Below are 56,228 nucleotides of genomic sequence, written 5' to 3'. Positions count from 1 at the left end.
TTCTGCTGCATCCGCATCTACGCGGGCTTCGTTGATGTTGTCTTCTACGTCGCGAACCGTCGCCATGATGTTTCCTTTGCTGAAATTAAGTCAAAACGCCGTGCTTACGGCTCACACTTGGTCCTCAAACGTAGCGGAGCGGTTTTTGTTCCGCCAGCGGGCATGTGCGTTTAAAAAACGCAGCGATTGCAGAATCTTTTGCGCGGGTTTGTTTTCCTGTCACAAGCATCATATAAGGCCCCACACAAGACGACATGATTTCCTATCCACGACAATGATGTGACCGAGAAATGCTGCAAACACCCTATTACCTGATCGACAAGGCAAAGCTCCTCAAGAACATGGAGAAGATTGCTTATGTGCGCGAAAAATCCGGCGCGAAGGCTTTGTTGGCGCTGAAGTGCTTCGCAACGTGGTCGGTGTTCGATTTCATGTCGCAATATATGGATGGCACCACGTCGTCGTCTCTTTATGAGGTGCGTCTGGGCCGTGAGAAATTTGGTGGCGAAACCCATGCCTATAGCGTGGCCTATGCCGATTACGAGATCGATGACGTCGTTGCCAATGCCGACAAGATCATCTTCAACTCCATCAGCCAGCTGGAGCGTTTTGCCGACAAAGCATCCGGCATCACACGCGGCCTGCGCCTGAACCCACAGGTATCCTCGTCCACCTTCGATATCGCCGATCCGGCTCGTCCGTTCAGCCGTCTGGGCGAGTGGGATGTGTCGAAGGTCGAAAAGGTTATGGACCGCATTTCCGGCTTCATGATCCACAACAATTGCGAAAACGGTGACTTCGACCTGTTTGACCAGATGCTGGGGCAGATCGAGGAAAAATTCGGCTCGCTGCTGGCACGTGTTGAATGGGTCAGTCTTGGCGGCGGCATTCACTTCACGGGCGAAAACTACCCCATCGACCGCTTCTGCGATCGTTTGAAGGAATTCTCGGAAAAGTTCGGCGTCCAGGTGTTTCTGGAGCCCGGCGAGGCTTCAATCACCAAGAGCACGACGCTGGAAGTCACGGTTCTCGATACGTTGTACAACGGCAAGAACCTCGCCATCGTCGATAGTTCGATTGAAGCCCATTTGCTGGATTTGCTGATCTACCGCGAAAACGCCAAGGTTTTGCCCAATGAAGGCGATCACTCTGTCATGGTGTGCGGCAAGTCCTGCCTTGCGGGTGATGTATTCGGCGAGTTTCGCTTCGAACATGAGCTGAAGGTTGGCGACCGCGTCTCATTCCAGGACACGGCCGGTTACACCATGGTCAAGAAAAACTGGTTCAACGGCGTGAAAATGCCGACGATTGCCATCAAGGAACTGGACGGCACCATCACGACCGTCCGTGAATTCGACTTTGCCGATTTCGAGCAAAGCCTGTCTTAATCACTCCAACACAATCCCTGCGGGGAAAAGGGGGCATCACCTGAAATGAAGAAGAACGTTCTCATCATCGGCGCCGGTGGCGTAGCACAGGTCGTGGCGCATAAGTGCGCCCAGAACAGCGATGTATTGGGAGACATTCATATTGCGTCACGCACACAGGAAAAGTGCCGCAAGATTGTCGAGTCCGTACGCGAAAAGAAGAGCCTCAAAACCGATGTAAAGATTGAGGCCCATGCGCTTGACGCTATGGATATCGAGGCCACGAAAGCCTTGATTGTGAAGACTGGTGTTCAGATCGTCATCAATGTCGGTTCGGCTTTCGTCAACATGTCCGTTCTTCGTGCCTGCATGGACACAGGTGTTGCCTATATGGATACGGCCATCCATGAGGATCCGACCAAGATTTGCGAAAATCCGCCATGGTACGGAAATTACGAATGGCAGCGCGCTGCCGAATGCAAGGAAAAGGGCATCACCGCCATTCTGGGCGTTGGCTTTGATCCGGGCGTGGTCAACGCCTATGCGCGTCTGGCCAAGGATGAGTATTTCGACAAGGTCACCTCCGTCGATATCGTCGATATCAATGCCGGTAGCCATGGTCGCTGGTTCTCGACCAACTTCGATCCTGAAATCAATTTCCGCGAATTCACGGGCGTAGTCTACTCCTGGCAGAACCAGCAGTGGCAGACCAACCAGATGTTCGAGGTCGGCCAGGAATTCGACCTGCCGGTTGTTGGCAAGCAGAAGGCCTATATGACTGGCCATGACGAAGTGCATTCGCTGTCCAAGAACATGGATGGTGCCGATGTGCGCTTCTGGATGGGCTTTGGCGATCACTATATCAACGTCTTCAACGTTCTGAAGAACCTCGGCCTTCTGTCTGAAAAGCCGGTCAAGACAGCCGAAGGTCTGGAAGTCGTTCCCCTCAAGGTGGTGAAGGCCGTGCTGCCGGATCCATCGTCGCTGGCGCCTGATTATGTGGGCAAGACCTGCATTGGCGATATCGTGAAGGGTATCAAGGACGGCAAGGAAACCGAAGTCTTCATCTACAATGTGGCAGACCACAAGGATGCCTATAATGAAGTCGGTAGCCAGGGCATTTCCTACACGGCTGGCGTTCCGCCCGTCGCTGCCGCGATGTTGATTGCATCGGGCGAATGGGATGTGAAGCAGATGGCCAATGTGGAAGAGCTGCCACCGCAGCCATTCCTCAACATTCTGAACAGGATCGGTCTTCCAAGCCGCATCAAGGATGAAAATGGCGACCGCGCCCTGACATTCTGATCCTTCGAGAATACAAAAAGCCCCGCTTTGCGAACTGATCCCGGACCTTTCAAATGGCCGGGATCATTCACAGCGGGGCTTTTTTTTGTCTTGAGATTGATTGTGAATGGCTTGGGAGGGCGCTACTTGGCTGCGGATTTGCGGGCTTTGGCTTTGGGTTTCTCGGCAATAGCTTCTGCGGCTGCCTCGGCGGCAAGCGCAAGTTTCACGTCTGCTTTCTTGCGGTGCGTTGGCTTTGTCGCCTTCGATTTCTGAAGAAGCGCATATTCCCCTTTGGCCTGCTGCCAGTGGTCGGAATCCCGGCCATGCGGCCGCCCCTCTTGCTCCCACAACGTATAGGCGCGCTTGCTGATCCAATCAATTTCTGAAACTGGCATCTATATCTCCCGTTAGAATGTCCTGTCAGCAGCCAGTATGTGGCTGCCTGCATGCGCCGGCCGCAACGCTGGACAGGGAAAGCGCGCCGGTATTTTACGTGACCATTACATGCCATGATTCGCAGATGCGTCAAGTGAATTTGGTGCACTGCAAAAAGCTGTAATTCCCGTTTTACGAGCATTTTCATTGATCGCATCGAGCCCTATCCTCGAGTACGGAACAAATATTCTTGCGTAAGGTTCCCACGGCATCCAAACTGCCGCCCATCACTTTGTTTTGAGGAGGCGACATGCCGCATCCAGCACCATTGGCGGATGACATCATTATCGCAACGCAGGGCTCGGCGGGTCTCATCCGCCTCGACAGGCCCGCTGCGATCAACAGCCTCAATCAAGCGATGGTCTCTGGCATGAAGGCAGGGCTGGACGCTTTCCTGCGCAATCCCGAGGTTATCTGCGTGATCCTGTCCGGCGAGGGAGAGCGTGGCCTGTGCGCTGGCGGCGATGTGCGCCAGATCCATGCGACGAGAACCGAGAGCGAGGCAGATCGCTCACGGTTCTGGCGTGAAGAGTTTCCGCTGAACCACACGATTTCCGGATATCCCAAGCCTTATGTGGCGCTGATGGATGGTATCGTCATGGGCGGTGGCGTGGGTATTGCGGCCCATGGACAATATCGCATCGTCACAGAGCGTACGCGCCTTGCCATGCCGGAAACGGCCATTGGCTATTTCCCCGATGTGGGGGCGACATGGCTGCTTCCCCAAGCGCCGGGTGAGGCGGGAACTTGGCTTGGCCTGACAGGCCGGGAGATCGGCGCGGCGGATGCCATCCATATGGGACTTGCGGACTATCATGTTGCAGCCGAACACCTTGACGACCTCGTGCAGGCACTGGGCGATGTCGTTGCTGCGGCAGATGTCGGTGCTGTAATCGAGCGTTTCGCCAGTGCGCCCAAGGTCGATGGGATCGTTGCCCGCCACCAGAGGGATATCGATGCCGCCTTCGGCTTTGACACGGTCGAGGAGATATTTGCAGCTCTGGCATCTGTCGATGATGATTTCGCGCGCGAGACGCTCACCACCCTCAAGTCACGGTCGCCAACCAGTCTCAAGCTCACCTTGCGCCTGTTGCGGCAGGGGCGGGAAAGCTCTGGTCTTGTCGAATGTCTTGAGCGCGAATTCGTGGCGGGCTGCGAAGTCTTGCGCAACCATGATTTCGATGAGGGCGTGCGCGCCGCCCTCATCGACAAGGACCGCAAACCGCTGTGGCGTCCTGCCGCGTTAGGCGAGATCCGCGAGGACGAGTTGGATCGATATTTCGTCGCAAGCCAGCCACCGCTCTTCACCGACCACCGTCTCTGACATAACAGCGCAATATCCGTTCGGATATTCATGTGCAGAAAGTAAAACTTTCTAGGATGACCTGACGATCGGGTGGCTGGTTCCTCGCGCCATCCAGGCTGCGTCCGTATCCTGTTCTCCAAATTGGTGCTCTGGGGAATTTCATGAAACGGATCATGCTTATCGGTGCTGCTGTTACAGCGCTTCTATCGACATCTGCGACAGCGCAAGAGCCGAAGACGCTTCTCAATGCGTCCTATGATGTTGCCCGCGAGGTTTTTGCAGCGGAAAATGAAGCCTTCGTGAAGGCGCATCCGGGCGTTACCATCGACCAGTCCCATGCGGGCACGTCCAAACAGGCCCGCGCCATCGTTGAAGGCCTTGAGGCCGATGTCGTGACCTTCAATCAGGTCACTGACATTGATTTTCTGGTCAAGCAGGGCTTCGTCTCTGCCGATTGGGCCAAGAGCTTCCCCAATGATGCGTCCCCATTCTATTCCTTCCCGTCCTTCCTCGTTCGCGCCGGAAACCCCAAAAACATCAAGGATTGGGATGATCTGGTCCGGGACGATGTGAAGCTGGTTTTCCCGAACCCGAAAACATCAGGCAATGCCCGCTACACCTATCTGGCAGCGACAGCTTACGCCAAGGAGAAGTTCAAGGGTGATAATGCCCAAGTGCAGGACTTCATGAAGAAGATCTTTGCCAATACGCCCGTCTTCGATACTGGCGGCCGCGCAGCGACCACCACATTTGTTGAGCGCGAAGTGGGCGATGTGTTGATCACGTTTGAGGCCGAGACCCGTGGTATTGCCAAGCAATACGGCAAGGACAAGGTTGAAAGCGTGGTTCCGTCCGTCAGCCTTCTCTCTGAATTCCCTGTCGCAGTGGTAGACAAGGTTGTCGACAAGCGCGGTTCGCGTGAACTGGCTAAGACCTATCTGGATTTCCTCTATACCGAGGAAGGTCAGCGCGTTGCGGCCCAGTTTGGCCACCGTGTCCACAATGAAAAAGTCGCTGGTGAATTCAAAGCCGAGTTCCCCGAAATTCGCCTCGTCAACGTCAATGATGTGTTCGGTGGCTGGGACAAGATTCAGAAAGAGCACTTCGCATCCGGCGGCGAGCTTGATGGACTTTTCGGCAACCGCTAAGCAGTTTCGGATTGAGATAGCATCGACCCGGCGGACCTCCGCCCGGGTCGATTTTCCATGATAGGGGATGGGTTTGAGACGCAATGTATTGCCGGGGCTTCGATTATCCCTTGGCGTCACCCTGCTTTACGTCGGCATCATCGTCGTGCTGCCGCTGGCCGCCCTTGTGTTCAAGGCTGCAAGCCTCGGCCCCGCTGAATATTGGGCCATCATCTCGTCTCCCCGCGCCGTTGCCAGCTACCGCGTCACGGTTCTCTGCGCACTTGCCGCCACGCTCTTCACCACGGTGTTCGGCCTCGCGCTGGCCTGGGTTTTGACGCGCTATCGTTTTCCCGGCTGGCGTCTGGTTGATGCGATCGTCGATCTTCCCTTTGCCCTTCCAACGGCGGTGGCGGGCATTGCGCTGACGGCGCTGTTTGCTGGTAATGGCTGGTTCGGCGCTGCCCTTGCCCATCTGGGCATCAAGGTTGCCTATACGCCGCTTGGCATCATCATCGCCATGGCTTTTACCAGCCTGCCCTTCATCGTGCGCACCGTGCAGCCGGTGCTGGAAGATCTGGATCCGGCGCTGGAAGAAGCGGCGCAATCGCTCGGCGGATCGGATTTCACGATTTTCCGAAAGGTCATTCTGCCCTTGCTGACGCCTGCCATTCTGGCGGGCCTGTCGCTCTCCTTTGCCCGTAGCTTAGGGGAGTTCGGGGCCATCATCTTCATTGCCGGAAACCAGCCATTCTCGACGGAAATTACAGCCCTTCTCGTCTTCATCCGGTTGGAGGAATATGACTATCAGGCCGCTGCCGCCATTGCTTCCGTGCTGCTGATCACCGCCTTCGTCATGCTTGCCGTCACCAATTATCTTCAGACGCGCGCCTTGCGTTACACGGTGAGGAGTTGAGGAGATGAGCGCCCATTCCAACCATCGCAAGCCGCCGCGTGTGGGTGATGCCCCCTGGGTACGCCGTGGGCTGATCGCCTTTGTGCTCATCACCGGAGCCTTCCTCTTCGTCGCGCCGTTGATCATCATCGGCGTCGAGGCCTTTTCCCAAGGCTGGAAAACCTATTCGGCGACCATCAGCCATCCCGATACGCGCCACGCCATCATGCTGACGGTCATCACCGCGCTGATTGCGGTGCCGATCAACACTGCCTTTGGCGTTGCCGCCGCGTGGTCCATCACCAAATTCGATTTCAGGGGGCGGCGTCTGCTGCTGGTTCTCATCGAAATCCCCTTTTCGGTCTCGCCCATTGTGGCGGGCGTGGCCTATCTCTTTGTCTATGGCCTGCAGGGTCTGCTTGGACCGCTGCTTGCCGCCTATGACATGAAGATCCTGTTTGCCCTGCCGGGCATCGTCATCGCCTCGATGTTCGTCACCGCGCCCTTCGTGGCGCGCGAGTTGATCCCGCTGATGCAGGCGCAGGGGCGTGATCTAGAGGAGGCAGCTACCTCGCTTGGCGCTTCCGGCTGGCGCACCTTCTGGTCGGTAACCTTGCCGAATATCAAATGGGCGCTGCTTTATGGCGTCGTGCTTTGCAACGCCCGTGTCATGGGTGAATTCGGTGCCGTATCCGTCGTCTCGGGCAATATTCGCGGCCAGACCAACACGCTGCCGCTGCATATCGAATTGCTCTACCACGATTATCAGGCCGCAGGTGCTTTCGCCTCGGCATCCATTCTCGCAGCCTTGGCTGTCGTCACCATCATCGCCAAGGTCGCGCTGGAAAAGCGCGGGGCAGGGCGTGGCGCCAAGAAATCCGCTGCCGTTACGGAGACACTGTCATGAAAATCCGCCTCGAAAATGTAGTGAAGACCTTCGATACATTTAAGGCCGTGCGGGACGTGTCGCTGGATATTGAAAGCGGCGAGCTTCTGGCGCTTTTGGGGCCATCCGGCTCCGGCAAGACCACGATCCTGCGCATGGTGGCCGGGCTGGAATATACCGATGGTGGCCAGATCTATTTCGGTGACGAGGATGCCACCAACATCCCGGTGCGGGACCGTGGCGTCGGCTTCGTGTTCCAGCATTACGCGCTTTTCCCGCATATGACGCTGCATGAGAATATCGCCTTCGGCATGAAAGTGTCGAAGGTGAAGCGCGACAAGGCGGCTATAGACATCAGGGTCGATGAATTGCTTGCGCTGGTGAAGCTCGATGGTTTGGGTGAACGGTTCCCGGCCCAGATTTCCGGTGGCCAGCGACAGCGCGTGGCGCTTGCCCGCGCCTTGTCCGTTGACCCCAAGGTGCTGCTTTTGGACGAACCCTTCGGCGCGCTGGACGCGAATGTGCGCCGCGATCTGCGCCGCTGGCTTCGTGAAATTCACACCGAACTCGGCATCACCACCATTTTCGTCACCCATGATCAGGAAGAAGCGCTCGATCTCGCAGACCGTGTCGTCATTCTCAATCAGGGTCAAATCGTCCAGCAAGGCACACCGAAGGATGTCTGCCGACAGCCGAACTCGTCCTTCGTCATGCGGTTTCTGGGAGATGCGAACCGCATTCAGGGCACCGCGCGTTCGGGCAAGGTTTTCGTCGGTTCAGCCGAGGTACCCTTCGCCTATGGACAGGCCGATGGCCCGGTGGAGATTTTTGCCCGGCCGAATGATCTGGAATGGGAAGATCTGCATGGTGGCATTCCAGCGCAAGTCACCCGCGTACTGGACCGCGCAGGCGACCGCCGCGTGATCGCGTCCACCATGGAAGGCGATCTCTTGGAATTCGATGTTCCGCCCGAGACGAATGTCGAAGCGGGCGACCACGGCCACATCGTTATCCGCCGCGCCAAGATTTTCCCGTCTGAAAAGGCTTGAGTGCCGCCGAGATACACGAACCAACCCCCATACTGACGTCATGTCAGGGCTTGTCCCGAGGATCTAACCACGTTTGATGTTGGGATTCGTTAGATGCTCGGGACAAGCCCGAGCATGACGGTTTTATAAGCAAAAAGCCCGGCGTTTCCACCGGGCTTTTCTTTTGATGATTAGTTCATCTGGCTGACGAAGCGCGTTTCGAGATACGCACCGACGGCTTCCGAGCCGCCTTCCGTGCCGTAGCCCGAATCCTTGATGCCGCCGAAGGGCACTTCTGGCAGGGCAAGGCCGTTGTGGTTGATGGTCAGCATGCCAGCTTCGACCTGACGGCCAAGTTCGTGTGCTGTCTTGACCGAGCCGGTGAAGGCGAAGGAGGCTAGGCCGAATGGCAGGCGGTTCGCTTCCGAGATCGCGTCATCGAAGGACTTGAAAGTGTTGACGATGGCAACGGGGCCAAAAGGCTCGTCATTCATGATCTTGGCAGATGTCGGCACGTTGGCCAGCACGGTTGGCTCGAAGAAGTTACCCTTGTTACCAATGCGCTTGCCGCCGGTCTTCAGTTCTGCGCCATGGGTGATGGCATCCTGAATGAGGGCTTCCATCGCTGGAATGCGGCGCTCATTGGCGAGAGGGCCCATGGTGACGCCGTCTTCCAGACCGTTGCCGACCTTGATGGCTTCAGCAGCTTTCACGAAGCCATCCATGAACTGGCTGGCAACGCCTTCCTGTACGAGGAAGCGTGTCGGCGCAACGCAGACCTGACCGGCATTGCGGAACTTCGACATGGCCATGATTTCGACGGCCTTTTCGATGTTTGCATCATCGAAAATCATGACAGGCGCGTGGCCGCCCAGTTCCATCGTGGCGCGCTTCATGTGCTTGCCAGCGAGTGCTGCAAGGTGCTTGCCGATGGGTGTGGAGCCAGTGAAGGAAATCTTGCGGATGACCGGATGCGGGATCAGGTATTCGGAAATTTCAGCTGGTACGCCGTAAACCAGGTTGATGACGCCTGCTGGAACGCCTGCATCCACAAAGGCGCGGATGAGTTCTGCCGGTGAGGCAGGTGTTTCTTCCGGTGCCTTGACGATGATGGAGCAGCCAGCGGCGAGTGCCGCGGAAAGCTTGCGCACGATCTGGTTGATCGGGAAGTTCCAAGGCGTGAAGGCGGCCACTGGGCCGACAGGCACCTTGATGGCAAGCTGCGAAACGCCGGTTGCGCGGGCAGGGATGACCTGACCGTAGGTGCGGCGGGCTTCTTCGGCAAACCAGTCGATCGTGTCGGCAGCGCCCATGACTTCCATGCCGGATTGCGCAATAGGCTTGCCCTGTTCGCGGGTCATCAGCCAGGCAATCGTGTCCTTGCGCTCACGCAGAAGGTCAGCTGCCTTGCGCATGATCTTGGAACGGTCATAGGCAGATGTTTCGCGCCAGACCTTGAAACCCTTTTCGGCAGCGTCGAGCGCCAGATCCAGATCGGCCTTTTCAGCATGGGCGATAGCGCCGATGATTTCGTCTGTTGCAGGATCGGAAACGGCAATGGTCTTGCCCGAGAGCGCATCGCGCCATTCGCCGTTGATGAGAAGCTTGATATCGGGATAGCTGTGCATTCGAAATACCTTCGTAACTTGACCGACCGGCAGGTGTGCCGGTGCCTTCGTTTAATATGCGGTCTCGGAATTTACCGGTGCTGCATGACATGTTTTCCATGGTGGAACAATCGAAGGCAGCGAAACCGGATATGGCAAATGGATTGCCAGAGACGATGATGACATCTCTATAATAATTCGTATAGCGGCGGTTTCAACCGTCAGCCGGATTAAAAAGTATTATTTATTTCGCATTGCAGCAAAAACCGGCGGCAGAGTGCCGCCGGTTGCTTGAGCGTGTGATCTTAGAAGAACGCCTGAATGCCGGTCTGTGCGCGACCCAGGATCAGCGCGTGCACGTCATGGGTGCCTTCATAGGTGTTCACCGTCTCCAGGTTCTGCGCGTGGCGCATGACGTGGTATTCGATCTGGATACCGTTGCCGCCGTGCATGTCGCGGGCCTGCCGGGCGATATCCAGCGCCTTTCCGCAATTGTTGCGCTTGACGATGGAAATCATCTCCGGTGCCATCTTGTGGTCATCGAACAGACGGCCGACGCGCAGGGAGGCCTGAAGGCCGAGGGTGATTTCCGTCTGCATGTCGGCCAGCTTCTTCTGGTAAAGCTGCATACCGGCCAGCGGCTTGCCGAACTGCTTGCGGTCCATGCCATATTGGTGGGCGCGGAACCAGCAGTCTTCGGCCGCACCCAGCACACCCCAGGAAATGCCGTAGCGCGCACGGTTGAGGCAACCAAACGGACCCTTGAGGCCGGAAACGCCAGGCAGCAGCGCGTCTTCGCCCACTTCCACGCCGTCCATAACGATTTCGCCTGTTATGGATGCGCGCAGCGACAGCTTGCCGCCGATCTTGGGGGCAGACAGGCCCTTCATGCCCTTTTCAAGCACGAAGCCACGGATCTCGTTGTCATGCGCTTCGGACTTCGCCCAGACGACGAAAACATCGGCAATGGGCGAGTTGGAAATCCACATCTTCGAGCCACGCAGGCGGTATCCACCGGCAATCTTTTCGGCGCGGGTCTTCATACCGTTCGGGTCAGAACCGGCATCCGGCTCCGTCAGGCCGAAGCAGCCGATCAGCTCGCCAGATACGAGACCCGGCAGATACTTGTCCTTCTGCTCTTCCGAGCCATAGGCAAAGATCGGGTAGATGACGAGCGAGGACTGCACGCTCATCATCGAGCGGTAGCCGCTGTCGATGCGCTCGACTTCGCGCGCCACAAGCCCATAGGCCACGTAGCTGGCTTCGGCAGCGCCGTATTTTTCAGGAAGCGTGACGCCCAGAAGGCCGGTCTGTCCCATCAGGCGGAAAAGCTCGGGTTCGGAGGTTTCGGAAAGATAGGCCTCGTTGATGCGCGGCAAAAGCTCCGACTTTGCAAAGGCGGCTGCCGTATCGCGGATCATCCGCTCGTCGTCGGTGAGTTGGTCTTCCAGCAGAAATGGGTCCTGCCAATTGAATGATGCGCGTTCGCTCACGATAAATCTCCACAATTGCTGGGGTAATTATTGGCATTTGCGGCCATTGCGGCAAGCCATGTTTACTCATTTTGCTATTACAGTTAGGAATGCGCCATGACCTCGCTCAGCCGCAAACTTCTGCCGTCCACCAGTGCGCTTGCCGCCTTTGATTCCGTCGCAAGGCTCGGCAGTTTTTCGCTGGCCGCAGACGAGCTTTCGCTGACGCAAGGGGCCATCAGCAGACAGGTTATGTCACTGGAGGAGCAGCTTGGTGTTCGGCTTTTCGAGCGTGGCGCGCGTGGCGTTTCCCTGACTGTGGAAGGTCAGACCTATGCCAAGGTCATTGGCATGGCGCTCAGCGATATTCGCTCCGCATCCCTGCAGATTATGACGAAAACGCATGGCAACACGCTCAACCTTGCCATGCTGCCGACATTTGGCACGCGCTGGCTTTTGCCGCGCATTCCAGATTTCGTGGCGGCGCACCCGGAAATCACACTGAATTTTGCCACCCGCATCGGCCAGTTCGATTTCGAAAAGGAAAGCCTCGATATGGCCATCCATATCGGCCAGCCGGATTGGCCCGCGGCTGAAAGCACGTTTCTGATGGATGAGATGGTGGCGCCGGTGTGCAGCCCGGCCTTTCTGGCGCAGCACCCCATTGCGAGTGCGCAGGATATCTCCACCCTGCCATTGCTGCATATGGCATCCCGGCCCGGCGCGTGGGACCACTGGTTTCAAAGTCTGGGGCTTGGCGCGCAAAATGCCCCGGCCATGCGGTTTGAGCAATTTTCCAGCGTGGCGCAGGCCTGCATTGCCGGGCTGGGCGTAGCCCTCATGCCGCTGTTTCTCATCGATCTCGAACTGAAGGCAGGACAGCTCGTTCCGGCTTTCGATCATCAGGTCAAAAGCCCCAGCTCCTATTACGCGGTCGCGCCGCTGTCGCGCATCAACAATGTGCCTGTCGTGCTGTTCAGGCAGTGGCTGCTTGCGCAGGTCGAGGCCTTCCGCGATGAGGCCAAGCGATAATTTCGCCCTTGTTTTCGGCACTTAGAGCTTTCGCACAAAAAAGCACCTGACGATGACTCGACAAAACCGGTCATCCGCCTTACCCTGATTAAACGTTTAATCACTCGAATGGACACGCCATGACCTCTGGTCGTGCAGGCGCAAATCTGGCGGCAATCGCTTCGGCACTGGGCGTGTCGTCAGCGACCGTGTCCAATGCGCTCTCCGGCAAGGGGCGCGTGTCCGCAGAGCTTTCTGACAAAATCCGGGCCAAGGCCCATGAGCTGGGTTATGTGCCGGGCATTGCCGGACGGGCGCTTCGCACGGGCAGAAGCGGCGTGCTGGGTCTGGTGTTGCCTGACATTGCCAATCCGCTTTTCCCGCAGATTGCCCAGGCCATCGAAAAAGCCGCTGATGATGCCGGTTATGGCGTGCTGATCGCAGATTCCCATGGCGACGTGGCCAAGCAGACAGAAGCAATCAATCGCCTGATCGAGCGCGGCGTGGAAGGCATGGTCGTCGTGCCGCGTCGCGGAACGCGCATCGGCAATGTTGATTGCCCGGTGGCGGTTATCGATTCACCCTCCACCCCCGGCAACACGGTGTCGGCTGACCATTGGGATGGCGGCTTTCAGGTCGGTCGTCACCTTGCCGCTCTCGGCCATGACCGTGTGGTCCTCATCGGCAATAGTCCTGACTCCAACGTTCAGAATGACCGCATTGGCGGCATCCGATCCGGCCTTGGCAGCGCTGCGGTCACGGAAACAATATGGATTGCATCTCTGGAAAAACATGATGGGGCAGGGTGCCCTTTGGGTGTTGCTGAAAAGGTGGCGCAGGGCTTCACCGCCTTTGCCGCCGTTTCCGATCTTCATGCCCTGCGTGTCCTCACCGAATTGCAGCGCAATGGTGTGACTGTGCCGGAACAGGCCAGCGTCACCGGCTTTGATGATCTCATCTGGGCACCGGTTGTGACGCCCGCCCTCACCACGGTTCGCATGGATATGGCGCGGGTGGCGGATATTGCCATTACGGCGCTGGTGCGCAGCATCGAGACCGAAGACCGCCCGGTTTCGGGAGGCGTCGTCGCCGACACATCGAAAGTGGCCATGGAGCTCATCATACGCGGCTCCAGCGGACCCAATCATAAGAAGCAGGCAGAAAACAGAACCTCGACAGCAGGAGAACTCACATCATGAAGAAGATCATTCTGGCATCCGGCACAGCCCTGATGCTGTCCATGGGCGCGGCACACGCGCAGGACAAAACGCTGACCATTTCCGTCTATGCCTTTGCGCAGGACGAATTCAAGGAACTGGTCTACGCGCCGTTCGAAGCCAAATGCGGCTGCAAGCTGGTGGTGGAAACCGGCAACAGCGTCGAGCGTCTGGCCAAGATGGAAGCCAACAAGGCAAGCCCGGTTATCGATCTCGCCATCGTTTCCATGGCCGATGCACTGTCCGCCACCCGCAAGGAGCTGATCCAGAAGATCGATACGTCAAAAGTGCCGAATGTCGAAAAGCTCTACGACATTGCCAAGGACCCGAATGGCGATGGCATGAGCGTCGGCGTCAACTTCTACGCCACATCCATCGTTTACCGCACCGACAAGATGAAGGTGGAAAGCTGGGCCGATCTGTTGAAGGACGGCGTGGTCGATCACGTAGCCTTCCCGAATGTCACCACCAACCAGGGCCCGCCCGCGCTTTACATGCTGGGCAAGGCCATCGGCAAGGACACGCCTGACCTCTCCGGCGCCATCGAAGCGCTGGGTGAAAAGAAGGACGAGATCGTCACCTTCTACGTCAAGTCTTCGCAGCTGGTGCAGCTCATGCAGCAGGAAGAAATCTGGGCGGCACCCATCGGTCGTTTCTCCTGGGCGCCTTTCACCAAGCTTGACCTGCCCCTGGCATGGGCCACGCCCAAAGAAGGCCAGACGGGCGGCATGAACGTTCTAGTTGTGCCGAAGAACGGCAAAAACGAAGATCTGGCGCTGCAATTCATGGATTTCTGGCTGTCCACGGATGTGCAGAAGGCGCTGGCAGAAAAGCTGGTCGATAGCCCGACCAACAAGGAAGTGAAGGTCTCCGACGAGATCGCCAACAACATCACCTATGGCGAAGAAACCGCCAAGAGCCTCCAGCTTATGCCATCTGCGGTGACGCTTGATAACCGCGACAAGTGGTTGTCGGAGTGGAACGCGAAGGTGGGTCAGTAAAAAGTTACGCTGATGGCTCTGAGCCGCGACGTCGCTTTCTTGCTCCAACGTCATCCTCGGGCTTGTCCCGAGGATCTAACCACGTCGAGGCCGTTGCGACGTGGGTAGATGCCCGGGACATCCCCGGATTTAATCCGGGCCCCGAGCATGACGAAGTTGATGGTTTGGAACGGCTGATATGCCGGTCAAAGGATAAAGTGGATGTTTCAAAACCGGGCTGAGGCCTTGGCGCTTGCCTTGCCCGCCGCGATCTTTGCGGCGGCGGTGTTTCTTGTGCCTGTGTTCATTCTTCTGTCGGAAGGGTTTCGCACCTCGGATGGCTGGACCTTTCAGGCTTACGCGGATTTCTTTGCCGATCCGCTGAACCGCGCCGTGTTCCTGCGCACGCTGAAGCTCGGTGCCATCGTCACCGTTGTCTCGGCCATCATCGGTTATGCGGCGGCCTTTGCCATCGTCAACCTGCCGGCCAGTTCCAAAGGCCACATGATCAATCTGGTCATTCTGCCGTTGATGATCTCGCCCGTCGCCCGCACCTATGCGTGGATCGTGATCCTCGGTCGCACCGGCATGGTCAATGAGCTTTTGAAGCTGGTGGGGCTGACCGACGCGCCCATCCGCATCCTGTTTTCGGAAACGGCCGTCTTCATCGGCCTTCTGCAACTCTTTCTGCCGCTCATGATTATCTCGCTGATCAGCGCGCTGGAAAATATGCCGAAAGACGTCATCGCAGCATCCCGCGTGCTGGGTGCCAACTGGTTGCAGGTGTTCTGGAAGGTCATTCTGCCCCTGACCAAGGAAGGTCTTGTCGTGGGTGGAACGCTGGTCTTCACCGGTTCGCTGACGGCCTATATCACCCCCGCCATTCTGGGCGGCTCCAAGGTGCTGATGCTGGAAACCCTGCTTTATCAGCAGGTCACGGTCTCCAACAATTTCGTTGCGGCCAGCGTCATCGCCTTCATCCTGATCGTCATGAGCTTTGCCGCCAACATCCTGCTCAAGCGCATCGCAACGGCAAGGAACAAGACATGACCCGGAACCTCTTCATTCCGCTGACGCTGGCGCTGGTCATCGGCTTTCTGATTGGCCCGTTTCTCATCATCGTCGCCGCCTCGTTTTCGGCTGGCGATACGCTGGCCTTCCCGCCGCAGGGCTTTTCGCTGAAATGGATCGCCAAGGTCTTCACGGTCGAGAGCTTTCGCGACAGCTTTGCCATGTCAATGTTTCTGGCGCTCGGCGGCACATTTGCAGCGCTGATCCTCGGCATTCCCGCTGCCTACGCCATGTCGCGCTACAAGCTGCCGTTTTCGGAAACCATTCGCACCATCGTTTCCGCTCCCATCATCGTTCCCGGCATCATCGTGGGCCTAGCGCTGCTGCGCTACTTCGTCGTTCCCTTTGGCATCGGCATAACGCTTGCGCTGTTTCTGGCCCACACGGCGCTGATCCTGCCCTATGCGGTGCGTGTGGTGTCGGCCAGCCTTACCAATCTGCGCTCTGATATCGAGGAAGCCGCCGTGCTGCTCGGCTCGTCGCGCATAGGGGCGTTTTTCCGGGTGGTGCTGCCCAATATCAGAGGCGGCATTCTCTCGGCCTTCATTCTGGGTTTCGTCACCAGCTTCAATCAGGTGCCGGTCTCGCTGTTCCTCTCCGGTCCCGGCGTGCGCACGCTGCCCATCGATATGCTGGGCTACATGGAAATCGTGTTCGACCCATCCGTTGCGGCGCTCTCTTCGCTGCTCGCCTTCCTGTCCATCGGCATTGTTTTCATGGCCGAACGTTTTCTGGGGTTCTCCCGTTATGTCTGATGCAAAATACCTCTCGCTGCAGAACCTGTCGCTCGCCTATGGCAATTCCGTTGCCGTCAAGGATCTCAACCTCGATATCCGCAAGGGTGAACTTCTGGCGCTGCTCGGCCCCTCCGGCTGCGGCAAGACAACGACCATGCGCGCCATTGCCGGGCTGATGCCGGTGGCGGATGGTCGCATTGATCTTGATGGTGCCGATATCACCCGCGTATCTGCCAACAAGCGGGCGGTGGGTCTGGTGTTCCAGTCCTACGCACTGTTTCCGCATCTCACTGTCTATGAGAATGTCGCCTTCGGCCTGAAACTGAAGGGCATGAAGGGCTCTGCGCTGGATGATAAAGTCGCGTCTGGCCTCAAGTCGGTTGGCCTTTCCAGTTTCGCCTCCCGCAAACCAGCGGAACTGTCCGGCGGTCAGCAGCAGCGCGTGGCGCTGGCCCGCTCCATGGTCATGGACCCGAAAGTGCTGTTGCTGGATGAGCCACTGTCGAACCTCGATGCACGGCTGCGGCTGGAAATGCGCACCGAGCTTCAGCGGGTGCAGAAGGCCACCGGTGTCACCATGATTTTCGTCACCCATGATCAGGTCGAGGCGCTGGCGCTGGCAGACCGCATCGTGGTGATGAAGAGCGGTGCCATTGAGCAGATCGGCACGCCGGAAGAGATTTACAACGCACCGGTCTCATCCTTCGTGGCTGACTTCGTCGGCTTCGAAAACATCTTTCGTCTAGAGGGTGGTTTGCTCAAGACTGATAACGGAAGCATCACCCTTTCCGGTCAGGTCCCGAGTACGGCGGGACTTGCCTGGAGGCCGCGCATGGTGACCCTTGGTTCAGGACCTTTCGAGGCAACCGTGCGCGGCACGTCCTTTGCGGGCAACAGCCGCGAATATCTGCTGGATACGCCGCTTGGCCCCATCAAGGCCGAAGTCGACGCCGCCTTGGCAATGCGTGATATCGGCTCGCCACTTGCCTTCGATCTGCCGGTCGAAAAGGCGGCAAGCCTCAAGGTGGTTAGCTGATCATGGGTATCTGGATTGATAGCGATCTGGGGTTTGATGATATCGCCGCCATCCTCGTAGCGACATCAAACGGCCTTGAGATTGATGGCCTCTCGCTGGTGTTCGGCAATGCGCCGCTTGCGCAGGTTCGTCGCAATGCAGCCGGTGCTGCCCGCGCCTTCGGCTGGGATTTTCCCATTCATACAGGCCGCGAAAAGCCGGTGCTTGGAAAGCTGGAAACGGCCCAATCCGTTCTTGGCGATACCGGCATCCCCACAGTCGGCGCAAGCTTGCCCAAGGCAGAAGCTCTGCCACACAGCGATGCCTTTGCGGCGCTCTGCAACTGGTTGTCGGATGGCGAAGGCGCCAAGCGCATTCTTGCTCTGGGGCCTCTCACCAATCTTGCCGCCCTCTGCGTTGCAAGACCTGATCTTGCCGCCCGCATCACCGAGCTGACCTGGATGGGTGGCGGTGTCACATCGGGAAACCACACCGCCTCTGCCGAGTTCAACGCCTTTGCGGATCCCGAAGCGCTTGCCATTGTCCTTGCTCACGGTCTGCCATTGCGCATGGTGGATCTGGATTTGTGCCGCAAGGTCACCGCCCGCATCTCCGATGTCGCGCCGCTTCGCGCCGCCGGCGGTAAGAATGCCGGGCTGATTGCCGATATGCTGGCAGGCTTCATCGCCATTGCCATTGATCGTGGACGGACAGAAATGGCGCTTTACGACCCTTGTGCGGCTGTTGCCATGGTTGCTGAAGACAGCATCGGCTGGAAACCGGCCCGCATCGACGTCGAGCTGAATGGCGGGTTGACCCGGGGGCGGACTGTGGTGGAAATTCGCGCCGCTCATTCAAAGAGCTTCAACGCGCATTTTGCCGCAACGGTCGATGCTTTCCGTGCCAAAACCATCATTCTCGATGCCCTGCATCTGGAGGCCAGCCGATGAGAGACAAGACCATCATTGTCGATCGCGATGGCATGATTGATGATGCCCTGCGCAGCCGCGCCGTTGCCGCAGCCAGGGGCGATCAGCCATTCGATATCCTGATCAGCGGCGGCACTCTGGTGGATATGGTAACGGGCGAATTGCGCCGGGCCGATATCGGCCTTGTGGGCCCGCTGATATCAAGTGTTCATGAGACCGGAACACGGACAGATGCGGGACATGTTCTCGATGCTACAGGTGGTTTCGTCTCGCCGGGTTTGATCGATACGCATATGCATGTCGAAAGCTCGATGGTGACCCCTGCGGCCTATGCGCAGGCTGTTGTTGCGCGTGGTGTGACGACCATCGTCTGGGACCCGCACGAATTCGGCAATGTCCACGGCATCGATGGTGTTTTCTGGGCAAGCCGCGCCATGAAGGGCCTGCCCCTTCGCGCCATCATCCTTGCCCCATCCTGCGTGCCTTCTGCGCCGGGGCTGGAACGTGCGAATGGGGATTTCGACGCCTCTGCCATGGCGGAAATGCTGTTCTGGCCGGAGGTGGGCGGCGTTGCCGAAGTCATGAATATGCGCGGCGTTATCGAGCGTGACCCGCGCATGAGCGCCATTCTTCAGGAAGGCCTGTTTTCCGACAAGATGATCTGCGGCCATGCGCGTGGTCTTGAGGGGGCTGATCTCAACGCCTTCATGGCGGCAGGCATTACATCCGATCATGAGCTGACCTCGGCTGCCGATCTCATTGCCAAGCTGCGCGCCGGTCTGACCATCGAGCTACGCGGTTCCCATGATCATCTTCTGCCGGAATTTGTGGAAGCACTGAACACGCTCGGCCACCTGCCGCAAACCCTCACGCTCTGCACGGATGATGTTTTCCCGGATGATCTCGCACGGCATGGCGGTCTGGACGATGTCGTGCGTCGTCTGGTCAGATACGGACTGAAGCCGGAATGGGCGCTGCGTGCTGCCACGCTGAATGCGGCCATGCGCCTGCATCGCATTGACCTCGGCCTCATCGCTGCCGGTCGCCGTGCCGATATCGTGGTGTTTGACGATCTCACGGAGTTCAAAGCCCGTCATGTGCTGGCCAGTGGAACGCCTGTTGCCGAAACTGGCAGGATGCTGGTTGAAATGCCCCAGATGGACGCTGCTCCATTAATAGACTCGATGAAGCTGCCCCGCCGCTCGGTTAGTGATTTCAAGGTCCCGTCACAGGGCCGGAGAGTTCGGCTTGCGGCCATCGACAAGCCACGCTTCACGCAATGGGGCACTGTGGATGCCGATGTGGAGAACGGTTTCGTGGTGCCACCTGAAGGTACGACGATGATCGCCGTTACCCACCGCCACGGCAAGGCGGAACCCATCACAAAAACCGGTTTCCTGACCGGCTGGGGCCAATGGCAGGGTGCCTTCGCCACCACCGTCGCCCATGACAGCCACAATCTCACTGTCTTCGGCGGCAATGCAGAGGATATGACTGTTGCCGCCAATGCCGTCATCAAGGCGGGGGGCGGCATGGCGGTCGCATCTGGCGGCAAGGTCACGGCCTTGCTGCCGCTGCCGCTCTCAGGCCTCGTCTCGGATGCGCCGCTGGCCGATGTCGCCGCCGGTTTCGAGGCCGTGCGGGATGCGGTGGGCGATATCGTGGAGTGGCAGCCACCCTATCTGGTGTTCAAAGCCTGTTTCGGCGCCACGCTTGCCTGCAACATCGGCCCGCACCAGACTGATATGGGCATTGCCGATGTGGTCGCGGGCAGTGTTATGGAGACGCCGGTGCTGGAGATTATCGGCTGAGAGTGTAGGGTGCGCTCACGCCCCAGCCAGTTCCTGCTCCACCAGCGTCGTCCAGAAGGCCACGCCAGAGGCAATCGCATCATCGTTGAAATCATAGGACGTGTTGTGGTGCAGCGCGCCATCCACGGCGGGGCCGTTGCCGAGCCACACATAGCAGCCGGGTGCCTGGCCTGCGAAGAACGAGAAATCATCACCGGCAGTCGAGGGTGGAAAGGCGGTTCGTGCCTTTTCGCCAAACACATGCCGTGCAGCCTTCAAGGCACGCTGCGTGGCATCCGCATCATTGATAACAGGCGGTATGCGGCGGATGAAATCGTAGGCGGCCTCGATGCCGAACATCGCAGCCGTTCCCTTGGCCAGCCGCCCGATTTCCTCTTCCAACTGGTCCCGAACATGCGCCGAATAGGCCCGCGCCGTGCCGCCGATTTCCACGATATCAGGAATGACATTGAGCGCTTTCGGGTCACCCGCCTGCACCGAACAGGCGCTGACGACAGCCGGTTGCAGCGGATCGACCACGCGCCCGACGATGCTTTGCAGCGCTGCCAGAAAACTGCCCGCCGCCGTGATCGGGTCGCGGCCCAGATGCGGCTTGGCGCCGTGCGTCCCCACACCCTTTAAGGTCACCCGCCAGCTATCGGAAGACGCCAGTTGCGGTCCCTCGACTACGGCCATCTCGTCCACGTCAAGCCCCGGCATATTGTGCAGCCCATAGACGGCATCGCAGGGGAAAAGGTCAAACAACCCGTCTTCCACCATCTTCCGTGCGCCGCCGCGCCCTTCTTCGGCAGGCTGGAAGATGAAATGCACGGTGCCGGAAAAATTGCGCGTTGCCGCCAGATGGCGCGCCGCCCCCAGCAGCATGGTGGTGTGGCCATCATGGCCGCAGGCGTGCATTTTGCCTGCTATGGTCGATTGATAGGGCCGCTCCGCGATTTCAGGCATGGCGAGCGCATCCATATCGGCACGAAGGCCGATGGTGCGGGTGCCATTGCCAAGCTGAAGCGTGCCGACGACACCGGTCACGCCCAGACCGCGATGCACCGCAATGCCTGCCTCTTCCAGCTGCGCGGCCACCAGCGCGCTGGTGCGCACCTCTTCGAAGCCCAGTTCCGGGTGGGCGTGCAGGTCCTGCCGGAACGCGGTCAGAAACGGCAGGTCTTTCGCAATCCGGTCATGCGGTTTCATGGGAGGTCTATCCTTGAGATGTCGAAACAGAGATCTTTTCTAGTGCAGAAGCCCCTGAAAATTAATAGAAACTTTTGCATCAACCCAAAATACTGAAGGACATTGTCATGAAACCGCACGAATTCTGGCAGGACCTCCACGCGCCCGGCAGTTTCAAGACGGATGGTCCGCATTCCCTTTTCTTTCCCGCGACGCTCGATGATGGCAGGCAATTGCAGCTGCCGATCCGCCAATTGTCTGACGGGGAGCATGCGCTTGCATCGCTGATCATCAATCAGGCGTCCTTCCCGGTGCTGGAAGCCTTGGCGCAGGATCTGGCACACAAGCTCAAGGCCTTCGATATCGACATTGTCGTCGGCCTGCCGACGCTGGGTCTCACTCTGGCCGCAGCCGTGGCGCGCCATCTCGGTCACAGCCGCTATGTGCCCCTCGGCACCTCGCGAAAATTCTGGTATCTCGAAGAACTCTCCGTGCCGATGTCCTCTATAACCACGCAGCAGCAGAAACGCCTCTATATCGACCCGCGCATGCTGCCCCTTCTCCAAGGCAAACGCGTTGCGCTGGTGGATGATGTCATTTCCAGCGGCACCTCTATTGTCGCGGGCCTGTCGCTTCTCTCAGCCTCGAACATAGAACCTGTCGTCGTCGGTGCCGCCATGCTGCAATCGGAGCGCTGGCGCGAAACACTTGGTGGTTTTGGGGCTGAATGGCCTGATAAAGTGCAGGGTGTTTTCAAAACGCCGCTCCTGAAGAAGACAGGCGATAGTTGGCTCTCCTGACAAAGGGAAGGGCTGGCCTGATTAATTTTTCATCCTGCACAATTTCTGACTTGCGGAGCTGTGATCGATAGGCCTAGGATCAATACCGCCGCAATGGGCTGCGGATTGTGCTTTTGCCAAGCCCATGGATTTAAACAGAAAAAACGCTACTTTTCCGCTCGGGAATTCTTGAATGCAACCAGTTTTTGACGGTCATAATGATGTGCTCCTGCGGCTCTGGCGCACTGCCAAATCCGGGGGTGATCCGGTCAAAGAGTTCATGGAAGGCACGCATGAAGGCCACATCGATGCACCGCGCGCCAAGGCTGGCGGTCTAGCAGGTGGCATCTGCGCCATCTACATTCCATCGGGGGATCTAATCCTCAAGGAACCGGATGCCAACGGTCATTATGTGACGCCGCTTGCGGCCCCGCTGAAGCGAGAGCTGTCGCTTGATATCGCGATGGAAAAGGCCGCCATCGCGCTGCGACTGGAGCAGGCTGGCGGCTGGAAACTCTGCCGCTCGACGGCAGATATTCGCAAGGCGATGGCAGATGGTATCTTCGCCGCCGTGCTTCACATGGAAGGATGTGAACCGATCGCCGCTGATCTGGATGCGCTGGATGTGTTTTATGCGGCGGGCCTGCGCTCGCTTGGTCCCGTTTGGAGCCGCCACAATATCTTCGGCCACGGCGTTCCCTTTGCCTACCCCATGTCGCCGGATACTGCGCCGGGCCTGACGGATGCGGGTTTTGAGCTGGTCAAACGCTGCAACCAGCTCGGCATCCTCATCGATCTCGCCCATATCACCGAAAAAGGCTTCTGGGACGTGGCCAAAACCACGGATCAACCACTGGTCGCCAGCCACTCCAACGTTCATGCGCTGACGCCTGTGGCGCGCAATCTGACCGACAGGCAGATGGATGCGATCAAGGAAAGCAAAGGGTTGGTGGGCCTCAACTATGCCGTGACGATGCTGCGGCCGGATGCGCGCGATAACGCCGAAACGCCGCTGTCTCTGATGGTCCAGCATATCGATTACATGGTCGAGCGCATGGGCATTGATTGCGTAGCGCTCGGTTCCGACTTCGATGGCGCGACGATCCCCGCAGAAATTCGCGATGCGAGCGGCAACAATAATCTTGTTGCCGCACTCAAATCTGCGGGCTACGCTAATGAAGATCTTGCTAAGATTTGCCGGGAAAACTGGCTGCGTGTTTTGGCTCAGGCGTGGCACGAGCCCGCCTGAGACCGAGTATACCAAACTAAAAACAGGGGAAGACGATGAACAAATCGCTCAACAAAGCCGCCCGCATCCTCGCCACCAGTGTGGCGCTATCGATGCTTTCTCTTGCCGTGCCACAGGCCTTTGCCGCAACCCCTGCCGATACGCTGGTGGAAGGCTTCGCCATCGATGACATCATCTCTCTTGATCCGGGCGAAGCGTTTGAGATCACCACGGCTGAGGTCACCGGCAACACCTACAGCAAGCTTGTCTCCATCGATATCAACGATACATCCAAGGTTAAGGGTGATCTGGCCGAAAGCTGGGCGACATCGGATGATGGCCTGACCTACACATTTAAGCTGAAGCAGGGCCTGAAATTCGCATCCGGCAACCCGGTAACGGCAGAAGACGTGGCCTTCTCCATGGAGCGTGCGGTCAAGCTGGACAAGTCACCAGCATTTCTTCTGACGCAATTCGGCCTGACCGGCGATAATGTGGTCGAAAAGGCCAAGGCTACTGACGCAAACACATTTGTGCTGACGATCGACAAGCCCTATGCGCCAAGCTTCGTTCTCAACGTTCTGACGGCAACGGTTGCTTCCGTTGTGGACAAGAAGCTTGTGATGGAAAAGGCGAAAGCCGTCACGCCAAGCGCCGACTATAAATACGAGAGCGATTTCGGAAATGCCTTCCTGAAAACCGGTTATGCCGGTTCCGGCCCCTACAAGATCCTTGGCTGGAAGGCCAATGAGGCCGTTATTCTGGAAGCCAACCCCAATTATTATGGCGAAGCGCCAAAGTTGAAGCGCGTCATCTATCGCCACATGAAGGAAAGCTCCGGCCAGCGTCTGGCGCTCGAAAATGGCGATATCGACGTGGCCCGCAACCTTGAGCCCGGTGATATGGACGCCGTTTCCAAGAAGGAAGGCTTCACGGTCATCTCTGCGCCAAAGGGCACAGTCTATTATCTGGGCCTCAACCAGAAGAACGAAAATCTGAAGAAGCCTGAAGTCGTCCAAGCCTTCAAATATCTCATCGATTACGAAGGCATCGGTGCAACCCTCATCAAGGGCATTGGCGAGGTCCACCAGACCTTCCTGCCGAAGGGGCAGCTGGGCGCGCTGGATGAAAATCCATTCAAGCTTGATGTTGCAAAGGCCAAGGAATTGCTTGCCAAGGCAGGACTGAAGGACGGCTTTACCGTCACCATCGATGCGCGCAACACGCAGCCGGTCACCGGCATTGCCGAAAACATGCAGCAGACGCTGGCGCAGGCCGGTATCAAACTGGAAATCATCCCCGGCGATGGCAAACAGACGCTGACGAAATATCGTGCGCGCCAGCATGATATCTATATCGGTGACTGGGGTTCCGACTATTTCGACCCGAATTCCAACGCTGAAACCTTCACCATCAACTATGACAATTCCGATGCGGGCAAGAACAAGACACTGGCATGGCGCAATGCCTGGGACGTTCCTGAACTGACCAAGGAAACGCAGGCAGCGCTTCTGGAAAAGGACAACGCCAAGCGTGCCGCCATGTATCAGGATTTGCAGAAGAAAGTGCTGGACAGCGGTCCCTTCGTCGTACTCCACCAGAAGACCGAAGTGGCCGGATATTCCAACAAGCTCAAGGGCCTGAAGCTTGGACCGAGCTTCGACACCAACTATGTCTATCCGATCTCCAAGGAATGATCCGGCGGGATTGATCCAGTGAGCATCATTGAAACAGTACCAAGGCCAAGGCGCGGCAAAAGCCGCGCCAACAAGCGCCTGACAGCCGTCCTCGGCTTCCTTGTTACCGTCATCACCACCTTTTTAGGGCTTTTGGCGGTCACATTCTTCATTGGTCGCGTCATTCCCATCGATCCGGCTCTGGCCATCGTGGGGGACCGTGCGCCTGCCCATGTCGTGGAGCGGGTGCGCGAGGAGCTCGGCCTCAACCTGCCGCTCTGGCAGCAGTTTTTCCTCTATATCAAGCAGGCGCTGTCGGGTGATTTCGGCACGTCTGTGCTGACGACCAATCCCGTGATGACCGATATCATCAGGGTCTTTCCGGCTACCATCGAGCTTGCCACCATCGGCACCCTGATTGGCGCTGTCTTCGGCATTCCGCTGGGCGTTCTGGCCGCCGTCAAGCGCGGCAGCATTATCGACCAGATCGTGCGCATCATCGGGCTTGTGGGTTACTCCGTGCCGATCTTCTGGCTCGGCCTTCTGGCGCTTCTGGTGTTTTACGCCAAGCTGAACTGGGTCGCTTATCCCGGCCGCATGGATATCGTCTACGAGTTCACCTTCACGCCCGTGACAGGCTTTTATCTGCTGGATGCCTTCATGCAGGGGCAATGGGATGTGTTGTGGGATCTTTTCCGTCACATCATTCTGCCTGCCGGTCTGCTCGGCTATTTTTCGCTCGCCTATATCAGCCGCATGACGCGCTCCTTCATGCTCAACGAACTCGCGCAGGAATACATCGTCGCGGCCCGCGCCAAGGGTCTCTCGGAAACCCGCATCATCTGGTTCCATGCCCTTCGCAACGCCGCCGTGCCGCTGCTCACCGTCATCGTGCTTTCCTATGCTGGTCTGCTAGAAGGCTCAGTTCTCACGGAAACCATCTTCTCCTGGCCGGGGCTTGGGCTCTACATCACCAATTCCCTCCAGAATGCGGATATGAACGCCGTTCTCGGCGGCACCATCGTGATTGGCGCTGTGTTCATCAGCATCAATCTCCTGTCCGATCTGCTCTACCGGACGCTCGATCCAAGGACGCGCAGCCGATGACGACAGCTTTGACTCCATTGAAACCCTATAGCCGCGAATGGCTGCTGTCGGAGCGTCCGACATCACGCAAGCAGGCTCGCCTTGGCCGCGCCTATGTCATCTGGCGGCGTTTTTCAGAAAACCGGCTGGCGCTCGCCGGTCTCGCCATCATCATGGCGCTGGTTCTAGTCGCCATTTTTGCCGATGTGCTGGCCCCGCATTCCGCCGTGCAGGGGGATCTGCGCAATGCCCGGCTGTTAGCCCCCGGCAGCGAGGGCTATCTGCTCGGCACGGATGATCAGGGGCGCGATATTCTCTCGCGCCTCATTCATGGTTCTCGCCTGACCCTGTTTGTCGTGCTGCTCGTTGCCATCATCGCCGCGCCCGTCGGCCTCATCGTCGGCACTGTTGCCGGTTATGCCGGTGGCTGGGTGGATGCGGTTTTGATGCGCATCACGGATATCTTTCTGGCCTTCCCGAAACTCGTTCTGGCGCTGGCGCTGGTTGCGGCTCTGGGACCGGGCATCGAGAATGCGGTGCTGGCCATCGCCATCACCTCATGGCCGCCCTATGCGCGCATTGCCCGCGCCGAAACCATGACGTTTCGCCATTCGGATTTCATTGCGGCGGTGCAGCTCATGGGTGCTTCACCGTGGCGTATCGTGCTCAAACACGTCATGCCGCTCTGCATGTCTTCGCTCATCGTGCGTGTTACGCTGGATATGGCGGGTATCATTCTCACTGCCGCCGGTCTCGGCTTTCTCGGCCTCGGCGCCCAGCCGCCGCTGCCGGAATGGGGCGCGATGATCGCATCCGGTCGCCGCTTCATTCTGGATCAATGGTGGGTTGCGGCCATGCCTGGCATCGCCATCCTCATCGTCAGCCTCGGCTTCAACTTACTTGGAGACGGCCTTCGCGATGCGCTTGACCCGAAGGAGGCTGGCCAATGAGTGCGCCGCTTCTCACCGTCGAAAATCTGCGCGTCAGCTTTCCCACCCGCACCGGGCTGGTGGAAGCGGTGCGCGGCGTTTCCTTTACGCTGGGGCGGGAGCGCCTTGGTGTCGTTGGCGAGTCCGGTTCCGGCAAATCGCAGACGGGACGCGCCATCATGGGGCTGACGCCATCTGCTGCTAGAATCGAGGCGGACACATTGCGCTTTGGCGATATCAACCTGCTGGAGGCTTCGGCCAAGCAGCGCCGCAGCATTCTCGGCAAGCGCATGGCCATGATCCTCCAGGACCCGAAATATTCCCTCAACCCGGTCATGACCATTGGTCGGCAGATCGTGGAAACCCTGAAGACGCATGAGCGCATCGGCTCCTCTGAGGCAAAGAAGCGGGCGCTCGACATGCTGGAGGCGGTGCAAATCCGCGAGCCGGAGCGCGTCTTCGGTCTTTATCCGCACGAGGTTTCCGGCGGCATGGGCCAGCGCGTCATGATTGCCATGATGCTGGTCTGCGGCCCGGAACTCTTGATTGCCGACGAGCCGACATCGGCGCTTGACGTGACGGTGCAGCTCGAAGTGCTCGGCATTCTCGACAAGCTGGTGCGCGATCGTGGCATGGGGCTTATCTTCATCTCGCATGATCTGCGGCTTGTCTCATCCTTCTGCGACCGCGTCATCGTCATGTATGCGGGGCGTGTGGTGGAGGAGCTTCAGGCGGCTAATCTCGATAATGCCCAGCATCCTTATACCCGCGGCCTGTTGAACTGCCTGCCGAAGATTGGCGAAAACCGGCACCCACTGCCGGTTCTGGACCGCAAAGCGGAGTGGCGCCTATGACATCTGTTCTTTCCGTCACCAATATGCTGGTCGATTTTGATGGGCACGTCGCGCTGGATGGTGTCAGCATCGATGTGCCGCGTGGTCAGTCCTTTGGCCTCGTGGGTGAATCCGGTTCGGGCAAATCCACGCTTTTGCGTGCCATTGCCGGTCTCCACCACTTCGATGAGGGCAGCCTCATGGTTGAGGGGCGGACCTATAAAAGCAAGTTCCGCGAAAAGAGCTTTTACCGTGATGTGCAGATGGTGTTTCAGGACCCTTATGGCTCGCTGCACCCGCGCCAGACGGTGGATGCCCTGCTTCTGGAGCCGCTTGTCATCCATGGGCTGGATGACAAGGAAGGCCGCATTACCCGCGCGCTGGATGAGGTGGGCCTGGGAACCGGCTTCCGCTTTCGCTATTCGCACCAGTTGTCCGGTGGCCAGCGCCAGCGCATCGCCATTGCCCGCGCACTCATTCTGGAGCCGAAAATCCTGCTGCTGGATGAGCCGACTTCGGCGCTGGATGCCTCCATTCAGGCTGAAATCCTCAACCTGCTCGAAGATGTCCGCAAAGCCCGCAACCTCACCTTCCTCATGGTCAGCCACGATCTCGGCGTTATCAGCCATATGTGCGATCGTCTCGCTGTGATGAAGAGCGGCAAAGTGGTGGAAATGATGGATGTTCCGGCGCTGGAAAGCCGGGATTTTCAGGCCGATTACACACGGCAATTGCTGGTGGCGAGCGAGGGTTTCCGGCGCGATTGAAGGTTCTGCCTTTTGCCGCTATTTTCGCCAAGCATACCGTCGTCATCCTCGGGCTTGACCCGAGGATCTATCCACCTCTGAGGTTAGGCAACGTGATTAGATCCTCGGGTCAAGCCCGAGGATGACGACGGTGAGTAGTCGTGGCATGTCATTCAAAGAGCTGTTGCAGATCAGCGCGGAAGTTACTCATGCGGTCAAAGGCTGATGCTGGATTAGGCATGGCGCAAATAGGCAGGGACGGAACATCACCATGAACCTACGCGCATTGATGTATTTCGATGAGCTTGTGCGCACGCGCTCCATGCGCGCTGCGGCTGACAATCTCAATGTCGCGCCCACCGCCGTCAGCCGCCAGATCGACAATCTGGAGGAGTTTTTCGGCGCGCCATTGGTAGAGCGTTCAAGCCGTGGGGTCACGCTGACGGCGGCGGGTGAGCTTCTGGCCGAGCGGGCGGGTAAGACCCTGCGCGAACTCGGCAATGTTCAGCAACTGATCGATGATCTCAAGGGGCTGGAGCGGGGGCGGGCGACCATCTTTGCAAATGGTGCCATCGTCGCCAGCCTTCTGGCACCGGTGCTTGCTCAATTCAGCGCGACCTATCCAAAGCTGCGGTTCGATGTGCACATCACCAGCGCCCGTCAGGCCATCGACGCGCTGGTCACGGCGCAGGCCGATATTGCCATCACCCTATTTGCGCCTGAGACGTCTGAGGTGAAAATCCTGGCAGTGCGGGATATCGGCTATGATGTCATCCTGCCCGCCGACCACGCGCTTGCGGGCAAAAGCGGCATCACGCTTGCGCAACTTTCGCAGATGCCGCTGGCCATGCCGGAAAAGACCTTTGCGGCAAGGCAGGCCTTTGATGCGCTGTTTGAAAAGGCGGGCATCGAACTCGACCCCGTTTTCACCGCCAGTTCGCTGGATCTTCTAAAGGAACTGGTGCTGGACCGCGCCGCCGTCACCCTGCTGCCGGAGCTGGCCGTCGCCCGCGACATCAAGGCGGGCAAGATGGTGGCGGTTCCTCTTGTTGGTACGCCGGGCGTCCACACCACCATCGAGCTTTGCGTTGCGCCAGATCGCGAGCTTTCCTTCGCGGCTGCAACACTTTCCCGCTTCATCGTGGACTTCATGGGCAATTTGCCAAAATAGGCAGTTGATTTTTAGCTCCGACTTCGTGTAGCGATTTTCGCAACGCGCTGAACACAAAATGTTTGCGCCTCTCGACAGGAGATCATGATGCGCATCAATTTCTCGCGGCCACTAGCGCTGACGCGGCTTTTCGCAGTCGGGCTTGTTCTGGCGGCCTCCCTGCCGGCATTGCCGGTGTGGGCCGCTCCGAAAAACTCCGTCACCATCGGCATGGGCGGTGAGCCTTCGGGGCTTGACCCGACCGTTGCCGCTCCTGTGTTCATCGGGCAGGTCACATGGCAGAACATTTTCGAAGGTCTCGTCACCATCGATAAGGACGGCAAGATCCAGCCGCAACTGGCGAAAAGCTGGGACATTTCGGAAGACGGCAAGACCTATACGTTCACCTTGCATGAGGGCGTGACGTTTCACGATGGCGAAGTTTTCGATTCCTCTGTCGCCAAGGCATCGCTGGAGCGCGCGCGGGGCGAGGGGTCCGTCAATCCACAGAAGCGGTTCTTTGCAGCCATCCAGACCATTGAAACGCCAGATGCGAAGACGCTGGTCCTCAAGCTAAAGCAGCCCTCCGGTAGCCTGCTCTATTGGCTTGGCTGGCCCGCGTCCTCCATCGTCGGCACCCGCTCTGCTGACAATAACAAGACCACGCCTGTCGGCACCGGCCCGTTCAAATTCGTCAGCTGGGCCAAGGGCGACAGGGTGGAACTCGCCCGCAACGCCGGTTACTGGAACAGCGACGTGGCTGTGGCGCTCGAAAAGGCGACCTTCCGTTTCATCCCCGATCCGCAGGCGCAGACCGCAGCCCTTCAATCTGGCGATGTCGATGCCTTTCCCGAGTTTGGTGCGCCTGAGCTGATGAGTTCATTCGAAGGTCATGTGCGGCTCGGCACCTTCATCGGCAATACCGAATTGAAGGTGGTCGCTGGCATGAACAATGCCGTCAAGCCCTTCAACGACAAGCGCGTGCGTCAGGCCTTGATGATGGCGGTGGACCGCGCAACCGTCATAGAGGGCGCATGGTCTGGCTTCGGCACCGCTATCGGCAGCCACTATACGCCCAATGATCGCGGCTATGTGGATACATCAGGCGTCCTGCCCTATGATGCTGAAAAGGCAAAGGCTTTGCTTGCGGAAGCGGGTTATCCGAACGGGCTTTCCTTCACCATCAAGGCACCGCAAATGCCTTACGCCCAGCGCACCTCGCAAGTGCTTCAGGCCATGTTTGCCGAAATCGGCGTGACGATGACCATCGAAACCACGGAATTTCCGGCCAAATGGGTATCGGATGTGCTGAAAGGCGCCAATTACGAGATGACCATCGTTGCCCATGCCGAGCCCATGGATATCGATATCTTTTCGCGCGATCCCTATTACTTCAACTACAAGAACCCCACGTTCAACGAGATCATCAGAAATGTGGAACTGACCACCGACCCCACCCAGCAGGAAGAGCTTTATCAGGACGCCCAGAAAATTCTGGCGCATGATGTGCCTGCGCTGTTCCTCTTCGTCATGCCCAAGCTTGGCGTCTGGGACAAGAAGCTGCAGGGCCTGTGGGAAAACGAACCCATCCCCTCTAACGTGCTGACGGATGTGCATTGGGAAGAGTGAGGTTTAAACCAATGCGCGTCTCCATGGGCGGTGTAGCAGCATGATCGCCCTTATCCTCAGGCGCATCCTCGGCCTTTTCGTGACGCTCCTTGCCGTCTCGTTCCTGATCTACATGGTCATGGGCCTGTTGCCGGGGGACCCAGCCGCCATCATGCTGGGCACATCCGCCAGCCCCGATACGCTGGCAGCGTTGCAAAAGCAGATGGGCCTCGATCAGCCTCTGGCGCTCAGATATTTCTATTGGCTGGCGGCCATGCTTGGGGGAGATCTGGGGCAATCCTATACCTATGGCGTGCCGGTGGCGGGGCTCATCTTCGAGCGGCTGGCGGTCACGCTGCCGCTGGCTTTCATGGCGATAGGTCTTTCCATTGCTATCGCCTTGCCGTTGGGAATGCTGGCAGCACGATATCGCGGCGGTGTCATTGATGTTGTCTGCGGGCTGTTTTCCCATCTTGGAATTTCCGTTCCGGGCTTCTGGGTCGGCCTTCTCTTGATCCTGTTGTTTTCCACCACGCTGGGCTGGATGCCGGCGGGCGGGTTTCCGGGCTGGCAGGCAGGTGTTGGAGCGGGGCTTAACGCGCTGGTGCTTCCCGCTGTTGCGCTTGCCGCTTCGCAAGCGGGCGTGCTCGCGCGTGTCTGCCGCTCCACCATGCTGGAGGTTATGAATGAGGATTTCGTGCGTACCGTCAGGGCCAAGGGCATTGGCGAGGCGGCGACCTTGTGGAAACATGTCCTGCCAAACGCGCTCATTCCCGTCGTCACCATGGTTGGCCTGCAATTCACCTTTCTGATTGCGGGCACAGTGCTGGTGGAGAACGTCTTCAATCTGCCGGGGCTGGGGCGGCTCGCTTATCAGGCACTGACGCAGCGCGATATCGTCGTCATGCAATCGGTCGTGCTGTTCTTTTGCGCACTGGTCATTACAATGAACTTCGTGGTCGATATGGCCTATCTGCTGATCGATCCACGCTTGCGCGCGCGCGCCGCATGAGACCCTCCCGTCGCCGCCCAACCACGCTTTTGCCTGGCGCCATCATTTCAGGCGCGTTGATTGCTGTGGCTCTTCTGTCGCTGGTCTGGACACCGCAGGTGCCGACAAAAATGCAGATCGTCGCCAAGCTTAAACCACCGCTTGCGCATGGGCTGCTCGGCACGGATCATTTCGGTCGTGATCTTGCCTCCATGCTGATGGTCGGCGCGTGGAATTCACTCTCCACTGCCGTCGTCGCCGTCGCCATTGGTGCCGCCATCGGCACGCTGGTGGGCATCATAGCAGCGGCGCAGCGCGGCGTGGTCGAGGCTTTGCTGATGCGCATCTGCGATATCGTCTTTGCGCTGCCGCCCATTCTTTCGGCCATGATGCTGGGCGCTTTCATCGGCTCCGGCCGCTTCACCGCCATTATCGCCATTGCTACCTTCATGGTGCCGGTCTTTGCGCGGCTGACCTGCGCTGCGGCCTTGCAATTGTGGGTGCGGGATTTCGTCGTGGCGGCGGAAAGCCTTGGCCGCAGCCGCTGGGGCATCACCATCACCCACATCCTGCCGAACCTTGCCAATCTCATCATCGTGCAGGTCAGCATCCAGCTGGGGCTTGCCATTCTGACCGAGGCAGGCTTGAGTTTCTTAGGTCTCGGCATGGCCCCGCCAGCACCCACCTGGGGGCGTATGCTTTGGGAATCGCAGACCTATCTGTCTGCGGCGCCCTGGCTTGCCATCCTGCCCGGGCTTGCCATCGCGCTTGCCGTGCTTGGGTTCAACCTATTGGGTGATGGTTTGCGGGATCGTTTCGATCCGAAACTACGCCGCTAGTACTAACAACCATAAAGTGAGCGGACCGTCGTATTGCTGCCGCCATTCGTCTGTTACAGCGGACTGCCATTCTGGAGTTGAACCCTATGCTGCGCCTGTCGGACAATCCTGAAATCTCCGGTCCGCAAGACGATGCCGAGCCCGTGATGACGGAGCCCGATGCGCCTGAAATCGGCCTTGTCGAAATATTGCAGGCTTTGGCCAGCGATGAAAGCCGTGCGCGCATTGCCGTCGGCGATCTCCTGTCCGCCATGGGAGACCGCGCGTTTGGCGCGTTGATGCTGGTGTTTGCGCTGCCCAATATCGTGCCCACGCCACCCGGCACATCGGCCATCACAGGCACGCCGCTCGTCTTTTTGGCCGCCCAGCTTTGTGCCGGTAAACGCCCGTGGCTTCCGCGTGTTATCGCGGAGCGGTCTCTGGCGCGAGAGGATTTTGCCCGGGTCGTACAAAAAATCGTGCCTGTCCTGCTGCGGGTGCAAAAACTGCTGCGGCCTCGCATGCAAGGCCTCCTGTCGCCCTTGGCGGAACGAGTGATCGGCCTTGTCTGTCTGCTGCTGGCCATTATCCTCGCCTTGCCCATTCCGCTGGGCAACATTCTGCCCGCCATCGCAATCGGTTGTTTTTCCTTCGCTCTTCTGGAACGGGATGGCCTCTTTGCCCTCATCGGCGGCGTTCTCTCGGTCATCTCGGTGGCCGTTGTCAGCGGTGTGATTTACGGAATTGCCAAAGCAGCGCTTTATTTCGTTATCGGACCGATGTTTGGCTTAGCCACCCTTGGCATGGTTTGACACGAGCCTTAAAAAAATGTCAGCACAGGGACATGAGGCGTTAAAGGCGGGCAAATGGCCAAACGATCCGAAACTGGTGGACGGCTAGACGATGCGGCGCGAGCCGGCTGGCTCTATTACGTTGCAGGCCGCACGCAGGACGAGATTGCGAGCGCCATGGGCATTTCCCGCCAGTCGGCGCAGCGGCTTGTTTCCCTTGCTGTGGCTGAACGGCTGATCAAGGTGCGTCTCGACCACCCCATTGCCGCTTGCCTTGAAAAAAGCGAGGCACTGCGCGAGCGGTTTTCGTTGAAGTATGTAGAAGTGGTGCCGAGCGACCCAGCCGGCGTGTCCTCCACGGTTGGCATTGCAGAGGCAGGTGCGGCGGAAATCGAACGCTGGCTTCGCAAGACGGACCCCATTGTTCTGGCCATCGGCACGGGCCGAACGCTGAAAGCGGCCGTCGATCAGTTGCCGCCGATGGAATGTCCGCAGCACCGCATCGTCTCGCTCACCGGCAATATCGGGCCGGATGGTTCTGCGGCCTATTACAACGTCATTTTCAGCATGGCGGATGCCATCAAGGCGCGGCATTTTCCCATGCCTTTGCCGGTTCTCTGTTCGTCTTCGGAGGAGCGGGAGTTGCTGCACGATCAATCCATGGTGCGCTCCACGCTGGCGCTGGGCGCTGCTGCCGATGTCACCTTTGTCGGCGTCGGTCAGCTGGCAGAGGATGCACCGCTTTGCGTCGATGGCTTCCTTGAGGTTCAGGAAATGCGCGACCTCATCGCCGAGGGTGGTGCGGGCGAGATTTGCGGCTGGTCATTCGATCGGGATGGGCAGATTCTCGATACCCCCATCAATGATCGCGTGGCCTCCGTTCCCCTACCGCCACGCGAAACCAGCACGGTCATCGGAATTGCGCAGGGCAAGCAAAAATCCCCTGCCATTCTCGCGGCTCTGCGCGGTGGCCTTCTGAACGGTGTCATCACCGACGAGGCATCCGCTGAATATTTGCTCAGGAACTGAGCAGAAATATTACTGCAAAACCAGTATGTTAGTTAATCCTTGTGCAATGCAGCGCAGGTAGCCGCTTGACTTTCTTCTCTCAAAAGTGAGTATTTGCCCTAGAGCAAAGCGAATGCTCACAACTTTCTTCTGGGAGGAAGATCATGACATTGAAGACACTTCTGCTGGGCGCGTGCTCGGCTCTCGCCTTTTCGGGCCTCGCTTCCGCAGAAACGCTGACCATCGCCACCGTCAACAACGGTGACATGATCCGCATGCAGGGACTGACATCCGAATTCACCGCCAAAAACCCCGATATCAAGGTTGAATGGGTTACGCTGGAAGAAAACGTCCTGCGCGAACGCGTCACCACTGACATCGCCACCAGTGGCGGCCAGTACGACATCATGACCATCGGCAACTACGAAGTTCCGATCTGGGCCAAGCAGGGCTGGCTTTTGCCACTCGAAAAGCTGGGCGAAGGCTATGATGTCGCAGACATGCTGCCATCCATCAAGGGTGGCCTGACTGTCGACAGCAAGCTATATGCTGCACCGTTCTACGGTGAATCCGCCATGATCATGTATCGCAAGGATCTGTTTGAAAAAGCGGGCCTGAAGATGCCGGAAAACCCGACCTGGGAATTCATTGGCGATGCAGCCCGCAAGATCACCGACCGCAAGGCCGATGTGAATGGCATGTGCCTTCGTGGCAAGGCCGGTTGGGGCGAGAACATGGCCTTCATTACCGCGCTCAGCAACTCCTTTGGCGGCCGCTGGTTCGATGAGAACTGGAAGCCACAGTTCGATCAGCCTGAATGGAAGAACGCTCTTCAGTTCTACGTTGACCTGATGAAGGATGCCGGTCCGTCCGGTGCCTCCTCCAACGGCTTCAACGAAAACCTGACGCTGTTCCAGCAGGGCAAATGCGGCATGTGGATCGATGCCACGGTTGCAGCCTCCTTCGTATCGAACCCGAAGGATAGCAAGGTCGCCGACAAGGTTGGCTATGCACTCTTCCCGACGCAGGGCGAAATGAAGAACCATGGCAACTGGCTCTGGTCCTGGAACCTTGCCATTCCTAAGAGCTCGCAGAAGGCTGAAGCCGCCGAGAAGTTCATTGCCTGGGCCACCAGCAAGGAATACACGCAGCTCGTCGCTTCCAAGGATGGCTGGGCCAACGTGCCTCCGGGCACACGCACCTCGCTCTACAAGAACGCGGATTACCAGAAGGCCGCAGGCTTTGCAGCACCGACACTGGCTGCCATGAATGCTGCCGATATCACCAAGCCGACGGTCAAGCCTGTGCCTTACACAGGTGGTCAGTTCGTAGCGATCCCTGAGTTCCAGTCGCTCGGCACCACGGTTGGTCAGCTGTTCTCGGCGGTTGTTGCCGGTCAGTCCAGCGTTGATGATGCGCTTGCCAGTGCTCAGTCCACAGCCACGCGCGAAATGACGCGCTCGGGATACATCAAGTAATCCTCCCGAAAACAGCCGCCCGGTCGTGATGGCCGGGCGGCTCTGTTGCTGGACAATCTTTTCACGTTCGAGTCTTGCTACCCGTTCATAACAAGAAAATGCCAAGCGTTTCCGCGCGTTTGACCGCGCGGTTCGAAATTGGGAGGGAGCCGCATGGCGACGCAAAACACTAAAAATCTGGCGCGGTTGATGATGGCGCCATCGGTTGTCATGCTTCTGGTGTGGATGATCGTGCCACTGTCCATGACGCTGTGGTTCTCTTTCCAGAACTACAATCTTCTGAACCCGGCCAATGTCAGCTTTGCTGGCCTGTTCAATTACCAGTATTTCTACACCGACCCGGCCTTCTTCCAGTCCATCTGGAACACGCTCGTCATCGTTGGCGGCGTGCTGCTGATCACGATTATCGGCGGCATTGGCCTTGCGCTGTTGCTGGACCAGCCCATTTTCGGGCAGGGCATCGTTCGCATTCTGGTCATCTCGCCCTTCTTCGTCATGCCACCGGTTGCCGCTCTCGTGTGGAAGAACATGATCATGCATCCCGGTTACGGCGTGCTGGCTGACCTCAGCCGCTTCTTCGGGGCGCAGCCGATCGACTGGTTCTCGCAGTTTCCGCTGCTGTCCATCGTCATCATCGTGGCCTGGCAGTGGCTGCCTTTTGCAACGCTCATTTTGCTCACCGCGCTCCAGTCGCTTGACGGAGAGCAGAAGGAAGCCGCCGAAATGGATGGTGCGAGCTTCTTCAGCCGGTTCATTTACCTCACGCTGCCGCATCTGGCCCGCGCCATCACCGTCGTCATTCTCATCCAGACAATCTTCCTGCTCGGCGTTTACGCAGAAATCCTCGTCACCACCAATGGTGGACCGGGCTATGCCTCGACCAATCTCGCCTTCCTCATCTACCGCACGGCGCTGCTTGGCTATGATGTGGGTGGTGCGTCCGCAGGCGGTATCATCGCCGTTATCCTTGCCAATATCGTCGCCATCTTCCTGATGCGCGCCGTCGGCAAAAACCTCGATCGATAGGAGTACGGATCATGGCTCGTAATGTCTCGACGCGCTCCAAAATCGGCTTCACCATTGTTGCCTGGGCTATCGCGCTTCTGTTGTTCTTTCCGATCCTTTATGCCTTCATCACGTCCTTGAAGACGGAGCCGGAAGCCATTGCGGGCTTCAGCCTCTGGCCATCGGGCACGTTTGAAAACTACATCACGGTCAACACGCAGCGTGATTACTTCAAGCCCTTCATGAATTCGGTCATCCTGTCGGTCGGCTCCACCATCTTTGCCCTCATCATCGCGATACCGGCTGCCTGGGCCATGGCGTTTTCTCCGACAAAGCGCACCAAGGATATCTTGATGTGGATGCTCTCCACCAAGATGATGCCGGCCGTTGCCGTGCTGGTGCCGATCTATCTTCTGTTCCGCAATGCCGGTCTCCTGGATACGCGCATTGGTCTCACCATCATGCTCACCTTCATCAATCTGCCGATTGTGGTGTGGATGCTCTACACATATTTTCGGGAAATTCCGGGTGAGATCCTCGAAGCATCCCGCATGGATGGTGCATCCTTGTGGAACGAGATCGTCTATGTGCTGACGCCGATGGCCATTCCCGGCATTGCCTCGACACTTCTTCTCAACATCATTCTGGCGTGGAACGAGTCCTTCTGGACCATTCGCCTCACCACCACCAATGCCGCACCGCTTACAGCCTTCATCGCCTCCTTCTCCAGCCCGCAGGGCCTGTTCTGGGCTAAGCTGTCTGCGGCCTCGATGATGGCGATTGCGCCGATCCTCGTGCTTGGCTGGTTCTCCCAGAAACAACTCGTTCGCGGCCTCACCTTTGGCGCGGTGAAATAAGGAATAAGAAAATGGGCAGCATTTCCCTTAAGAACGTCTCCAAGGTCTTTGGTGAAGCCAAGGTCATTCCCTCCATCGATCTCGATATCAAGGATGGCGAGTTCGTGGTCTTCGTCGGCCCATCCGGCTGCGGCAAGTCCACGCTGCTGCGCCTCATTGCAGGCCTTGAAGATGTGACCGGCGGCCAGATCATCATCGATGGCAAGGATGTGAGCGAGAAGGCACCCGCAGAACGTGGCCTTGCCATGGTGTTCCAGTCCTATGCGCTTTATCCGCATATGAGCGTGCGCAACAATATCGGCTTTCCGCTCAAAATGGCCAAGCTCGACAAGGCGGTCATCGACAAGAAGGTCAATGATGCCGCCGCCGTCCTCAACCTCACCGATTATCTGGACCGTCGCCCTTCGCAACTCTCCGGTGGCCAGCGCCAGCGCGTTGCCATTGGTCGTGCCATTGTGCGCGAGCCATCGGCGTTTTTGTTCGATGAGCCGCTGTCCAACCTCGATGCCTCGCTTCGCGGCACGATGCGGCTGGAAATCTCTGAGCTGCACAATACGCTGAAGACAACGATGATCTATGTCACCCACGATCAGGTGGAAGCCATGACCATGGCTGACAAGATCGTCGTGCTCAATCGCGGTAATATCGAACAGGTCGGCTCTCCCATGGAGCTTTACAAGACACCGCGCAACCTCTTCGTCGCAGGCTTCATCGGCTCGCCGCGCATGAACTTCGTTACGGGCTCTTATGCCCAAGCCAAGGGTGCCGATACGGTCGGCGTTCGCCCTGAACACCTGCTGCTATCAAAGGAAAGCGGCCTGTGGAAGGGTACCGTCACGGTTGCCGAACATCTGGGCTCCGACACCTTCATCCACATCAAGGTCGATGAGATCGGCATGATCACCGCGCGCGCAGGCGGTGAGTTTGCCTGCCAGCATGGCGACACGGTTTTCCTCACGCCTGACGAGACCAAGATCCACAAATTCGATAGCAAGGGCCTGGCCATATGACATGCAAACTCTCGCTCGCAACGCTTGAACAGGCAAAGGCGACGGCTGCCGTCCCGGCCTATTCCCGCAGCGATCTGTCCGCTGGCATCGTGCATTTCGGCGTCGGCAATTTCCACCGCGCCCATCAGGCCATCTATCTGGATGACCTGTTCAACACAGGCGCTGACCATGAGTGGGCCATCATCGGCGCGGGCGTTCTGCCGTCCGACGCTGTGATGCGCGAAAAGCTTGCGGCCCAGGATTTCCTGACCACCGTGGTGGAGCAGGATAACAACCGCACCGGCGCCCGCGTGACCGGCCCGATGGTCGATATCCTGCCGATTGGCGATACCAACGCCATCGTTGAGACCCTTGCCGACCCGAACATCCGCATCGTCTCGATGACGATCACCGAAGGTGGCTATTTCATCGATGCGTCAGGTTCGTTCAATCCGCAGCATCCGGCCATTGCCGAGGATGGCCGCAACCCGACCGCGCCGAAGACCGTGTTCGGCCTCATCGTTGCTGGCCTCAAAGCCCGCAAAGACCAGGGCATCCAGCCCTTCACTGTCATGTCCTGCGATAATATTCCGCATAACGGAAAGGTCACCAAGAACGCCGTTGTCGGCGTGGCAGCGCTGTCTGATCCGGCCTTTGCCACATGGATCAGTGAAACGGTTGCCTTCCCCAATTCCATGGTGGACCGCATCACGCCTGCCACCGGTCAGCGCGAACGCGATATCGCTCGTGATGATTTCGGCATTGATGATAACTGGCCTGTGTTCTGCGAAGAGTTCAAGCAATGGGTCATGGAAGACAATTTCCCGGCGGGCCGTCCGGCACTGGAAAAGGTCGGCGTTCAGTTCGTAGCCGAAGTCGCCCCCTATGAGCATATGAAGATCCGCATCTTGAATGGCGGCCATGCGGCGATTGCCTATCCCGCAGCTCTTCTTGATATCCACTTCGTGCATGAGGCGATGGAGCATCCGCTCATCCGCGCCTTCCTCGCCAAGCTGGAAAAGGAAGAGATCATCCCGATCATCCCGCCGGTACCCAATACCGACCTCAACGAGTATTTCGACCTGATCGAGCGGCGTTTTCTCAACCCCAAGATCGGCGATACCATTCCGCGTCTGGCGCAGGATGGCTCCAACCGCCAGCCGAAATTCATCTTGCCGTCCACGGCAGATCGTCTGGAGAAGGGCGATGATATCGTCGGTCTCTCGCTGGTCTCCGCGCTCTGGTGCCGTTACTTCCACGGCACATCAGACAGCGGCGCGCAGATCGTCTTCAACGACGCCAGCACTGACCGCCTGCAGGCCGCTGCCATCAAGGCCAAGGATGATCCGATGGCGTTTCTGGCTCTGGATGATATCTTCGGAGATGTCGCCAAATCGGACCTGTTCCAGAAACGCTTCGCCCATGCCTTGAAGACATTGTGGGAGAAGGGTACGGCTGAGACGCTTGAACTTTACCTGCAAAACAAACTCGTCAGCTGACGACAAAGAGATGGGCCATGCAAACCGGAAACGCGCCACTGCTGATCTTTGATTGCGATGGCGTTCTCGTCGATAGCGAGCCGGTTTCGATTGCGGTGCTGATCGAAATGGTCGCCCATCAGGGTGTCCAGATCAGTGAAAAGGAAGCCTACGAAAGGTTTCTGGGTCGCAGCGTTGCCAGTATGACGAAAACGCTCTGGGAAGAATACGGTATCGAGACCGATATCGATTTTCTTGAGCATATGCGTCGTATTCTGTTCGAGCGGTTTCGAGCGGAACTCAAGGCCATCAATGGCATTGCCGAGACACTGGATCGCCTGTCGGTTGCCCGTTGTGTTGCATCGTCGAGCCAGCCCGAGCGCATCCGCTATTCGCTTGGCCTGACCGGTCTTTTGGAAAGGTTCGAGCCGAATATTTTCAGCGCCACCATGGTCAAGAATGGCAAGCCCGCGCCCGATCTCTTCCTCCATGCGGCCTATGAGATGGGGGTTGCGCCCGGCAATTGCATCGTCATTGAGGACAGCCCCGCTGGAATTATCGCCGCCAAGGCGGCAGGCATGCGCGTCTTTGCCTTCACTGGTGGCACCCATGCCCGTTTTCCTGCCTTCCGGGAGCAAATTGCCAGCCTCAAGCCCGATCTGGTGTTTGACGCCATGCCGGATTTGGTCCAACTTGTGGCCGATCAAGCTGCGCGACATTAGCGGCTGCCGGTGCTGCCTGCACCTTTGCTGATTGGCTGCGACCGAGGGATGGGAATTTAGCGTGATGCGTCAATATCTTGTTGCTGTCGATGTCGGCACGGGCAGCGCCCGCGCTGGTGTGTTCGATGCAGGCGGCAGGTTGATGGCGCGCTCCACCCATCCCATTCTCATGCAGCGGCCAAAGGAAAACCACGCCGAGCATGATTCGACCGATATCTGGAACGCTGTCTGCGTAGCCGTGCGAAAGGCCATGGCAGATGCCGATATCCCGGCGTCCGGAGTTGCGGCAATCGGTTTCGATGCAACCTGCTCGCTGGTCGTGCGCGGGCGCGAGGGAGAGCCGGTTACGGTTTCCACGACAGGCGAGGCGCGTTTCGACACGGTCGTCTGGCTCGACCACCGCGCCATTGCTGAAGCCGATCTCCTGACGGCGTCTGCCCATCCGGTGCTGGATTTCGCAGGCGGCTCTATTTCGCCCGAGATGCAGATGCCCAAGCTGATGTGGCTGAAAAAGCACCTGCCGGAAAGCTGGTCAAAAGCAGGCTATTTCTTCGATCTGGCCGATTTCCTGACATGGAAGGCAAGCGGCAATTCCCGGCGCTCCAATTGCACCCTGACCGCCAAATGGAATTTTCTGGCCCATGAGGGCAAAGGCTGGAGCCGGGATTATCTTGAACTTGCCGGTGTCAGTGACCTTCTTCAGCGCGGCAATCTCCCGGACGAGACGGTTGCACCCGGCCAGAGCGTCGGCAAGCTTTGCCAGCAGGCAGCCGATGAGCTGGGCCTTGATACCGCATGCGAGGTCGCCGCTGGCATGATCGATGCCTATGCCGGTGCGCTGGGTGCGCTCGGCGGCAGCCTGCAATCCGATGTGGGCAGCAATGTCGCACTGATTGCCGGCACCTCCAGCTGCCTAGTGACCCTTACGCCAAAGCGTATGCCCGGCCACAGTCTTTGGGGTCCATACTGGCAGGCGGTTCTTCCCGGCCACTGGCTGGTCGAGGGCGGTCAATCGGCCACTGGTGCGTTGCTGGATCATGTGGTGCGCATGCACGCCGCCGGTGGCGAGCCGACGCCCGAACTTCATGCTCGCATCGTTCGTCGGGTCTTGGAGCTGCGCGGCACGGAAGGCAAAAGCTTTGCCGAACACCTGCATGTCCTGCCAGATTTTCACGGCAATCGCTCGCCTCTGGCTGATCCGCATGCGCGCGGCGTTGTCAGCGGGCTGACGCTGGACACGTCCTTTGACAGTCTTTGCCGCCTTTACTGGCGCACGTCCGTGGCTATCGCCTTGGGCGCACGGCATGTGCTGGATGCGATGGAGGGTTTTGGCTACGCCGTGGAAACGCTTCACGTGACCGGCGGCCATGTGCACAATCCACTTCTGATGGAGCTTTATGCCGATGTAACTGGAAAACGCATCGTTGTTCCCGCTACAGCAGATGCGGTGCTGCTGGGCACGGCCATGACGGCTGCCTCAGCGGGTGGTGTTCACAAGGGATTGGTTGCTGCGGGTGCGGCCATGTATCCCGGCGGCGAGGAACGTCGGGCGAGCGTGCAGTTTCATGACCGATATGAGCGCGACTATCGGCGTTTTCTGGCCATGTACCGCCACCGCGAGGAACTGGAGCGAATGTAAGGCGTGCAGCCCGCAACTCATTCGGACGTGCACGCCATCTAGCAAAGCAGCAGATTAGCCTTTCATGACCTTCTGCATATCGCCGATGCGGCGGTAGCGGTCCTTGCGGCCCGTATCGGTTTTCTGCGGCAGTGAATGCAGCACGAACTCGGTAATGGCCACCAGTTGCAACATGCTGTGGCCGCCGTTCTGGCTGAGCGGAATGGTCAGGCAGATGTCGGCGCTGTCAGGGCCCCACTCATAAAAGCGGGTGGTGATCAGCACTGTCGCGTAGCCAGCCTTCATGGCCATTTTCGCAAGCCGTTGCAATTCGGTCAGCTCGCCACCGCAGTCCATCAGGATCAGCAGGGTGCCATCGGCAGGCTCGTCCATCAGCGAGATGTAGGATGCGCTGTCGCGAGGCAGGTAGTGAACCCGCTCACGACATTCCAGCAGCTTGGTGTAGAAGTAACGGCAGATGCCGAAGCTTTCGGCAGAGGAGGCGACGAAGACCTGTTTGCTCTCGGCAATATTGGCAAGCGCCGTCTTCCAAACGGGCTGTCCCGCCAGATCATACACGGCCTGAACGGCCTGGATCTGTTGCAGCATGAGAGACGACAATGGTGTCTGTGGCGTTTCCTGTTTGGATACAGGCGCGGTTTCCACCACGCGGGGCTCTTCACGCAGATGTTCACGAATGTCGCTCAGCTGGCGATAGCCCAGCGAGCGTAGGAATCGACCGACCGTCATCGGGCTGAGGTTGAGTTTTTCAGCAAGCGTCGCAGCCGTCTCGAATGGCAACTCCGCCAGGTGCTCGATGATGTATTTTGCAATCCGCCGTTCAGAGGGCGTTCCCGTTTTCAGGGTCCGGGTCAGATCAATCAGCAACTTTTCCAACGAGGCCTCGTTTGTCTTGTCTTTAGTGCGCAATGATGATCTCACAAGCAAATCTTGCTGTTCATTGCGTCGACTAGGTTGTACAAAAATGGCCCATCGTCATCCTGCCCGCCCCCGGTCGCAAGAATATACGATTTTTTGCCTGTTTGTTTTTATAGTTTAGCGCCTCCTTTTCTTCAAGTGCAAAATGTCGAGTTGTGTTTTTTCTTGGAGGAAGCGCGGCGCATTTCTTGCGAAGGGTGGCTGAGCGCCCTATCTGGCACATATCGGCGCGTGGATTTCACTCCCGAATCATCCGCCTAAATGGAGGCAATTGAATGATTTTCGACGCAGCGCGGCTTGCTTTTGGCAACCTTTTTGCCGCCGAGACCCGATCTGCCTTCTGGAAATCCCTAGGGTTGACGATTCTTGTGCTTGTGGGCCTGTGGTTTGCCATTCGCGGCATTTTCATCTGGCTGGCCCTGCCGTGGCTTGATCAGCTGGTGCCGGGCATTCCCGAATGGGCGGGGTGGATGAGCTTCATTCTGGCCATTCTTGCGGGCATCGGCCTTGCACTGGCTCTGGCACTGCTGATTTCGCCGGTCACTGCCATCATCGCCAGCCTGTTTCTGGATGATGTCGCCGAGGTCATCGAGAAGAAGGATTACCCTGCCGATCCGCCGGGCACCGCCATGCCATTGAGCGAGGCCATTCCCTCATCGCTGAAATTCTTCGGCGTGGTCATTCTCGGCAACATCATTGCGCTGTTGCTGCTGCTTGTCCCCGGCGTCAATCTCATCGCGTTTTTTCTGGTCAACGGCTATCTGCTGGGCCGCGAATTTTTCGAATTTGCCGCCATGCGCTTCCGTAGCCCGGCCGATGCGCGGGCGTTCCGGTCCAAGCATCAGACCAAGGTGTTCATGGCCGGTCTTGTTATTGCGGCCTTCCTCGCCATCCCGTTCCTCAACCTGTTGACGCCGCTGTTTGCCGCATCGATGATGGTGCATCTGCACAAGTCGATCAGCAAGCGCGACCCGTCATTCTCCAATCAGTTGAGCCGGTAGCTCCACCAGCGGCGCTGGAATATCGCAGGTCTTTTCCGGCGATTTGCAGATATCGGCAATCACGCATCGCTCGCATTCCGGCTTGCGCGCCTTGCAGCAATAGCGTCCGTGCAGGATCAGCCAGTGGTGGGCGTGGAACAGATAGGTGTCGGGAATGATCTTCACCAGCCGCTCTTCCACCTCATCCGGGGTCTTGCCCGGTGCCAGACAGAGCCGGTTGGCAATGCGGAACACATGGGTATCGACAGCCAGCGTCGGAACGCCGAAGGCCATGGACATCACCACATTGGCTGTCTTGCGACCCACGCCGGGAAGCAGGATCAGCTCTTCCAGCGTGCGCGGAACCTCACCGCCAAACCTGTCGAACAGCATCTGGCTGAGCGCTATGACGTTCTTCGCCTTGTTGCGGAAAAGGCCGATGGTCTTGATATAGCCGATCAGGCGTTCCTCACCCAGCGCCAGCATCTTTTCTGGCGTGTCTGCCACGGCAAACAGCCCGCGTGTCGCCTTGTTGACGCCCGCATCGGTCGCCTGTGCGGAAAGTGCGACAGCCACCACCAGCGTAAAGGGATTGGAATGTTCCAGCTCTCCCTTCGGCTCCGGCCGCTGGATGGAGAGGCGGCGGAAAATCTCGGACACGTCTTCGGTCGAGTAGAGCGTCTTGACGCGGACCGGCTTGCGACGTGTTGTCACGTTTGACTTTTTCACCGTTTGGGCGCTGGATCTCTTCTTGGCAATTGTCATGTTTAACTTTTATCTGATGTCAGCTTCCTGCGAAGCATTGGACGAGGACCGCAACGTGGACAGCGTGAACGAAAAGCCGGTTTTTGCAGCGGAACTTGTTCCCTATCGCTCCCTTGGGCGCAAGGGATTTTACGTGCTTTTGGGTCTCACGGGAACCGTGTGTCTTCTCTATGGCACGTTCTTCATGGTCACCGGGGCATGGCCCATCGGCCTGTTTCTAGGCGTTGATTTTCTTCTTCTCTACATCGCTTTTCGCGCCAATTATCGGGCGGCCAAAGCGCGTGAGGAAGTCACGGTGTCGCGCACCAGCCTCTCCATCCGCAAGGTCTCTCCGGCGGGCCGCGTGGTGGAGCATCATTTCAATCCGTTCTGGGCGCGCTTTCGGGTGCAGCGGCATGATGAAATCGGCATCCTGTCCATGCATGTCTCAGGCGAGGGGCGGGTGACCGATATCGGCTCGTTCCTCAATCCCGATGACCGGGAAACCTTTGCGAAGGCCTTTCGCGGCGCGCTGGCAACGGTGCGGCTTCGAATATAGCGCACGGCGCAAGAAACGGGTGGAGAAAAGCGACGTTGCGTGGTTGGTTGGTGTTCAAGGAGAGACGCCATGAATGCCAGCATCACCCTCAGCGAGGATATCACGCCAGTCGGATCAGACTACGAGACCGTGCGGCGCGTGATTGAGATCCTGACGCTGGATTATCGCGATCAACCCTCTCTCGAAACCATTGCCGCAAAGCTCGAACAATCCCCTACACAGTTGCAGAAGACGTTTACGCGCTGGGCTGGCCTCTCGCCCAAGGCATTCCTTCAGGCCGTGACCATCGATCACGCCAAGCGGCTGCTGCGCGAAAAAAGCCTGCCGCTTCTGGAAACGGCACTGGAAGTCGGCATGTCGGGACCCGGTCGCCTGCATGATCTCTTCGTCACCCATGAGGCCATGTCTCCTGGGGAATGGAAGGCCAAAGGTGCCGGTCTGCAAATCCGTTACGGCTTCCACCCGTCGCCCTTCGGTCTTGCACTTGTTATGATCACCGATCGCGGTCTGGCGGGCTGCGCCTTTGCCGATGCGGGCGAGGAGCAGGCTTGTTTCGAAGACATGTCCCGCCGCTGGCCCAACGCGGATTACTTAGAAGATATCGCCGCCACCGCACCTTACGCCGCCCGCATTTTCGATCCGCAACGCTGGAGCAGCGAGCAGCCCCTGCGCGTCGTTCTGCTGGGAACGGATTTTCAGGTGCGGGTCTGGAAAAGCCTCCTCAAGATCCCGCTCGGCAAGGCCGTCACCTATTCCCACGTCGCCCATGATATCGGCCAGCCCAAAGCATCCCGCGCCGTCGGCGCCGCCATCGGCGCCAACCCCATCTCCTTCGTCGTCCCCTGTCACCGTGCCGTCGGCAAAAGCGGCGCTCTCACCGGCTACCACTGGGGCCTCACCCGCAAACGCGCCATGCTGGGGTGGGAGACGGGCAAGGTTTGATTGAAGCTCGAAAGAGACTCCAATCATTTGCTTATTTTGGATATCAAAAAGTCGGCACGCATGCGAACGGAATGGTTTTTATCATTCTTAAGCTGATGAGCTAGCTGCGCGGCGCGCGCGGAAAAAGGGTCGTACTTAATCAAAGCGTCCAGAGCGGCTAGTCTTACAATGGCAGCGTTATCCAAGGCGGCAGCATGGATAATATCCATCCGGTCCACCTCGACATTCACTGTACGCCTTTCAAACGTGTGAACTTTCTTCCTCCGTCCCATAAACTTGTCAATCCATTTCCATTCCCAATGGCTGGGCCATGCTGCAGTCATATCAGCGATCGTCTGCACAGCCATCGCGCGAACAGCAGGCTGGCGAGCTTCGGCAGCCAGCTGTGGAAGGTGTATGTCTATGGCGCTGCTTTTCATCATGAGACGAAGAATCTTGGAAACTGGCCCCGTCTGCCTTTCACGAATGATTTTGGCAATGTGTTCAACGACGTCGGGCCTGCTTAATGCCGCATCCAATTCGGTGCGCTCGACACCCCAGCGTTCCCATGTGTTTTGGGTAAGGACGAGGCTAACCGCCCCCTTCGCAATGATGTCAGCCGCGGTGACCGGGAAGCACCGTTGCGCGCACAAAAAGGCCGCGTTTCTGACGGGCTCTGCCCAATCGTTCAATCGCAGGCAGACTGCGCCGAACCAGAAAGGGCTTTCAAGCTCTCCATCGATGCTTTGAAGAGCAATTTCTCTCACTCTTCCATTAAAGTGAAAAAGAAACAGGTATTTCAAGCCCGGCATGCGCGCAGCCTGCCATGGGTTGACCGGAGCCCTCCTTAGCAGCTTTTGAAACCACGAAGGTCTGTTGTAGTGGATGAAGAGCCTCGCGTTATCAGCGATATGAACTGCGTATCTAGATACTTTGTCGGCGGGCAGTGCAGATAGAGCAGCCATGAGGTCGGCGAGCGCTCGGTCTGCCACCTTGCCATTGTCGAGACCTCTTCCAACGACAGATAGCAATCGTTCGAGGTCTCCAGGAATTGTAACTTTCTTCATTTTCGCTTTAATTCTAGGGGTCTGGAAGACGCAGTGTGCAGATCGGGAATTTCCAGTCAATACCACCTGTGGGCGAAAGCCATGCGCCATTACGCGCCGCCCCATTCCCCCAGCTCCAGCAGCGCCCGTGCCGCCGCCTCATCCGTAATCAGCGTGTTGCAGCCGATGCGTTTGATAGTGGCGCGGATGGCGGTGGCGCGGTGGGCGCCGCCGGAGGCCAGCACGATGTGCTTTGCCTTTTTCAGCGTGTCGAGGCCAATCGCCATGGCGCGCTGGTTGATGGGGTGATCGACCGAGCGCCCCTCTGCATCAATGAAGTTGAACATGGTGTCACAGACGCATCCCGCCGCCACCAGTTCCTCATGGGTTTCTCTGGAAATAAAGCCTTCCGAGAGCGAGGTGGAATGCGGTCCGATATCACCGCAGCTGACAATGGCAAGGTCGAGATTTTCGGCAAGCTCGAACAGCGTGTTCAGCCCGCATTTTTCGATCAGCGCGCGGCGCGTTTCTTCCGAATCCACCAGAAGCGGCGCAAGGAACATGTAGCATTCCGCTCCCAGCGCGCTCGCCAGCCGCCATGTGTAGTCCAGCGGGTTGGTCTGATGGACGGCAACGATACCGCCTAACAGCGAGACGACCTTGCAGTTTTCGCGGCGCGGCGGGCGGAAGCTGGACAGCGATGCCGTCATGGTTCGGCCCCAGCCGACGCCGATGGTGGCATTGTCAGGCACAGCTTCGGAAAGAAACTGCCCGAGCGCAAGGCCTACGGCCTTGGCAATGTCTTCTGCTTTCGCGGAGGCCGAGGGAATGATGATGGCCTCATCCAGCCCATAGGCCGCTTCCAGTTTTATGGCGAGTTCGACGTAATCTTCGATGCCCTCATTGATCCAGATCTGAACTTCGGAGCGTTTCATCGCCTCGTCCAGAAGTCGGATGACGGTGGAGCGGCTGATGCCGAGCTTTTCGGCCACGTCCTTCTGCGTCATGCCCTGATTGTAATACAGCCACGCCGCCCGCAACCGCAGGGAAGCGGCTTCGGAATAGGCGGTATGGGTCTCTCTTCTCAGTTTTGCCACTGTCTTCGCCGTGATTTTGTTGTTGAGCAAGTATCGCTGGTATGAAACTTATGTCAATTGGATTGCGCAAATGTCTTGACTTTGCCATTTTGACAACGATACTCGCAGCTTGAAAAAACCGGTTCCGGCGCCGCAATTTTGACGCGTGGGCAAAACTGGCTTGAAGCAGTTTCATTAAGATCACGAGGATCAAACGGCATGAAGTCCAAACTTGACCAACTTCGCGAAATCACAACGGTTGTGGCCGATACCGGCGATATCGAGGCGGTTGCGCGCCTGAAGCCGGTGGATTGCACCACCAACCCCTCCATCGTGCTGAAGGCGCTCGGCACGCCCATGTTTGCCGATGCCGTGAAGGAAGCCGTATCCTGGGGCAAGAAGCAGGGCGGACATTCCGACGCTGTTGTTGGCGCCGTTGCAGACCGTCTGGCCATTTCGGTTGGCGCTGCACTGGTGGATCTGGTTCCCGGCCGCGTATCGACCGAAGTTGATGCCGACCTGTCCTTCGATACCAAGGCATCCATTGCCAAGGCGCACCAGATTATTGCCGGTTACAAGGAACGCGGCATCGAGCGGGACCGCATCCTCATCAAGCTGGCTTCCACCTGGGAAGGCATCAAGGCTGCCGAAGTGCTTCAGGCTGAAGGCATTGATTGCAACCTGACACTGCTGTTCTCGCAGGCTCAGGCCATTGCCTGCGCAGAAGCCAAGGCGTTCTTGATTTCGCCTTTCGTTGGCCGAATTCTGGATTGGTACAAGAAGTCCACGGGTGAGAACTACACATCCGAGACCGATCCCGGCGTCGTCTCGGTTCGTGAAATCTACAATTATTACAAGGCCAACGGCATCGAGACCGTCGTCATGGGCGCATCCTTCCGCAATGTCGGCGAGATTGAAGCCTTGGCTGGTTGCGACCGCCTGACCATCAGCCCGGCGCTGCTGGAAGAGTTGGACAAGGACACCGGCACGCTGGAGCGCAAGCTCTCTGCCGACAATGCAACGGCCAGCCCATTGCAGTCCATGGACGAGAAGACATTCCGCTGGCAGCTCAACGAAGATGCTATGGCCACAGAAAAGCTGTCGGAAGGTATTCGCCAGTTTGCCAAGGATCTCGTTTCCCTGCGCGAAATCGTCCGCAAGGAACTGGCCGCTTAAGGGTCTCCGCATTTTTTGCGGAACCTTTGCAGAGGTCTCCCGTTATTAAGGTATAATACCTCCAGTCAAAGAAAACGCGATCGGTCCCCTGCCGGTCGCGTTTTTTATTGTCCGGCCGCCACTTCGGAAATTGTTCGTGCTGCCTGACCGATCAGAGCAAGGCAATCATCGGCGCCGGGTGCGCCATCGTTCAGCGATGCGATGAAGGGGCAGGTCACAACCGCCAGCGCCGTGCCATCCAACGTCAGAACCGGTGCGGACATGTTGCGTACGCCTGCGGTTTGCAGGCTCGGCATGTTTTCAAACCCATTTTCTCTCACCTGTGCCAGCCTTTCCAGCAAGCCATCCGGCACGGCCTTTTCCTCACCGCCGCGCAATTGCTCGGCAATCATCCGGTCCCGCTGCGCATCGTTCTGGAAGGCAAGGAGCACATGGCCAGAGCCGGTGTTGAACAGGCTCATCTGCGCACCAACCCGAATGGACAGCGCCCAATAGGTGGAGGGTTCCTGCTGGGCGATGACCACGACGGAGCCGCGATCATAGACCGCCAGATGGCAGGCCTGTCCCGCCTTGTTGGAAAAGTCGCGCATGACGGGGGCGGCGAACGATACAAGTCGTCTCAACGGCGCATGGAAATGGGCGAGGCCAAAGAGTTTCAGCGTCAGGAAAAACCGGTCTCCATCCTGGCGCTGCACATAGCCGCGACGCACCAGCCGGTCGAGCATCCGGTAAAATTCATTGGGACTTTTGCCAATCGCCTTGGCAATTTCCACCTGTGTCAAACCACCGTCCGTGCTGGCCAGAAGCTCGAGAATGTCGAGCCCCTTGTCGAGCGCCGGTGCGCGATATTTCTCATTGTCGTCTTCAATCATCGTGGCCCTGCGTCACAAGATGACAGCACCATGCATCATCGCTGGTCCGGTTCACTTGACGTGCCATGAATACACTGTTTACTTATGAATTGTCGATCCATATTCGATTGCATCAGGCGCTTAGGCGCGGGAGGAGAAAGCGCATGGCGCAGAATTTCAGCGGCCAGACGGTCGTCATTACCGCCGCAGGGCAGGGCATTGGCCGCGCCACGGCGGAACGGTTCATCGAACTCGGCGCGCGTGTCATCGCCACAGATATCAACGAGGCCGCATTGGCAACGCTTGAGGGCGCTGAGACGCGCGTTTTGAACGTGCTGGATGCAGAGGCCGTCAAGGCGCTGGCCGCCGAGATTGGCCGTGCCGATGTGCTGTTCAATTGCGCTGGCTTCGTCCATTCCGGCACCATTCTCGATTGTGATGAAAAGGACTGGGATTTCTCGTTCGATCTGAATGCGAAAGCCATGTACCGCACCTGCCGTGCGTTTCTTCCTGCCATGCTGGAAAACGGCAAGGGTGCCATCGTCAACATGTCGTCGGTCGCATCCAGCGTGAAGGGTGTGCCCAACCGCTTCGCCTATACGGCCTCCAAGGCCGCCGTCATCGGCCTGACTAAATCCATCGCTTCGGATTTCGTCACCAAGGGCGTTCGCTGCAACGCCATCTGCCCCGGCACGGTGGATAGCCCCTCGCTGCATGAGCGGTTGCGTGCCACGGGCAATTATGAGCAGGCACTGGCCGATTTCATCGCTCGCCAGCCCATGGGCCGCATCGCCACGCCTGCGGAAATCGCAGCGCTGGTCACCTATCTCGCATCGGATGAGGCTGGTTTCACCACTGGGCAGATCCATGTGATCGATGGTGGCTGGACGGGCTGACCGCGAATCTTGGTATGACGCAACAAAAAACGGCGGGCCTTGCGGTCCGCCGTTTTTCGTTAAAATCGGGTCTTAGAGAATGGCCTGACCTGCCATCAGCGCCAGAACAACGAAGATCAGGAACACGACAATGGCGATAAAGAACAGAATGCGCGCGATGCCCGCTGTCGCTGCAGAAATTCCGGTAAAGCCGAAAACACCGGCGATCAGCGAAATAACAAAAAATATCAGTGCCCACTTCAACATGGCCGTTCCCTTCGCGTCAATTGATGGGGTCGAGGCCTAAAGGCTCCAACCTTCACCTATGACGCCGAACCATGGCGGGAAGTTCCAGCCGGTCTGAAATATTCTCTTCAGCGCGAAAGTTCGGGGCTTAAATGACCTGTTCCGTGCGGGACTTCATTGTTGTTCGCAGGAAGGCCAAAATGAACATTCCGCTCATGATGAGGACGATGGTTGGCGCAGGCGCGCTGTCGATCAGGAAGCTTGACCAGATGCCGATGATCGAGGCTGTGACCGCAACTGTGATCGCGACCAAAATCATGCTGGAAAACCGCCGCGCCAGCAGAAAGGCGATGGCACCGGGGGCCACCAGCATGGCGACGGACAGAATAATGCCGATGGCCTGCAACGCGCCCACCACCGTCAGCGAAAGAACGGCCAGCAGGCCGTAATGCAACAGGCGTACTGGCAGTCCAATGGCCTTGGCGTGTTGCGCGTCAAAGGCATGAACAAGCAGATCCTTGCGCAGCAGCACCAGAAACAGCGTTGCGGCGGCGGCAATCAGGCCTGTCTCGATGATATCGCCCATCGCCACACCCAGCATGTCTCCGAACAATATATGGTCTAGATGCACGTCGCTCTGGACCTTCACATAGAGAACGAGGCCCAGCCCGAACATGCCGGAAAAGACGATGCCAAGAACGGTATCTTCCTTGATGCGGCTGTTTTCCTTCACAAATCCGGTGCCGAGCGCGCAGATCATGCCGGCGATGAAAGCCCCGATGGAGAAGGGAATGCCGATGATATAGGCGATGACGACACCCGGCAGCACGGCGTGTGATACCGCATCGCCCATCAGCGACCAGCCCTTCAACACCAGCAGACAGGATAGCATCGCCATGGGCACCGCAATCATCAGGGTGATGATGAAGGCATATTGCATGAAGGGAAGCTGGAACGGCAGAATTGCCAGTTGCATGTTCTCGCTCATGGCGCTGTCTCCAGCGCAGCTTTCGCCTTGGCGCGGGATGCGAGGTAGCCGTGTTTGGGGGCAAATACGAATGCGGTGAGGAAAATCAGCGTTTGCAGCACCACGATGATGCCACCCGTTGCGCCATCTACGAAGTAGCTCAGATACGCGCCGGTAAAGCTGGTTGCAGCGCCGATGCCAAAGCTCATGCCGATCAGCCGTTCGAACCTGTCTGTCAACAAATAGGCCGTGGCACCTGGCGTGACCACCATGGCGACGACCAGAAACGCGCCAACGGTTTGCAAGGCGGCGACCGTCGAGGCGGCCAGAAGCGTGAAGAAGATAATCTTCAAGAGTTCGGGATTGAGACCTACTGTGCGGGCATGGTTTTCATCAAAGAACACCACCATGAAATCGCGCCACTTCAAGGTCAGCACCAGAAGGCTGATGCCGCCGATCAGCGCCAGCTGGATCGTATCCTCAGGGGTGATCGCGAGGATGTTCCCAAGCACGATGGTCTGAATATTGATGGAGGTGGGCGAGAGCGACACCATGAACAGGCCGAGGCCGAAGAAAGAGGTGAAGATCAGCCCGATGATCGCATCTTCCTTCAGGCGGGTCTTCTGGTTCAGAAACAGCATCGAACCGGCCGCAAGACCGCCCGAGATGAAGGCGCCGAGCGAAAACGGAAGTCCCAGCATATAGGCGCCCGCCACGCCCGGCACGATGGCGTGAGACAGCGCATCGCCGATCAGCGACCAGCCCTTCAGCATCAGATAGGATGACAGAAACCCGCAAACGCCACCCACCAGCGCGCTGACCCAGATGGCGTTCAGCATGTAGGAATAGGTGAATGGCTCAAGAAGCGTGTCAATCATGGGGTTTGGCTTCCGTCGTCGTCGCCGTTCCGTTCTTGCCGTAAATCACGAAGGGCCGCTCATCATCGGTGATGACCTTGAGATGGCGCGGATCGGCATCGTCGTGCAGATCCGTTCCGCCTAAAATGAAGTGCCTCAGGCTGCCGCCAAATGCCTTTTGCAGGTTGTCTTCGTTGAACGTGTCTTCGGTGGTGCCGGATGCAATGACGGTACCCTTGACGAAAACCGCGCGGTCGCAAAAATCCGGCACGCTGCCCAGATTGTGGGTGGAAACCAGCATGATGCGGCCTTCGTCGCGCAGCGCCTTCAATAGCGTCACGATCTGCTCTTCGGTGTTCACATCAACCCCGGTGAAAGGCTCATCCAGCAGAATGACCTGGCCTTCCTGCGCCAGCGCACGGGCCAGAAACACCCGCTTTTTCTGCCCGCCGGAAAGCTCGCCGATCTGGCGCTTGCGATAGTCCACCATGCCAACGCGGGCCAGCGCCTCGTCTACCATCTGGTGGTCGCGCTTGGAGGGGATGCGCAGAAAATTCATGTGGCCGTAGCGGCCCATCATGACTACATCTTCCACCAGAACCGGAAAGCTCCAGTCCACCTCTTCCGCCTGCGGCACATAGGCCACGAGGTTGCGCTTCAGCGCATCGCGAGCGGGCAGGTCGAAGATCGAAACGGAGCCTGCGGCCAACGGCACGAAGCCCATAATGGCCTTGAATATGGTGGATTTTCCAGCACCATTGACGCCGACCAAGGCCGTGATGGTGCCGCGCGGAATGGTAAAGCTCGCGCTTTTTAGCGCCGTGTGGCCGTTGCGGTAGGTCACCGTCACATCATCGACCGTCAAACCTGTCTGCGCGCCTTTTCGCTTGCCCATCATCATTGCGTCAGGCCTTTCACAATGGTTTGCGTGGTCACCCGCAACAGGTCCAGATAGGTCGGCACAGGGCCGTCTGCCTCGCTCAACGAGTCCACATAGAGAATCCCGCCATAGGCCGCGCCCGTTTCCTTCGCCACCTGCTTGGCAGGATCTGGAGAAACGGTGCTTTCGCTGAAAATGACCTTGATAGTGTGTTCGCGCATGGCGTCGATCACGCCGCGCACCTGCTGCGGCGTGCCCTGGCTGTCGGCATTGACGGGCCACAGATAGAGTTCCTTCAGCCCGAAATCGCGGGCGAGGTAGGAAAACGCGCCCTCGCTCGTCACCAGCCAGCGTTTCTGCTCCGGTAGTCCGGCGATGGCATCGCGCATCGGCTGGATTTCCTGTCGGATGCGGTCGGAATAGGCCTTGGCATTGGCCGCGTAGAGATCGGCATGGGCGGGATCGATCTGTGCCAGCGCCTTGCGGATGTTTTCGACATAGATGAGCGCATTGTCCGGCGACATCCATGCATGCGGGTTGGGCTTGCCCTGATAGGCGCCGCCATTGATCGACATGGGCGTGATGCCATCGCTGACCGTCACATTTGGCACACCCGCGAGGTTTGCCAGAAACTTCTGGAACCACATTTCAAGGTTCAGGCCATTCCACAAAACCAGATCGGCGTTGCGGGCTTTGAGAATGTCACGCGGGGTTGGCTGGTAATTGTGAATTTCCGCGCCCGGTTTGGTGATGCTTTCCACATCCGCTGCGTCACCCGCCACATTGCGCGCCATGTCGGCAATGATGGTGAAGGTGGTAACGACCTTCGGTTTTTCACTTGCTGCGGCGGAAAGAGGCAGAAGAAGCGAGGCGGCACAGAAGAGAATACGGAGCGCGGATGACATCATGAACCTATAAAACCCCTAATGCGAATAATTCGCAATCTCAATCTGGGGTCTCACATGATGTTTGT

The 56,228-nt window shown here is 58.2% G+C and carries 55 protein-coding genes (1 of these 55 only partly in view); 40 read left to right on the top strand and 15 right to left on the bottom strand.

Features of this window, described 5'->3' with window-relative positions; genetic code table 11:
• Nucleotides 1-66, bottom strand: partial view of a DUF883 family protein gene (locus tag RQI55_RS19260; protein ID WP_042617707.1) — the 5' portion only. 276 nt of this gene lie to the left of the window's left edge; the window shows 66 of its 342 coding nt (coding positions 1-66); its start codon is at nucleotides 64-66; its stop codon lies off the left edge, out of view.
• Between the two features lie 224 nt (nucleotides 67-290).
• Here RQI55_RS19260 and nspC point away from each other — a divergent pair, with 224 nt between their 5' ends.
• Entirely contained in the window at nucleotides 291-1,388 is a 1,098-nt protein-coding gene (nspC, locus tag RQI55_RS19255) for a carboxynorspermidine decarboxylase (RefSeq protein WP_243255012.1), read from the top strand.
• A gap of 45 nt (nucleotides 1,389-1,433) precedes the next feature.
• Nucleotides 1,434-2,672: a saccharopine dehydrogenase family protein gene (locus RQI55_RS19250; RefSeq protein WP_192068071.1), complete on the top strand. Its 1,239-nt coding sequence runs from the start codon at nucleotides 1,434-1,436 to the stop codon at nucleotides 2,670-2,672.
• A 122-nt stretch (nucleotides 2,673-2,794) separates the two neighbouring features.
• Here RQI55_RS19250 and RQI55_RS19245 read toward each other — a convergent pair whose 3' ends face one another.
• Nucleotides 2,795-3,049 carry a DUF2934 domain-containing protein gene (locus RQI55_RS19245; RefSeq protein WP_042617704.1) on the bottom strand — a complete coding sequence of 85 codons (255 nt, stop codon included), beginning with the start codon at nucleotides 3,047-3,049 and terminating at the stop codon, nucleotides 2,795-2,797.
• Nucleotides 3,050-3,339: 290 nt separating this feature from the next.
• On the opposite strand from RQI55_RS19245, the gene RQI55_RS19240 reads away from it, so the two are divergent.
• The 5 genes from RQI55_RS19240 (at nucleotide 3,340) to RQI55_RS19220 (ending at nucleotide 8,352) form a co-directional block, all read left to right on the top strand.
• Nucleotides 3,340-4,413: an enoyl-CoA hydratase/isomerase family protein gene (locus RQI55_RS19240; protein ID WP_243255013.1), complete on the top strand. Its 1,074-nt coding sequence runs from the start codon at nucleotides 3,340-3,342 to the stop codon at nucleotides 4,411-4,413.
• A 143-nt stretch (nucleotides 4,414-4,556) separates the two neighbouring features.
• The gene (cysP, locus tag RQI55_RS19235) at nucleotides 4,557-5,543 is read left to right on the top strand and encodes a thiosulfate ABC transporter substrate-binding protein CysP (protein WP_311273268.1); all 987 of its coding nucleotides are present in this window, start codon (nucleotides 4,557-4,559) and stop codon (nucleotides 5,541-5,543) included.
• A gap of 67 nt (nucleotides 5,544-5,610) precedes the next feature.
• Nucleotides 5,611-6,438: a sulfate ABC transporter permease subunit CysT gene (cysT, locus tag RQI55_RS19230; protein ID WP_243255015.1), complete on the top strand. Its 828-nt coding sequence runs from the start codon at nucleotides 5,611-5,613 to the stop codon at nucleotides 6,436-6,438.
• Nucleotides 6,439-6,442: 4 nt separating this feature from the next.
• Nucleotides 6,443-7,324 carry a sulfate ABC transporter permease subunit CysW gene (cysW, locus tag RQI55_RS19225; RefSeq protein WP_243255016.1) on the top strand — a complete coding sequence of 294 codons (882 nt, stop codon included), beginning with the start codon at nucleotides 6,443-6,445 and terminating at the stop codon, nucleotides 7,322-7,324.
• On the top strand, nucleotides 7,321-8,352 hold the full coding sequence (locus RQI55_RS19220) for a sulfate/molybdate ABC transporter ATP-binding protein (protein WP_243255017.1): 1,032 nt from the start codon (nucleotides 7,321-7,323) through the stop codon (nucleotides 8,350-8,352). The genes cysW and RQI55_RS19220 overlap by 4 nt, the downstream gene beginning before the upstream one ends.
• A gap of 170 nt (nucleotides 8,353-8,522) precedes the next feature.
• Here RQI55_RS19220 and RQI55_RS19215 read toward each other — a convergent pair whose 3' ends face one another.
• Both RQI55_RS19215 and RQI55_RS19210 read right to left on the bottom strand, forming a co-directional pair.
• On the bottom strand, nucleotides 8,523-9,959 hold the full coding sequence (locus RQI55_RS19215) for an NAD-dependent succinate-semialdehyde dehydrogenase (protein WP_192068080.1): 1,437 nt from the start codon (nucleotides 9,957-9,959) through the stop codon (nucleotides 8,523-8,525).
• A 284-nt stretch (nucleotides 9,960-10,243) separates the two neighbouring features.
• Nucleotides 10,244-11,431: an acyl-CoA dehydrogenase gene (locus tag RQI55_RS19210; RefSeq protein WP_042617698.1), complete on the bottom strand. Its 1,188-nt coding sequence runs from the start codon at nucleotides 11,429-11,431 to the stop codon at nucleotides 10,244-10,246.
• A gap of 96 nt (nucleotides 11,432-11,527) precedes the next feature.
• On the opposite strand from RQI55_RS19210, the gene RQI55_RS19205 reads away from it, so the two are divergent.
• The 8 genes from RQI55_RS19205 (at nucleotide 11,528) to RQI55_RS19170 (ending at nucleotide 20,181) form a co-directional block, all read left to right on the top strand.
• Nucleotides 11,528-12,442, top strand: coding sequence for a LysR family transcriptional regulator (locus RQI55_RS19205; protein WP_243255019.1), 915 nt, complete (start codon nucleotides 11,528-11,530; stop codon nucleotides 12,440-12,442).
• A 119-nt stretch (nucleotides 12,443-12,561) separates the two neighbouring features.
• The gene (locus tag RQI55_RS19200) at nucleotides 12,562-13,620 is read left to right on the top strand and encodes a LacI family DNA-binding transcriptional regulator (protein ID WP_243255020.1); all 1,059 of its coding nucleotides are present in this window, start codon (nucleotides 12,562-12,564) and stop codon (nucleotides 13,618-13,620) included.
• Nucleotides 13,617-14,639, top strand: coding sequence for an ABC transporter substrate-binding protein (locus RQI55_RS19195; RefSeq protein ID WP_243255021.1), 1,023 nt, complete (start codon nucleotides 13,617-13,619; stop codon nucleotides 14,637-14,639). Before RQI55_RS19200 ends, RQI55_RS19195 begins: the two co-directional genes overlap by 4 nt.
• A gap of 201 nt (nucleotides 14,640-14,840) precedes the next feature.
• A complete protein-coding gene (locus tag RQI55_RS19190) occupies nucleotides 14,841-15,668 on the top strand; it encodes an ABC transporter permease (RefSeq protein WP_243255022.1) in 828 nt (275 codons plus the stop codon).
• Nucleotides 15,665-16,444 carry an ABC transporter permease gene (locus RQI55_RS19185; RefSeq protein ID WP_192068089.1) on the top strand — a complete coding sequence of 260 codons (780 nt, stop codon included), beginning with the start codon at nucleotides 15,665-15,667 and terminating at the stop codon, nucleotides 16,442-16,444. The genes RQI55_RS19190 and RQI55_RS19185 overlap by 4 nt, the downstream gene beginning before the upstream one ends.
• Nucleotides 16,437-17,462, top strand: coding sequence for an ABC transporter ATP-binding protein (locus RQI55_RS19180; RefSeq protein ID WP_311273267.1), 1,026 nt, complete (start codon nucleotides 16,437-16,439; stop codon nucleotides 17,460-17,462). Before RQI55_RS19185 ends, RQI55_RS19180 begins: the two co-directional genes overlap by 8 nt.
• A 2-nt stretch (nucleotides 17,463-17,464) precedes the next feature.
• Nucleotides 17,465-18,391, top strand: coding sequence for a nucleoside hydrolase (locus RQI55_RS19175; RefSeq protein WP_311273266.1), 927 nt, complete (start codon nucleotides 17,465-17,467; stop codon nucleotides 18,389-18,391).
• Entirely contained in the window at nucleotides 18,388-20,181 is a 1,794-nt protein-coding gene (locus RQI55_RS19170; protein ID WP_311273265.1) for an adenine deaminase, read from the top strand. The genes RQI55_RS19175 and RQI55_RS19170 overlap by 4 nt, the downstream gene beginning before the upstream one ends.
• 15 nt (nucleotides 20,182-20,196) lie before the next feature.
• On the opposite strand, the gene RQI55_RS19165 is transcribed toward RQI55_RS19170, so the two are convergent.
• Nucleotides 20,197-21,369: a M20 aminoacylase family protein gene (locus RQI55_RS19165; RefSeq protein WP_243255026.1), complete on the bottom strand. Its 1,173-nt coding sequence runs from the start codon at nucleotides 21,367-21,369 to the stop codon at nucleotides 20,197-20,199.
• Between the two features lie 107 nt (nucleotides 21,370-21,476).
• Between RQI55_RS19165 and RQI55_RS19160 the strand changes: the two genes are divergently transcribed.
• From RQI55_RS19160 to RQI55_RS19065, 20 genes are all read left to right on the top strand, one after another.
• The gene (locus RQI55_RS19160) at nucleotides 21,477-22,148 is read left to right on the top strand and encodes a phosphoribosyltransferase (RefSeq protein ID WP_243255027.1); all 672 of its coding nucleotides are present in this window, start codon (nucleotides 21,477-21,479) and stop codon (nucleotides 22,146-22,148) included.
• Between the two features lie 172 nt (nucleotides 22,149-22,320).
• On the top strand, nucleotides 22,321-23,376 hold the full coding sequence (locus tag RQI55_RS19155) for a dipeptidase (RefSeq protein WP_243255028.1): 1,056 nt from the start codon (nucleotides 22,321-22,323) through the stop codon (nucleotides 23,374-23,376).
• Nucleotides 23,377-23,411: 35 nt separating this feature from the next.
• Nucleotides 23,412-25,052 carry an ABC transporter substrate-binding protein gene (locus RQI55_RS19150; RefSeq protein WP_311273264.1) on the top strand — a complete coding sequence of 547 codons (1,641 nt, stop codon included), beginning with the start codon at nucleotides 23,412-23,414 and terminating at the stop codon, nucleotides 25,050-25,052.
• Between the two features lie 18 nt (nucleotides 25,053-25,070).
• Nucleotides 25,071-26,138, top strand: coding sequence for an ABC transporter permease (locus tag RQI55_RS19145; protein ID WP_243255030.1), 1,068 nt, complete (start codon nucleotides 25,071-25,073; stop codon nucleotides 26,136-26,138).
• A complete protein-coding gene (locus tag RQI55_RS19140) occupies nucleotides 26,135-27,067 on the top strand; it encodes an ABC transporter permease (protein ID WP_243255031.1) in 933 nt (310 codons plus the stop codon). The genes RQI55_RS19145 and RQI55_RS19140 overlap by 4 nt, the downstream gene beginning before the upstream one ends.
• On the top strand, nucleotides 27,064-27,900 hold the full coding sequence (locus RQI55_RS19135; RefSeq protein ID WP_243255032.1) for an ABC transporter ATP-binding protein: 837 nt from the start codon (nucleotides 27,064-27,066) through the stop codon (nucleotides 27,898-27,900). Before RQI55_RS19140 ends, RQI55_RS19135 begins: the two co-directional genes overlap by 4 nt.
• Complete coding sequence (locus RQI55_RS19130) at nucleotides 27,897-28,646, top strand: ABC transporter ATP-binding protein (RefSeq protein ID WP_311273263.1); 750 nt, start codon at nucleotides 27,897-27,899, stop codon at nucleotides 28,644-28,646. The genes RQI55_RS19135 and RQI55_RS19130 overlap by 4 nt, the downstream gene beginning before the upstream one ends.
• 250 nt (nucleotides 28,647-28,896) lie before the next feature.
• Entirely contained in the window at nucleotides 28,897-29,796 is a 900-nt protein-coding gene (locus RQI55_RS19125) for a LysR family transcriptional regulator (protein WP_243255034.1), read from the top strand.
• Between the two features lie 84 nt (nucleotides 29,797-29,880).
• Nucleotides 29,881-31,404, top strand: a complete 1,524-nt coding sequence (locus RQI55_RS19120) for an ABC transporter substrate-binding protein (protein WP_243255035.1) — start codon at nucleotides 29,881-29,883, stop codon at nucleotides 31,402-31,404.
• A gap of 40 nt (nucleotides 31,405-31,444) precedes the next feature.
• Nucleotides 31,445-32,395, top strand: a complete 951-nt coding sequence (locus RQI55_RS19115) for an ABC transporter permease (RefSeq protein ID WP_243255036.1) — start codon at nucleotides 31,445-31,447, stop codon at nucleotides 32,393-32,395.
• Nucleotides 32,392-33,213, top strand: coding sequence for an ABC transporter permease (locus RQI55_RS19110; protein WP_243255037.1), 822 nt, complete (start codon nucleotides 32,392-32,394; stop codon nucleotides 33,211-33,213). The genes RQI55_RS19115 and RQI55_RS19110 overlap by 4 nt, the downstream gene beginning before the upstream one ends.
• A gap of 86 nt (nucleotides 33,214-33,299) precedes the next feature.
• Nucleotides 33,300-34,004, top strand: coding sequence for an exopolysaccharide biosynthesis protein (locus tag RQI55_RS19105; protein WP_243255038.1), 705 nt, complete (start codon nucleotides 33,300-33,302; stop codon nucleotides 34,002-34,004).
• A gap of 54 nt (nucleotides 34,005-34,058) precedes the next feature.
• A complete protein-coding gene (locus tag RQI55_RS19100; protein ID WP_243255039.1) occupies nucleotides 34,059-35,012 on the top strand; it encodes a sugar-binding transcriptional regulator in 954 nt (317 codons plus the stop codon).
• Nucleotides 35,013-35,155: 143 nt separating this feature from the next.
• Nucleotides 35,156-36,469 carry a sugar ABC transporter substrate-binding protein gene (locus RQI55_RS19095; RefSeq protein ID WP_243255040.1) on the top strand — a complete coding sequence of 438 codons (1,314 nt, stop codon included), beginning with the start codon at nucleotides 35,156-35,158 and terminating at the stop codon, nucleotides 36,467-36,469.
• A 153-nt stretch (nucleotides 36,470-36,622) separates the two neighbouring features.
• Nucleotides 36,623-37,495, top strand: a complete 873-nt coding sequence (locus tag RQI55_RS19090; RefSeq protein ID WP_042617676.1) for a carbohydrate ABC transporter permease — start codon at nucleotides 36,623-36,625, stop codon at nucleotides 37,493-37,495.
• Between the two features lie 11 nt (nucleotides 37,496-37,506).
• Nucleotides 37,507-38,331 carry a carbohydrate ABC transporter permease gene (locus tag RQI55_RS19085; protein ID WP_243255041.1) on the top strand — a complete coding sequence of 275 codons (825 nt, stop codon included), beginning with the start codon at nucleotides 37,507-37,509 and terminating at the stop codon, nucleotides 38,329-38,331.
• A gap of 11 nt (nucleotides 38,332-38,342) precedes the next feature.
• Nucleotides 38,343-39,341 (top strand): ABC transporter ATP-binding protein, encoded by a 999-nt coding sequence (locus RQI55_RS19080; protein WP_042617674.1) that lies wholly within the window; start codon nucleotides 38,343-38,345, stop codon nucleotides 39,339-39,341.
• Entirely contained in the window at nucleotides 39,338-40,819 is a 1,482-nt protein-coding gene (locus tag RQI55_RS19075) for a mannitol dehydrogenase family protein (protein ID WP_311273262.1), read from the top strand. Before RQI55_RS19080 ends, RQI55_RS19075 begins: the two co-directional genes overlap by 4 nt.
• Nucleotides 40,820-40,836: 17 nt before the next feature.
• Nucleotides 40,837-41,520: an HAD family hydrolase gene (locus tag RQI55_RS19070; protein WP_243255043.1), complete on the top strand. Its 684-nt coding sequence runs from the start codon at nucleotides 40,837-40,839 to the stop codon at nucleotides 41,518-41,520.
• A 64-nt stretch (nucleotides 41,521-41,584) separates the two neighbouring features.
• Nucleotides 41,585-43,159: an FGGY-family carbohydrate kinase gene (locus RQI55_RS19065; protein ID WP_243255044.1), complete on the top strand. Its 1,575-nt coding sequence runs from the start codon at nucleotides 41,585-41,587 to the stop codon at nucleotides 43,157-43,159.
• A gap of 54 nt (nucleotides 43,160-43,213) precedes the next feature.
• Here RQI55_RS19065 and RQI55_RS19060 read toward each other — a convergent pair whose 3' ends face one another.
• Nucleotides 43,214-44,035 (bottom strand): MurR/RpiR family transcriptional regulator, encoded by an 822-nt coding sequence (locus RQI55_RS19060; protein ID WP_236727935.1) that lies wholly within the window; start codon nucleotides 44,033-44,035, stop codon nucleotides 43,214-43,216.
• A gap of 317 nt (nucleotides 44,036-44,352) precedes the next feature.
• Here RQI55_RS19060 and RQI55_RS19055 point away from each other — a divergent pair, with 317 nt between their 5' ends.
• Complete coding sequence (locus tag RQI55_RS19055) at nucleotides 44,353-45,078, top strand: sulfate transporter family protein (RefSeq protein WP_042617670.1); 726 nt, start codon at nucleotides 44,353-44,355, stop codon at nucleotides 45,076-45,078.
• Here the strand turns inward: RQI55_RS19055 and nth are convergent.
• The gene (gene nth, locus RQI55_RS19050; RefSeq protein WP_243255045.1) at nucleotides 45,052-45,822 is read right to left on the bottom strand and encodes an endonuclease III; all 771 of its coding nucleotides are present in this window, start codon (nucleotides 45,820-45,822) and stop codon (nucleotides 45,052-45,054) included. The genes RQI55_RS19055 and nth overlap by 27 nt on opposite strands.
• 16 nt (nucleotides 45,823-45,838) lie before the next feature.
• Between nth and RQI55_RS19045 the strand changes: the two genes are divergently transcribed.
• Both RQI55_RS19045 and RQI55_RS19040 read left to right on the top strand, forming a co-directional pair.
• Complete coding sequence (locus RQI55_RS19045) at nucleotides 45,839-46,360, top strand: DUF2244 domain-containing protein (RefSeq protein ID WP_243256911.1); 522 nt, start codon at nucleotides 45,839-45,841, stop codon at nucleotides 46,358-46,360.
• A gap of 69 nt (nucleotides 46,361-46,429) precedes the next feature.
• The gene (locus RQI55_RS19040) at nucleotides 46,430-47,302 is read left to right on the top strand and encodes a bifunctional helix-turn-helix domain-containing protein/methylated-DNA--[protein]-cysteine S-methyltransferase (RefSeq protein ID WP_243255046.1); all 873 of its coding nucleotides are present in this window, start codon (nucleotides 46,430-46,432) and stop codon (nucleotides 47,300-47,302) included.
• A 23-nt stretch (nucleotides 47,303-47,325) separates the two neighbouring features.
• Here RQI55_RS19040 and RQI55_RS19035 read toward each other — a convergent pair whose 3' ends face one another.
• Nucleotides 47,326-48,348, bottom strand: coding sequence for a hypothetical protein (locus RQI55_RS19035; RefSeq protein WP_243255047.1), 1,023 nt, complete (start codon nucleotides 48,346-48,348; stop codon nucleotides 47,326-47,328).
• 89 nt (nucleotides 48,349-48,437) lie between these two features.
• Nucleotides 48,438-49,424 carry a sugar-binding transcriptional regulator gene (locus RQI55_RS19030; protein WP_243255048.1) on the bottom strand — a complete coding sequence of 329 codons (987 nt, stop codon included), beginning with the start codon at nucleotides 49,422-49,424 and terminating at the stop codon, nucleotides 48,438-48,440.
• A 198-nt stretch (nucleotides 49,425-49,622) separates the two neighbouring features.
• Between RQI55_RS19030 and tal the strand changes: the two genes are divergently transcribed.
• Entirely contained in the window at nucleotides 49,623-50,579 is a 957-nt protein-coding gene (gene tal / locus RQI55_RS19025; protein WP_311273261.1) for a transaldolase, read from the top strand.
• A 104-nt stretch (nucleotides 50,580-50,683) separates the two neighbouring features.
• On the opposite strand, the gene RQI55_RS19020 is transcribed toward tal, so the two are convergent.
• On the bottom strand, nucleotides 50,684-51,451 hold the full coding sequence (locus tag RQI55_RS19020; protein ID WP_311273260.1) for an IclR family transcriptional regulator: 768 nt from the start codon (nucleotides 51,449-51,451) through the stop codon (nucleotides 50,684-50,686).
• 143 nt (nucleotides 51,452-51,594) lie between these two features.
• Here RQI55_RS19020 and RQI55_RS19015 point away from each other — a divergent pair, with 143 nt between their 5' ends.
• Nucleotides 51,595-52,326, top strand: coding sequence for an SDR family oxidoreductase (locus tag RQI55_RS19015; RefSeq protein WP_311273259.1), 732 nt, complete (start codon nucleotides 51,595-51,597; stop codon nucleotides 52,324-52,326).
• 72 nt (nucleotides 52,327-52,398) lie between these two features.
• On the opposite strand, the gene RQI55_RS19010 is transcribed toward RQI55_RS19015, so the two are convergent.
• The 5 genes from RQI55_RS19010 to RQI55_RS18990 form a co-directional block, all read right to left on the bottom strand.
• Nucleotides 52,399-52,572 (bottom strand): DUF1328 domain-containing protein, encoded by a 174-nt coding sequence (locus RQI55_RS19010; RefSeq protein ID WP_311273258.1) that lies wholly within the window; start codon nucleotides 52,570-52,572, stop codon nucleotides 52,399-52,401.
• Between the two features lie 127 nt (nucleotides 52,573-52,699).
• The gene (locus RQI55_RS19005) at nucleotides 52,700-53,539 is read right to left on the bottom strand and encodes a metal ABC transporter permease (RefSeq protein WP_311273257.1); all 840 of its coding nucleotides are present in this window, start codon (nucleotides 53,537-53,539) and stop codon (nucleotides 52,700-52,702) included.
• The gene (locus tag RQI55_RS19000; RefSeq protein ID WP_311273256.1) at nucleotides 53,536-54,396 is read right to left on the bottom strand and encodes a metal ABC transporter permease; all 861 of its coding nucleotides are present in this window, start codon (nucleotides 54,394-54,396) and stop codon (nucleotides 53,536-53,538) included. The genes RQI55_RS19005 and RQI55_RS19000 overlap by 4 nt, the downstream gene beginning before the upstream one ends.
• A complete protein-coding gene (locus tag RQI55_RS18995; protein ID WP_409233754.1) occupies nucleotides 54,389-55,273 on the bottom strand; it encodes a manganese/iron ABC transporter ATP-binding protein in 885 nt (294 codons plus the stop codon). Before RQI55_RS18995 ends, RQI55_RS19000 begins: the two co-directional genes overlap by 8 nt.
• Nucleotides 55,273-56,163 (bottom strand): metal ABC transporter substrate-binding protein, encoded by an 891-nt coding sequence (locus RQI55_RS18990; RefSeq protein WP_243255052.1) that lies wholly within the window; start codon nucleotides 56,161-56,163, stop codon nucleotides 55,273-55,275. The genes RQI55_RS18995 and RQI55_RS18990 overlap by 1 nt, the downstream gene beginning before the upstream one ends.
• Between the last annotated feature and the right edge of the window lie 65 nt (nucleotides 56,164-56,228).

It is taken from the genome of Rhizobium sp. WCS2018Hpa-16 (assembly GCF_031843705.1).
GTDB classification, from domain to species: Bacteria; Pseudomonadota; Alphaproteobacteria; order Rhizobiales; family Rhizobiaceae; genus Agrobacterium; species Agrobacterium tumefaciens_C.
The sequence above is the reverse complement of the archived record's forward strand: the minus strand, read 5'-3'. Positions and strand labels throughout refer to the sequence as shown.

Bases quoted from the DNA above. Each gene is read 5' to 3' on its own strand.
- nspC (WP_243255012.1), top strand. From the start codon at position 291: ATGCTGCAAACACCCTATTACCTGATCGACAAGGCAAAGCTCCTCAAG.
- RQI55_RS19250 (WP_192068071.1), top strand. From the start codon at position 1,434: ATGAAGAAGAACGTTCTCATCATCGGCGCCGGTGGCGTAGCACAGGTC.
- RQI55_RS19245 (WP_042617704.1), bottom strand. From the start codon at position 3,049: ATGCCAGTTTCAGAAATTGATTGGATCAGCAAGCGCGCCTATACGTTG.
- RQI55_RS19240 (WP_243255013.1), top strand. From the start codon at position 3,340: ATGCCGCATCCAGCACCATTGGCGGATGACATCATTATCGCAACGCAG.
- cysP (WP_311273268.1), top strand. From the start codon at position 4,557: ATGAAACGGATCATGCTTATCGGTGCTGCTGTTACAGCGCTTCTATCG.
- cysT (WP_243255015.1), top strand. From the start codon at position 5,611: ATGGGTTTGAGACGCAATGTATTGCCGGGGCTTCGATTATCCCTTGGC.
- cysW (WP_243255016.1), top strand. From the start codon at position 6,443: ATGAGCGCCCATTCCAACCATCGCAAGCCGCCGCGTGTGGGTGATGCC.
- RQI55_RS19220 (WP_243255017.1), top strand. From the start codon at position 7,321: ATGAAAATCCGCCTCGAAAATGTAGTGAAGACCTTCGATACATTTAAG.
- RQI55_RS19215 (WP_192068080.1), bottom strand. From the start codon at position 9,959: ATGCACAGCTATCCCGATATCAAGCTTCTCATCAACGGCGAATGGCGC.
- RQI55_RS19205 (WP_243255019.1), top strand. From the start codon at position 11,528: ATGACCTCGCTCAGCCGCAAACTTCTGCCGTCCACCAGTGCGCTTGCC.
- RQI55_RS19200 (WP_243255020.1), top strand. From the start codon at position 12,562: ATGACCTCTGGTCGTGCAGGCGCAAATCTGGCGGCAATCGCTTCGGCA.
- RQI55_RS19195 (WP_243255021.1), top strand. From the start codon at position 13,617: ATGAAGAAGATCATTCTGGCATCCGGCACAGCCCTGATGCTGTCCATG.
- RQI55_RS19190 (WP_243255022.1), top strand. From the start codon at position 14,841: ATGTTTCAAAACCGGGCTGAGGCCTTGGCGCTTGCCTTGCCCGCCGCG.
- RQI55_RS19185 (WP_192068089.1), top strand. From the start codon at position 15,665: ATGACCCGGAACCTCTTCATTCCGCTGACGCTGGCGCTGGTCATCGGC.
- RQI55_RS19180 (WP_311273267.1), top strand. From the start codon at position 16,437: ATGTCTGATGCAAAATACCTCTCGCTGCAGAACCTGTCGCTCGCCTAT.
- RQI55_RS19175 (WP_311273266.1), top strand. From the start codon at position 17,465: ATGGGTATCTGGATTGATAGCGATCTGGGGTTTGATGATATCGCCGCC.
- RQI55_RS19170 (WP_311273265.1), top strand. From the start codon at position 18,388: ATGAGAGACAAGACCATCATTGTCGATCGCGATGGCATGATTGATGAT.
- RQI55_RS19165 (WP_243255026.1), bottom strand. From the start codon at position 21,369: ATGAAACCGCATGACCGGATTGCGAAAGACCTGCCGTTTCTGACCGCG.
- RQI55_RS19160 (WP_243255027.1), top strand. From the start codon at position 21,477: ATGAAACCGCACGAATTCTGGCAGGACCTCCACGCGCCCGGCAGTTTC.
- RQI55_RS19155 (WP_243255028.1), top strand. From the start codon at position 22,321: ATGCAACCAGTTTTTGACGGTCATAATGATGTGCTCCTGCGGCTCTGG.
- RQI55_RS19150 (WP_311273264.1), top strand. From the start codon at position 23,412: ATGAACAAATCGCTCAACAAAGCCGCCCGCATCCTCGCCACCAGTGTG.
- RQI55_RS19140 (WP_243255031.1), top strand. From the start codon at position 26,135: ATGACGACAGCTTTGACTCCATTGAAACCCTATAGCCGCGAATGGCTG.
- RQI55_RS19135 (WP_243255032.1), top strand. From the start codon at position 27,064: ATGAGTGCGCCGCTTCTCACCGTCGAAAATCTGCGCGTCAGCTTTCCC.
- RQI55_RS19130 (WP_311273263.1), top strand. From the start codon at position 27,897: ATGACATCTGTTCTTTCCGTCACCAATATGCTGGTCGATTTTGATGGG.
- RQI55_RS19125 (WP_243255034.1), top strand. From the start codon at position 28,897: ATGAACCTACGCGCATTGATGTATTTCGATGAGCTTGTGCGCACGCGC.
- RQI55_RS19120 (WP_243255035.1), top strand. From the start codon at position 29,881: ATGATGCGCATCAATTTCTCGCGGCCACTAGCGCTGACGCGGCTTTTC.
- RQI55_RS19115 (WP_243255036.1), top strand. From the start codon at position 31,445: ATGATCGCCCTTATCCTCAGGCGCATCCTCGGCCTTTTCGTGACGCTC.
- RQI55_RS19110 (WP_243255037.1), top strand. From the start codon at position 32,392: ATGAGACCCTCCCGTCGCCGCCCAACCACGCTTTTGCCTGGCGCCATC.
- RQI55_RS19105 (WP_243255038.1), top strand. From the start codon at position 33,300: ATGCTGCGCCTGTCGGACAATCCTGAAATCTCCGGTCCGCAAGACGAT.
- RQI55_RS19100 (WP_243255039.1), top strand. From the start codon at position 34,059: ATGGCCAAACGATCCGAAACTGGTGGACGGCTAGACGATGCGGCGCGA.
- RQI55_RS19095 (WP_243255040.1), top strand. From the start codon at position 35,156: ATGACATTGAAGACACTTCTGCTGGGCGCGTGCTCGGCTCTCGCCTTT.
- RQI55_RS19090 (WP_042617676.1), top strand. From the start codon at position 36,623: ATGGCGACGCAAAACACTAAAAATCTGGCGCGGTTGATGATGGCGCCA.
- RQI55_RS19085 (WP_243255041.1), top strand. From the start codon at position 37,507: ATGGCTCGTAATGTCTCGACGCGCTCCAAAATCGGCTTCACCATTGTT.
- RQI55_RS19080 (WP_042617674.1), top strand. From the start codon at position 38,343: ATGGGCAGCATTTCCCTTAAGAACGTCTCCAAGGTCTTTGGTGAAGCC.
- RQI55_RS19075 (WP_311273262.1), top strand. From the start codon at position 39,338: ATGACATGCAAACTCTCGCTCGCAACGCTTGAACAGGCAAAGGCGACG.
- RQI55_RS19070 (WP_243255043.1), top strand. From the start codon at position 40,837: ATGCAAACCGGAAACGCGCCACTGCTGATCTTTGATTGCGATGGCGTT.
- RQI55_RS19065 (WP_243255044.1), top strand. From the start codon at position 41,585: ATGCGTCAATATCTTGTTGCTGTCGATGTCGGCACGGGCAGCGCCCGC.
- RQI55_RS19055 (WP_042617670.1), top strand. From the start codon at position 44,353: ATGATTTTCGACGCAGCGCGGCTTGCTTTTGGCAACCTTTTTGCCGCC.
- nth (WP_243255045.1), bottom strand. From the start codon at position 45,822: ATGACAATTGCCAAGAAGAGATCCAGCGCCCAAACGGTGAAAAAGTCA.
- RQI55_RS19045 (WP_243256911.1), top strand. From the start codon at position 45,839: ATGTCAGCTTCCTGCGAAGCATTGGACGAGGACCGCAACGTGGACAGC.
- RQI55_RS19040 (WP_243255046.1), top strand. From the start codon at position 46,430: ATGAATGCCAGCATCACCCTCAGCGAGGATATCACGCCAGTCGGATCA.
- RQI55_RS19035 (WP_243255047.1), bottom strand. From the start codon at position 48,348: ATGAAGAAAGTTACAATTCCTGGAGACCTCGAACGATTGCTATCTGTC.
- tal (WP_311273261.1), top strand. From the start codon at position 49,623: ATGAAGTCCAAACTTGACCAACTTCGCGAAATCACAACGGTTGTGGCC.
- RQI55_RS19020 (WP_311273260.1), bottom strand. From the start codon at position 51,451: ATGATTGAAGACGACAATGAGAAATATCGCGCACCGGCGCTCGACAAG.
- RQI55_RS19015 (WP_311273259.1), top strand. From the start codon at position 51,595: ATGGCGCAGAATTTCAGCGGCCAGACGGTCGTCATTACCGCCGCAGGG.
- RQI55_RS19010 (WP_311273258.1), bottom strand. From the start codon at position 52,572: ATGTTGAAGTGGGCACTGATATTTTTTGTTATTTCGCTGATCGCCGGT.
- RQI55_RS19005 (WP_311273257.1), bottom strand. From the start codon at position 53,539: ATGAGCGAGAACATGCAACTGGCAATTCTGCCGTTCCAGCTTCCCTTC.
- RQI55_RS19000 (WP_311273256.1), bottom strand. From the start codon at position 54,396: ATGATTGACACGCTTCTTGAGCCATTCACCTATTCCTACATGCTGAAC.
- RQI55_RS18995 (WP_409233754.1), bottom strand. From the start codon at position 55,273: ATGATGGGCAAGCGAAAAGGCGCGCAGACAGGTTTGACGGTCGATGAT.
- RQI55_RS18990 (WP_243255052.1), bottom strand. From the start codon at position 56,163: ATGATGTCATCCGCGCTCCGTATTCTCTTCTGTGCCGCCTCGCTTCTT.